We start from the raw sequence: 57671 nt of genomic DNA on the forward strand, positions 1-57671 counted from the left end.
TTGTATAAGAAATCTCTATTAAGTCAGGTTGAACAACAGGTTGATTGTTTTCATTTAAAAAGTATTGGCGAGCTTCTTTTTCTATATCAAGCAATAAAGAGTTATCGCTATTTAAGTAAAAATCTAAATTTAAATAAGAAAAAACATCATTTTCAAAGTCCCAGGTTTCATAGGCATGAGGTAAAGTTACATTAAATTCCCTTAGATAGTCTTGAGATATTATTGATCTATTTTTAACAATATGGTCACTAAGTTGGGGGTCTCCCAAAATGAGGTTGTTTTCAATTTTGATGTCGTCTGTAAATACAATATTCCTAGCTGCATCCATAAACCAGGTCCATTTGCCTCTAGTAATTGAATCTATAGCTTCTTCAGTAAGAACTTTAGGTGATTGAGATTCTTCAAATTGAACCAAGTTTTCCCAAACTTTGTCACTCAAGTTTTGTGTTGAAATACCTTGTGCAAAACATAGGTTGGTAAAAATAATAGCCAATAAATATAAAAAACAAGAATTTTTTTTCATAACAGTAACCCCTAAAAAATACAGTTAGTTAATATAACAGGTATGTTATATAACAAACAATGAGACATTTGGACAGTGAAAAATAACGCGCATTGACAATTTTGACGTTATCAGAGAAAAGATAACCGGGTACCATTATTCTGAATTATTTGTTTAGGTGCCAGGCATATTTTTGTAACATGATGCATTTCAAAAGTACGCCTGGCACCTAAACATGGCATTAAGTTCCGGGGACAGCTACCTTATTTCTCCATCCGCATAATTATAATTCAGTCGACTGTCCCCGGAATTAGTCTCCGGAATTATGACACCTAAACTAAAAATGATATATGTAGGGATCATGACTAATTTAGAATTTTTAAAAAAAAATTATAAAGCTATTCTTTTTGAAAAAACAAATTCTTCGACATTTAATATTGTTATAAATGACTATGAAGTGTTTGATGTTTTTGAAGATTATTTAATTGAGAAGCTAAACATAGAATACTCTCATATGTTTAATTTAGATAAAAGCTATAAATTAGTATATGAAAATTTAGATGTTATAAAGCAGATTGTATTATTAGACTTTTTAAATACAATTTCTGTAAAAGTGGATAAAAAAACACGTACTGATATAGAAAAGCCGTTCTGGCAAACAGTCTACGATTATATTTTTGAAATATTAAATATAAATAAAGATATTTTAGATCAGTCGACGGTTGATGCTGTTAGGCACTATTTAAATCATGATGAGTATGAACTTGCTTTTGAAGGTCTTTTTATTGATATTATTAAATATAAAGTGACACCTATGCTAGATATTGAAAAAGCAAAGAACGTTGCTATTTCATTAAATTTGAATCATGAGTCAGTACTAGATGCAGAATTTTGGAGTAACTTTGAAAGCTACTTTTTGAATTCTGGGGACGTGTATCGAAATAGTAGAAAATAGAAAAGGTATCCAGTTACTTTGTAATTCCGGGGACATGTACCGAAATCTAAATTATCTGGGTTTAAGTAAGGCCTCTTTGTGTGTATGTGCCAGGCAGTAAGCAGCAATCTGAACCTGATATGCACTTGAAAATAAAGCTAGAAGTTCAAGAAAGACTTGATAGTCTTCGTCTTTAAAAAATACCATTTGCCGACGATTTCCCCGGTTGACAAGATGATGAGCAATATTAGGAACAACTACACGAGATAATCTGGCCATTCCTCTTTCAATAGCAATTCCAATACCAGGTTATTTAGATTACGGTATACGTCCCCGGAATTGAAAATTTCCATATAGGTAAATATATTTATATCGAAAATCAAAAGGGCGAATGTATTGATGATATTTTGGTATTTAATGATTGAATTTTTGTTCAAGAAAATGGTTTCTATGGCTTTAATGACTTTAACTATTAGAGTGAAGTGAAAACTCCCCGACGTGTAGTTCACAGCAATGTATAACATTGAAAGTTGCGCCAAAATAAAATGTTTGGAACTTATCAGCACTTAATTGCTTAATCATAAAACACTGTTTTAATGGTTAAAATTCCTATTTTTATATAACCAAAAAAGCACAATACTTTTAAAAGATTTTTATTTGAGAATAAAGATGCGATGTGTTATTAAATAGAAAAATTAGAAAGGGAAAATGATGAAAAACACAATTAAAATATTATTAATCTCATGCACGATATTATTTGGAGCCACCAATTTATATGCCCGTGACTGTTCCAAAGGAGACTATGTAAAGCTAAACAATCTGTGGGTATCATGGCTTTTGAAACAAAATTTAGACACAGAGGATTATCCAGCAGTTTTTGAAGGTGAAAATGGCAATTGTCAATTGTTGTGTGAAGACTATCAATTAGAGAGAAGTAGAAAATATTTAATGGTATACAGCTATATTAATAATTGTAATGGTAAGAGTGGCATACCTGCAGATTATTATTATTGGAAAAAACAAGATTTAGAAGGTTTAGGGGTTGATTTCTATGATCCAACATCTTCATCACTGTTGCCACCAGGGCAAAAAAATCCAGTTTCCGATGACATAATGCGTATAGAATAGGTGAGCTTTTTTTTAATTCTAAGGAGTTAAAAAGGGGCGGTTAGGTCAATCACATTGGCATTGTATCATTAATGATCAGGCGTTAGGCGCATTGTTTTGGTGCAATGCAGTAGATTGTGTGCAGCTTTTGCGAAATGTCTCCGGCAATCTAATTTGTATGCTTTGACTTTATTTCCGTACTTCAGAAAAATTTGAGTTATATGTGTATGCTTCTTAGATTTAAAGCAAAAAGTGAAAAAATGTGGTCAACAAACGGCAAAGCCAGCTCCAAATTTAAGAAAATACATTGCGTCTAGCTAAGGGGAAAATTTACTTGCTTGAGCTGTAAAATAATGCAATACATTTTTAATTGACGTGCTGTGTAAAGTGATGTACCAAAATCTGCCAAGAGTTAGGGGAAAAAAAGCCATGAATAAAAAATATATTTTATCTATTTTATTTTTATTTAATTTATTGAGTATGCCAGCAGTTTTTTCGGGGCCTGCACTCGAATGGGTACAACAGTATGCTTCAACCAGTCCATTTGAATCTATTAGGAAACGGACGTACATCAAAGAATTAAATCAAAATCAGTTGTTTAAATTGCAAAGTAGTTCGCCATCTGTTCAGTATTCAGCTAAACGTTATCAAAGAAATGGCCAAAGTTTTAGCTCAATGAGTGCACAGGATCTAAATCAGTATGTAAAGCGCTACAACCAAGATTCTCAGATTAAAGGTTGGGATAAAACGATTCGGCAAAACATTGAAGCTAGTATTCGGGAATATGAACCTGGACAAGGTGATTTAACAATTATTGTTACAGGAACACTGCACGGGATTGATTTTTATCTCAATCAATTGGTGACCAAAAGTTTGTCTGATTATCATATCGTATACGCCATTGATTATTGGAGTGAGGATAGCTTGCGAATATCCAGGGATTATAAAGAAGTGATAGAAACGGCTGGACCTCAAGAGCTGAACTTTTTTATGGGTGCCAGTCCAATTTTTCGCAGATTCCAGGATCCAAGGATGCGGAGATTTCGTAAACAAGATAGTGATGCACCCTTCGTACAAAACTTGTATGGGATGACGTACTATTATTTGAACCAACACGAGTCGCTGAAAAATCAGCAAAATTTGTACGATCAGCTCTATCCTCAGGAAAGTATCGATCAAATGCCTGATGTGATCATTTATTTAGATTCGCACAACATGCACTTGGCTGGTTTTCATTCAAAGCTCCCCTCGACTCATCAATTGAGTATGGATAATGTAGACCATGTAAGTTTTTTGATTGAAGGCTATGAGGCCAGAAAAGAGTTGTACCAATCTGATTTAGATATTTTGGCCTATTTTAGGGTAAATTCAAGTACACAGGCCGGTTTTTGCAAATATCTGCAAGGGGAATATCCTAATGGCGGGGCGCCCAATTGGGTCAAGAAAATCTGTAAAGATGCTCGAATCATAAAAAGTTTACGTGGAGTGAAAATTTTAGATTGGTGGCGCAAGAACCCAGATTTACCGGTCAATTTTTATGGGTTAGCAACTCCTAAGTTCTCTCTAGAGGACTAGTCTCACTCAAATTGTGAGGGTAAAGGTAAAGTCCTTTTCAAGCTATTATTGCTTATTAAACTATTAACCTTAAGTCATAGGCTGCTTTTGGTAAGCTGCCTTACAATACGTAGCGTTTGGGATAAGTGATTGAAAGCGGAGCTTTGTGATCGTTTTTCCTGAATCAGTAAGGGTGCTTTGAATAACATTTGTTCCCGAACTGCACTGCATTTTCCTCTTTTAAGAGTTCGTTGAAAAGGATTTTTATTTCAGCAATAGTTATTGCCTTGTTTTTTTCTTAGAGTTGACTGAACAACAGTTAAAGTCTAATTGCGTAGAGTATATTTCATAAGCGTTATGAAAGGCTAATGATGAATCGCATCTAAAATATACATCTTGCATGTTAACTATTTCATTTCTTTTATTCTCATTGGCATTTGATCGATTGCGTCAATAAAATACTTGCAGCTTTGAGGTCTAGCAGATTGTTTTTTTACTTCTCCATCCAATCCAATGAGAGAAACCTTAAAAAATTGATTATTATTGTTGGAAGTTTGAGGTTTTAAGAAAATTTTAATTTTTCTTTCAGTGAAAGCATCGTAACAGTTTATAAACAAGTTTTGCTGTTGCTGTGTGTTATCATTCTCAACTATAATAACCCTATGCCGCCAACGATTCTTTTTTAAGTCAAGCACCTTTGTATAGAGTTGAGTGATATTAGAGGCATTAGAAATAAGGGGTATACTGAGAATCGTTAAGAACGAAAAATATATAGAGTTATTTAGACCTAGCAAAAATAATTGAAAGAACTGTTTAAGAAGCATGGCTTCTTATCTTATGAGGTCTGTGATAAAAAAACATGTTGTGCATTTATATTTATACCTTGAGAAGCGCAAGATATTTCTAAATCTAATTGATTCCGGGGACAACAGAATATCCCCGGAATGCCAGAAACCATTTATATTTTTGAATTTTTGAATTGATACATTTGATATGTTTTTTTTCTTACCATGAAAATACTTGCTGCAACAATCGATGCCAAAGCTACTCCTATATATTCACTGAAGTTAAGACTTGATAACAAAGTGCTTAACATGACAATAGTTAATAAAGGAATAATGGGCTTTTTGGGGTCTTTCTTGATGGCTGCGATAGAACATAAAATGTACATGCTGATCGCAGATAAATTAGCAATAATGACCAGTTTACTGAATGTTCCGGTTAATGAAAATACGGTTACAATAAGCAGTAATGTAAAAATAGCAGCATTTGGCGTTTGTGTTTTTGGATTGATGTAGCCTAAAAACTCAGGAAAAATCTTATCTTTACCCATTTTGTATAGGATACGTGGAATTCCCAAGGACATGCTACTTAAATAACCAAACATTGACAGCACCGTTGCCACAAGTAATAAGGTTTTACCTAAAGGTCCCATAATACGTTCTGCAGCAAAAGCTAAAGGAGCATGTTTTAATGCAACAATTTCTGGCCCTAAAATATTTTGCGAAACTATTTGTAAACACATATAAACTAAAAGAATAGCAGTCATACCAATAAATAAACCTTTTTTAAGGGTGTGCTGTGGATTTTTAATCTCTTCACTTGGAGTTAAAGCACTTTCAATTCCCATAAAAGCAAACATAAGTACTAAAGCCGCCCTTATGACTGCTGTCAGTGGTGAAGAAGGCGTTATCGTATTTTCCAAATATACACCTCCTAACTTAGTTAAGCCATAGCCAATAAGGATGAGTAGTGGAAGAAGCTTAAAAAATGTAATTATGGATACTACATTAGCTCCAGTTTTAACGCCTTTGACATTACTCAGACCTAAAATAGTAAATACAGTCACAATGATTAAGGTTTTTGCCCCGATAGAAGCAAAACTAGGAAACAAAACAAATACAGCTTCTACCAAGGCATTGGCTACTGAAGCCATTGCAAAAATACCCAAGAGCAAAAGTAAAAAGCCGGTTATGAATCCAGATAAACCTCCCAACTCTTTTTCGACGTAAGCATACGGCCCCCCTGACTCAGAATTTGAATTACCTACTTTGATAAAAACAATAGTTATAAATACTGTGGTTAAAGCGCAAATGATATAGGCTAAAGGCGCATAGGCTCCTGCAATTTCATAAACTTCACCTGGGAGGCGAAAAATTCCACCCCCCACAGTACAATTAAATACGATAGCCGCCAAACTTATGGGGCCAATAGCTTGTTTAAGTACATTTGATTTTTGATTCATTATCATTCTTTCCTCTTGTGCAAAGTGCACCGGTTGTTTAAGACGTAGTATATAAAAAAAAATTATGGATTTTGGGTAGAACCCAAATTAAGCTATGAATGGCGCTGGGCGCCAATGGAAAGAGTGATGAAAATGAGAAATCATTAAGAACACTCTCTTTCTAAACGCGACTCCGAATTTTTTGTCAACCCTTTTTGTTTTTGCTCCGCTCTCAAAGCTATTTTGAGGAATAAAAATTACTTTTTTTATCTAGCATGGATGCTAAGTACCTACATTTATATATATGAGTTTATTTTCTAAACATGTGGCAAATAACTCAACATCAAGTAGCCGAGGCCCACTATAGCTAATTCTTGCTTTCAATTATAAAAAATATATTGAATAAAAGTTACGGGTAGTGAATCCAAAAAGATGCAATTTTTTGAGCAATATTTAAGCATTTGGGTAGCTCTTTGTATTGTGTGTGTGGCATTATATTAGGAAAAATTTTTGGTGATTCAATATCCTTTCTTGTTGATATGAATATTGCGACAGTAAATATTCCTGTTGCAGGACTCGCTTGGTTTATGATTTTCCCTATGATGGTGCAGATTGATTTTACTTCAATCAAAACTGTAGGTAAAAACCCCAAAGCCTTCTTTCTCACACTAATCGTAAATTGGTTGATAAAACCATTTACCATGGCTTTTTTTGCATGGGTTTTCTTTGATAAACTGTGTTTAGGTGCCAGGTATATTTTTGCAACACGATGCGTTTCAAAAATACGCCTGGCACTCTAACTAGTAGTTCATAATCAAATCAATATTGGATTGCGGTGTACTAATAATCATATGAAAATGATTATTCATGAGTACAAAGCTATGAAGATGAGCCTGATATCGATCAGAAATAGTTTAAAAATTAGGTGCAACAGATGTACCAAACTTGTTGTTGTAGAATAAAAAACCACTCTCTATTGTTCTATCTTGCGTAGATATGGTAAGTAAAGGCACTTGTACGAATAAGCTTTTCCTGGGCATGCTCTAAATAAAGCAATTAACATACCGAAATCTCCCCAAAGTAACCGGATACTTTTTTGCTAAAAAATTTTTACAAATATAAAAGTTGTAGTAGAGTTAATTTGTGTTTTTATACCGCTACGTAATTAAATCACAACGTTTAGGATTTACTCTTGTTGAGATCATGATAGCAGTGGTTATTATTGGTGTATTGGCAGCTGTCACTGTCCCTGCATATCTAGAATATGTACAAAAATCGAGAGCTTCTGAAGGTGCTTTGGCAATTCGTTTTTTTTATGATGCTGAGCATGTTTTTGCCTCAAAAAACCAAATGTTTGTCAATGATTCTACTCATGGTCAGGTGCCATGTAGACCGAGTCCAAGGTTTGTCAGTATTTGTACAAAAAGCTTAGATGGAAGTACAATTAGAGATTACCCCCCTAGCATCAAACGCCCTTTTGTCATATATCATGATAACAATTATTTTACTTACAATCCTTCAACGAGAGTTTGCACGATGGATAACTATTATGGTCATCCAAAATTACTTAATCTTGGGGGAAATGGACCAACGAGATTCAGGGGAACGGAATACTATACAACGTTTCCTACACCTACTTTCTTTTTGGTGCGTGCCCGTCAAGATCAAGCATTGGTTGATGAATACGGGGCATCTTTACCAAATACATTAATGATTACTGCAATTGCTGATTTAGATGGTGATAATGACGATGACGGCGTCTGGTGTGAAGGAGGAGGAGTTGGCTTATCTCCATCAGAATCATATTTTGATATTAAAAATCTGCATATCTATGCACGAGGAATGTATATTGATGTTTTAGGAGAAGTTAAGGGAACTGGAATGATTGTTGTTAATGAAAACGATTAATAATAGATAATAAAAAAACATTGTGAGAAAACTAATTTCATGATACGTTGCGTTATTGTGATTAAGGGGCGAAGTATATCCGGTTTTATTTTATCAATGTGTCTGGTTTTATTTATAAATGCTAACGCACAAGAAAACCAATATAAAATAGGTGTTGTTGGGGACTCTATTAGTGCCGGATTTTTAACTTGGTCTAATAAAAAAGCATTTCCATATGTGTTAAGTGAATTTGCTAAACAAATTAGAAAAGATTTATCTCTTACGGCTATTGATGCATTAGAAGGAAGATCATCCACAGAAGCCTTGATTCTTACTAAAAATATTATTCAGAATAATGATATCAATGTGTTGATACTTGAATTGGGAGGGAATGATTTAATTTATCATCAAACTTTTGATGCAGAAAGCTATAAAAAAAATATAACTTCTGCAATTGATTATGCGCTCAACCAAAATATTAAAGTTGTTTTTACACCTACAACTGTTCCAAATCATTTGATGGAAAGTCAAAGTTGGTTCGGTACAGATAAAGTGTTTAATTTAGAAGAAATTGAACTTTATCAAACTACAAATGAAGCTATCTGCTTAGACTTTGAAGAAAATACTAGTTTTCATTGCTACCCAAATCTATTTTATACGCTAGAAAAAAAACACTTTTTTGATGCTGTTCATCCTACAGCACTTGGGCATCGCATGATTGCGTACGAACTTTTAAAATGCATAAATGGTTTTATTCCGCCAAATAAAGAAGATTTTATCAAAGAGTTGGATATTAGTATGGTTGAGTCGGAGAATACAGCCTCTATAGGTCTTGGCGATTTGACAAACTACTTCATAACAAAAAATAAAATAAACTTATCTAAAGATTTGGAGACCTATCGGTTTGAAGTGTTTGAGAATCAGCAATTATGTACTGTAGGTGAAGAAACATTTTCTTTTCAAATTGATTCTGAATGGGATAACTTGTTTCGTTTTGCAGCTAAAGATGGAGAAGATAAAAATGTTTTTGAATATATTAAAAGAAAAAATAAAAGACGTATAGGTTCACGTAATGCAGTATTTATGAATAAATTTTTAGACGTTGAGAATTATTACCTAGGGAACGTTGAATATAAAGCTGAAAAATTTATTACTTTAGCTCCTCAAATACTCAATTCTGTATGCCATCGTTTATCAAAAATTGATAAGAGAACAAAAATTGACTTATTTGAAATATTTTGGAGCATGTATCAACTTGATAAAGTCGCAACATATTTACTTACGAAAGCTCCAGATATAAAGCAACAGACTCAACTTAAGACAATAAAGCAAGCTGCAATGACAGTAAAAGATCGTTTGGTTGACAGAATCAATATACGTTTTAAAGCATTAAAATTATCTGCTGCAATTACAAAAAAACTGTACGAAAGTCTCAATCCTGAAGTTTTAGAATTTTTATCTGAAAATGGCTTTGCTGTTCCTAATGATTATAAATAAATTTTTCTAAAGAAGTTGATTTTTTTGATAGGAAATTTGTTAGAAGCGAACCGACTTTTAATAAAAAATTGTGGACACTTGATACGTTTAAAGCTCTTGACCTAAGTTTTTGTGTAGGCAGTTAAAGAAATTTTGAAAAAGCTATTTTAGCATTAGTGTGTTTTACGTAGGTGTTGTTTGAATGCCTTTAGTTTTTCTCTGCTTATTTTATCTTCTTCATTAGAACAGCGAAGAGATAGCAGTAAGGATGTTGTAGAGACTGGGTCTGTATCGTTTTCATAAGCCCAGTTATAAAGCATATCAATTTTATCCATTATTGAAGCTTCATTTATAAATAAATTGTTTTGATTTTCAATAAAATTATTCAGTTTATTTAATTGAATTAGGGTTTGTTCTTGATATTTGCGTTTACTTTTTTTATCCAAAATTATAGCTGATCCTGTGATAACAGCTCCCAATGAGTAGCCAATCGTTTTGTCTGTTGAATCTCTTGGAGTGTTATACCCATCTTCAATGCTTGGTATTTTAAAGCTTAAAGCAAAAATAAAAGCCGTAGGTAAAAAGATTGATTTAAAGGTGTGTTTTTCAAAAAAGCTTCTGGATACCTTTTGGATTGCATCTTGACAGGTACTTAAATCATCTAATTGATTAAGCATAAACGTATAGCTAGCAAGACCAGCGTTAATAAATTCGTCTGAATAAGGAGCTTGTTTTAAACTAAGGATATAATTTGTTTCGTTAACTTGAGCATGAACATAAAAAGGTAAAAGCATGTTAAACAAAGTAAAAGCTAAGAGTGTTTTTTTAAGCATTTTGAAAATATAGCTGCAACTTGTCATTAAGGTCAAGAGGAAAATAAAGTCACTAGACACACTAAGAGTTCTAGGGTGATCAACTGAATTGGATTTATGTAAATCAAAAGTCTTGTAGCTATTTCTGGAACCAACAAACTTGAACAAGTGAGCTGCGGTGACATAAAAGCCAATATAAATATATAGATCTATGATTTTTTAGTAGGTATTGGAGCTTTTGATAAACATATAGTATGTCAGGTGATAATAGTTTCATAAAATAATGTCACCAAGGAGTTGCAATGAAAGTTAAAGCCGCCGTAGCCTGGAAGGCAGGAGAACCTCTTAAAATTGAAGAAATTGATTTAGAAATGCCAAAACGGGGTGAAGTTTTGGTTAAAATTACCGCCAGCGGCGTCTGTCATACAGATGCATTTACTTTGTCTGGAGATGACCCTGAAGGCATTTTCCCTTCAATTTTAGGGCATGAAGGTGGCGGTATTGTTGAAGCTGTTGGCGAAGGCGTAACAACACTCAAACCTGGAGATCATGTGATTCCGCTGTACATTCCAGAGTGTAAAACATGTAAGTTTTGTCAATCTGGAAAAACCAACTTATGTCAAAGCGTGAGAGAAACCCAAGGTAAAGGCTTAATGCCGGATGGAACAACCCGTTTTTCAAAAGATGGCCAACCTATTTACCATTATATGGGCGTATCCACTTTTGCAGAAAAAACAGTTGTTCCTGAAATTGCTTTGGCTAAAGTAAACCCTGAGGCCCCTTTAGAAAAAATTTGTCTATTGGGTTGCGGTGTTACCACGGGGATTGGCGCTGTTCTTAATACTGCAAAAGTAGAAGAAGGAGCTACTATCGCTGTCTTTGGTATAGGAGGCATTGGTTTGTCTGTTATTCAAGGGGCCAAAATGGCCAAAGCCAAAAGAATTATTGCTGTAGATATTAATCCAGATAAAAAAAAGATAGCCATGGATATGGGAGCCACTGACTTTGTTAACCCCAAAGAAATTGAACAAAGTATTGTTGAAAAAATTGTGACGATGACTGAGGGAGGTGTGGACTATTCATTTGAATGTGTTGGCAATACAAAGTTAATGAGAGATGCTTTAGAGTGTTGCCATAAAGGTTGGGGACAGTCCATTATTATTGGTGTAGCAGGTGCTGGCCAAGAAATTAGTACCCGACCGTTTCAGTTGGTAACAGGCAGAGTATGGAAAGGCTCAGCGTTTGGAGGTGTCAAAGGACGCAGTGAATTGCCAGGTTTTGTGGAGAAGTATATGTCAGGAGATATTAACTTGGATGATTTGGTCACTTTTGAAATGCCAATAGAAGAGATTAATAAAGCCTTTGAGTATATGCATGACGGTAAAGCCATACGTTCAGTGGTAAAATTTTAAATAGTTAGGAAGCGTAAGGTTATGGATAAAGTTAAATCGCATCGATGTTTTTCTGGGGTTACAGAGTTTTACAAGCATTCATCTGAAATCACGGGTACAGAAATGAATTTTTCTGTGTATCAACCCAGCAATGATATTAAAATAAAAGGAGGGTTAATTTGGTTGTCTGGCTTAACCTGCAATGAAGAAAACTTTATTACCAAAGCCGGAGCGCAAAAGTTTTTAGACGAGCATGGGTTAATCATTATTTGTCCTGATACTTCTCCCAGAGGACTTAATTTAGAGAATGAGCATGAAAGTTATGATTTTGGCTCAGGAGCAGGTTTTTATGTGGATGCAACCATTGATCCATTTAAAACCAATTACAATATGTACTCCTATATCAATGAAGAGTTGTATGCTTTATTTAATGAGCATTTTAAATTAAATGGTAATATTTCTATTTTTGGTCACTCTATGGGTGGGCATGGGGCTTTGACGCTTGGCTTGAAAAATCCAAGTAAGTATAAATCTATTTCTGCTTTTTCTCCGATTGTAAATCCAATGAACTGTGCATGGGGACAAAAAGCATTTAAAGGATATTTAGGAGACGACCGCAAACAATGGGAAGCGTACGATGCTTGTGAGTTGTTAAAATCGGGGAAAAAACATGAACAAAGCATTTTAATTGATCAAGGTACTGCTGATGAATTTTATCCTGAGCAGTTGTTGACTCAAAACTTTGAACAGCTTGCACAAGAATATCAGCAAGGCTTACAAGTCAATTACCGTGAAGGTTTTGATCATTCATATTACTTTATTGCCTCGTTTGTTGAAAACCATATTAAACACCATGCCAAGTATTTAGGATAAAGCAATTACAAAATAGCAATAGCGCGTTACCTATTTGTGTTGAATAGGTTTAACTGTGGATAAAATGAATATTTTCAGATCTGAGTCTGTTATGCATTGGCTGGACTGGATTATTCATAAGATTATTTTGCATAACTAAAGTAAGATTGTTTTTTTTATTTAACATGTTAGTAAAATCTTATGGGACATTTAAGACAGGGTGTATGGAAAAGTGGAGATGTTGTTACCAGCAATGATCAAGGTGAATTTGATAGAGAAAAAACAACGTTTAGAGAGTCCATTTCATTGGATCATCCACAGTTTAAGCCTGAAAAAAACAGATATCACTTGTATGTAAGCTATGCATGCCCTTGGGCACATAGAACGCTAATTGTGAGGGAACTAAAAGGTTTAAATGATATTATAGATGTCAGTGTGGTTCATCCAGACATGCTTGAGCATAGTTGGACATTTGATTCAAGTTTTGAAGGGGCTACAGGCGATCAACTCTACGGATTGAATTATTTGTATCAAATCTATCAAAAATCTGATCCAAACATAAGCTGCAAGGTTACAGTTCCAGTTTTATGGGATAAAAAAACCGAACAAATTGTTAACAATGAATCTTCAGAAATCATGAGGTTATTCAACACTTCATTTGATGATTTTACAGATTCATCCTTAGATCTCTACCCAAAGCACCTTCAAAGTCAGATTGATAGTATCAATGAATGGGTCTATAAAGATATCAACAATGGGGTCTATAAAACAGGCTTTGCACAAAATCAAAAAGCTTATGAAAAATCTTTTAAAGCATTGTTTGCAGCTTTGGATAGAGTAGATACTATTTTGGAAAAAAATGATTATCTTGTGCAAGGCACGCTCACTGAAGCAGATATTAGGCTTTTTACCACGCTAGTACGTTTTGATTCCGTGTATTACGTCCACTTTAAATGCAATGGTCGACGTATAAAAGACTATCCCAATATTTCTAAGTATTTTTTAAAAATGCTTAATACTCCTGAGATATTACGAACAGTTGACCAAGATCATATCAAAAGACACTACTATTTTTCTCATGATTTTATCAACCCCAAACAAATTGTTCCATTGGGGCCATTGGATTTAAATAATAGCTAAAACATTTTGGATGATTGATTCATTGTTGAGTTAGGTTAAAACAATCAGTTGACTTGTAATTATTTTTTTTGGAAGAAAGAAGATTTTTTTATAGCTTCACATTGTGATTTTGATATCTTTTTTTCTTTAGCAGAATGTGAAAGGTAAAGTTTTTTATTTTTTTCAGCTTCCTTAGTGCTATATGTATTGAGCAAAATATGTAAAAGTTCATGTGTTAAGATGCTATGGCTATCACTGTAATATTTTTCTTCAGAACAATCGTATGCGCCTTTGCTTAACCAAATACTGTTACTTAAATTTTTTTCTTCCCCATTTAAGCCAAATCCATCAATAAAGTATGGTGCAAAAGAAACGCCATCATCAAGGCAGCTTAGTTGTAAATCTTGGTTAACAAAATAAACTGGAATGGATTGTGGGTGATGAAGTTCAAGCACCTTAACCAAGTTAAGCATCTTATTGTAATCCCGAGGGGATATTTTTATTTGCTGAGTACTATCTTCATTTTGAATATGAAAAGAATATAGGTTTATTTTGCCAAATTCTATGTCACAAAAATCTATAAACTGTTGCTTGGTTTTATCTATGAGTTCATCTATACTGTTTTCATCCCATCGGCTTTGTTCAAAAAAAATTAAATCTAGGTTAATTGAGCCTCTACCAGAGAATAGAGTCTCTTGGTTGCTAAGTGTAAGACTGCTTCTATTCTGCGCAAATAAACTGAATATATAAAGTGCAGCAAAGATTAAACCCAAATAAAACAATGGTTTAGTGTTTTTGGATGGCATCATACTCATATATTAAGCAATTTTTGTACCAAGGCTTAATAAAAAAATATCCAATTACTTTGTTTGATTTTATCATAAAGTGGTCTTTTTTTTTATAATCACTTAGTCTGTTGCAATGATAATTCCAAAAAAACGACTGTTTTTAGATTATTTGCCAAAAGGGTATTTTTTAGATCTGGATAATCAAGAAGATTTGTTTAGCTATTTAAAAAATAAAGAATGGTTTACTCCTGATGAACAGATTATAAAAGTAAATAAAGCTGGTGAAGGTAATATGAATTTCACCATACGTATTCAGACAACAAAAAAATCATATATTTTAAAACAAGCCCGGCCATGGGTAGAAAAATTTCCTGAAATTGAAGCCCCTATACAAAGAAATTATGTTGAAAAAGCATTTTATGATCAAGTTGCGCAAGATGAGTTTTTAGCAACGCAAATGCCCAAAGTATTGCAAGATGATAAAGAGTCCTGCCTTTTACTTATGGAAGATCTTGGTAAAGGTAAAGACTACTTGGAGCTTTATCAGGGTAAAAAAATCACTGATCAAGAAACAGAGCAGTTATTTCATATTTTAAAACGTTTGCATGCATTAAAAGTTCATGACAGCCAGTCTTTTTTAAATGATAGAATGCGAGAGCTAAACCATGCCCATATGTTTGCTATTCCATTTCAAAATAACAATGGACTTAATCTAGACCAAATAACACCAAGTTTAGAAAATATTAAGGCTGAAATTATAGAAGACCAGAATCTATTAAAAAACATTAATGATTTAGGAGAGCGTTACTTAAACTCTAGTAGCGGCAGTTTACTGCATGGTGATTTTTATCCGGGCAGTTGGCTGCAAACAAGTTCAGGTATAAAAGTACTTGATCCTGAGTTTTGTTTTTTAGGTGAAAAAGAGTTTGATTACGGAATCATGTATGCTCATTTAATAATTGCGAATCAGAACCTAGCTATGTTTGAAACAATAAGTCATGCATTGAATATGTCTTTGCTATCAAGATATGCTGGGGTTGAGATATTAAGACGTTTGCTTGGCTATGCTCAGCTTCCATTAAAAATGGACTTACAAGAAAAAGAAAAGCTTATACAACGTGCCATATTTTTATTAAATTCCTCTAGTACTGAATAAAATCAAGAGAAATCAAATGAAAATTTATCTAGTAGGCATATTTGTGCTTGTTCAATCAGTGTTCGCGCAAAATCAAAAAATCTGGATTGATACAGATGTTGCTATGTATGAGAGTAATTTTTTACAGTACTTTCATGATGTTGATGATATTTTAGCTTTATTGCATATTATTCACATACCAAACATAAAAATTGAAGGTATCAGTACGCTTTATGGTAATGCTGGACATCAGCGAGCATATAAGTCTGCACTTAAAATAGTCAGTGAGCAAAATAAAAAAATACGTATTTACTCTGGAGCAAGGAGACCACGTTATTTTAAGGAGACAGAGGCACAAAGAGCTCTGATAGAAAGTTTAGAGAAAAATGATCATTTAACCATCATTGCATTGGGACCATTGACCAACATAGCCTCTGTTATTTTAAAGCGACCAGATTTGATACCAAAAATTCAGAATCTTATTTTGGTTGGTGGAAGAAGAGTCGAAAAATTCTGGAAGTTCAAAATTGGACCCAAATATATTCCAGATGCAAATATTGCGCATGATCTGTTTTCAAGTGATCTTATACTGAAACTTTTAAAAAGAATAACCATTGTTCCTTTTGAATTGGCCAGACAGATGTTCTTTGATCAGCATGATATGGAGCGTTTAGGAAACATTAATGAAAAGATGCATGAAGTAAAAAAACAAATTAAGCCTTGGTTTCAGTTATGGAAGCTTGTTGGTGAAGAAGGCTTCAATCCCTTTGATTTATTTGCCGTTGGTTATGTTTCACATCCACATTTTTTTAATTGCTTTGGAGTGGGACAGTATCGCTTAAATCAATTGCGGTTAGGTAGAAAAAAGAAGGATATACTGGAAGTAAAAAATTTAGAAAAATCTATGCATGCCCGTATACAATATTGTATAAATATCGATCAAAATTTTAAGTATGCATTTTTTGAAAATTTAGAAAATATGGATGATCAAGAATTAGTTTTAGATGAAAGTTTAGTTAAGTAACTACTCTGGTTTTTTAGAAGAACGGAGCTAAGTCAATTTAAGAACAATTGATAGCCAATTAAAATTAAAAGTGTGCAATTAAGCCTTTTAATTAAGTTGTTTGATTAAAAAACATTATTTTATATTATAGTGTTAGCGTCCACCCGTCAGAGGAATGATTGCTCCAGAAAGGTAACTGGCCTGTTCAGAGCAGAGGTATGATACGACATCAGCAATTTCTTCAGCATGGGCTATTCTTCCAAGAGGAATTTTTTTTGCTAGGTCACTTTTACGCTTATCTCTAGATACATCTGGGTGAGCTTGGGTATAAGATTCTATCGCTTGATCAAGCATGGGCGCATGTGTTGGACCTGGACATATAGCATTGACTCTAACCCCATAAGGGCCAGCATCCAGAGCGGATGTTTTAGCCATGTTGACGACAGCAGCCTTACTCATAGCATAAACGGCACTTTCTGGGGCAGCCTGAAAAACTTGTTCTGAACCACACAATACAATAGACCCATTTTTTTGTTTTTTCATAAGAGGTAAAATAGATTTTAAAATGTAAAAAGCACCTCGTATATTGAGATTTAAAATTTTCTCAAAGCTTTCGTTGGATGTTTCTTCTAAAATACCTGATGTATGTGACCCTGCATTAACAAAAAGAGCATCGATGCTAGAGAATTTTTCTTTGATTTGTAAGGTAGAGGTTTGAATGTCTTCCCACTTGCAAACATTACATTTATACCAGTGTATGTTTTTTGGAAGCGCATCTTTAGGGGGAGCGAGATCTAAATTAACCACATTCCAGTTCTGATTTGCAAAATTTAAACCGGTTGCTAAGCCTATACCTGAAGAAGCGCCGGTAATAACAATGGTTTTTTTTGAGATATGCATAATTTTAACGGTATCTTTTTAAAGTTAAAGGTCAAATTTTAACTTGATCAACAGCGCTAAAAATTAATGAGCTAATACAAATAAATCAAAACTTAAGATGGGCCGTATTTTTTTATATGAAATTTTAATTACTTTATATAAGTTGGTGAATTATGAACCAAAAGGATGCTTTGAAAATTCAGCGTTCATATAAATATTTTTGCATGGACATTACCCAATAAAGCCTAAACAATATTTTAAAGAAATGTATGATTATGTTTCTTCTGATGAAGAAGCGGATCGCTATGGTCAAGGTAAATCAATAAAAGATTTTGAATATGAATTAAAAAATCTCTTTGGTTTTGAAGACTGTGTATTTTTTCAAACTGGAACAATGGCTCAGTTAATTGCTATGCGTATATGGACGGAGCAACAAAAAAAATCAAAGATTGCATTTCATCCTACATGCCATTTAGAATTGCATGAACATTCTGCTTATAAAGTGTTGCATAAGCTAAATGCTGAATTGATTGGTGATCAAAGTCGATTGATCAATATTGAAGATTTAAAAAAATTAAAAGAAACTCCTTCGGTGGTTATTTTTGAGTTGCCTCAACGAGAAATTGGAGGACAGTTACCAATATGGAAAGACTTAAATGAACAGATTACATATTTGCGTTCAAAAAAAATAAAAGTTCACCTTGATGGAGCAAGAATTTGGGAGTGCGCTTCATATTATAAAAAAACGTATCAGGAAATTGCTAGCTTGTTTGATAGTGTTTACATAAGTTTTTATAAAGGTATTGGAGCTATTTCAGGGGCAGCATTGCTTGGGAGCCAATCTTTTATAGATAACGCACGTATTTGGAATAGAAGACATGGTGGAAATTTAATCACGGCCTTTCCAGTTTATTTGTCTGCACGCTACAATTTAAAAAAAAGAATAGCTCGCTTTGAAAAATATTACCAAAAAACAAAAGAAATATGTAAGCTGATATCAACAATGCAAGGTTATTCTATCAATCCGAAAACACCTCAAGTCAATATGTTTCACCTTATGGTTAAGGGTAAGAGTAAAGATTTATCTAAACGAGCATTGGAAGTATCGCAAGAAATGGGTATTTGGGGCTTTTCAAATATAAAGCCTTCAGATCAACCTGAGGTCTCTATGCTTGAATGGTATGTGGGTGAAGCAACATTGGATATCTCATTAGAAAAAATTGAAGAATTTTTGAATAAAATGTTACACAGCAATGATTAAGGTTTGATAAGCGTTTAAGGTGTTAACTTATTGTTTTCTTCAAAGAATTAGAGGATAATCAAATTTAAAGGAGATTAGATATGAACAGTTTATCTTCTATGTTTTGTTACTTTATTTTGGTAGCTCACCTTTTGCTGGGTATATGGGGGCTATTTGGCATTTTTGAATACGTGACAGGTTATGCTTTTATTGGATCTCTTCAAAACCCAAACTTTCCTTCAGGTACTCAATTTATACACTGGGTATTGGCTACGCTTACAAGTCTTTTTTTTCTTTTTGGATATTTTAAGAAATGGAAATACACGCCTGAAGCAATGCTTGTGATGTATGCATGTCTCACTACTTTATGCTTCATTGAAACATTTGATTTTATGACTAAAAACAATCGATATATTTTATATACAATGGAAGTTGTACAATACACAATAATTTTATTTTACTTATTCAAATCAAAAAAAATGAAAAATCAATTCAAAAGAATATAAATAATGATGAGTTTGTGCATACGTAAAGCCTCAAAAAATAAAAGTAAAATTAAAAAAATTGATTTCTTAGATGATTTTTCTCTAGGTTGAATAAAATGAACGAACTTTAGGAATGCTTCTTAACGCTAAAATACCTGAGGCTAGACAATAAAAAATAATAAATAGATAACTTGCATTATAGCTTTGCCAGAGCTTGAAAATTTGGGCAAATAAGGCAGGTCCAATTGAGGTTGAAAATACCATGGCTGAAACAGCCATGCTTTTAAATTTACCCAATTGATTGAGAGGAACCAACTCAGCAACAAAAGCCATTTTTACATTACTGGCATAACCAGCAGAAATACCTAATAATATAAAATACATTGCTATGGACAGTTTGTTGCTGCTCAAAAGAAGGCAGCTAGGGGCAAGCATGAGAGGTAGTAAATGAAAACTATAAATCAGTTTTGCACTATATTTATCAATGAGTAGACCAACCAGAACATTGGCTATAATTTGAAAAAGAGCAAACAGACTAAGACAGCTTGCAAAAAAGCTTAAGCTAACCCCTAATTCTTTGGCAATAAAACTCTGGTGAAACAATAAGGCCGTAATAAACATGGGAACAGCAATATAAGAGGGCAAGATAGCAAATAAAAAAGATTTAGAGATATTTTGATTTGAGCTTGAATACGATGGATTTAGTGGATTTTTTGTTGGTGAAGAGGAGTCAGGTTCAATTTTTCTAAAAACTTGTGCTGATTTGACCAAAGCCCAAGCTGTAGGCAATAAAGCAAACAACAAAAAGCCAGCAGCAGTGAGATAAGCCGTTCTCCAACCCATTTGTTGTGTTAGATATACCATTGTTACTGGAAGCAAGGCTTCTCCAATGGGGTGACCACTCAATACAAATGAGAGTGCTTTGCCACGATTTTTCTGGAAATACCTAGAACTGGCCGTAACCGCCACATGGCTCATGAGTCCTTGCCCTAACATCCGTATCAAAAATAAGCCTAAAATAAATGGAAGATAATGATGACTGAGAGTTAGTATAATAATGCCTAGAACTAAAGCAACAACAACAGCCGTTGCATAATGTAAGAGGTCCCAGTCATCTATATATTTACCTAACTTTGGAAGTAAGATAGCACTGGTTAAAGTTATTAAGCCATAGTAATTTGCAAACGTGCTTGTAGATATCTCAAAGCTTTGGGTAAAAGATGGGATGAAAAGTGAAATAAAAAAGGTTTGTCCAAAACTTGAGCCAAAAGTAAATAATGTGCCAAACATTAAGAAGGGTGCTTGCAATTTGATTTTAGCCCACACAGTTCAGGTTGCCTAACACAGGTTTAATTGAGAATCTATATCTTTTAATATAAGAGGCTAAGAAAACAGCTAATATAAAACAAGAGTTCAAATAACGTTGTTATAACAGTTTATAGCTGCGAGTAGAGCTCAAAAAGTTTTTTATAATACATGGTATGAGGATATCTGTATTCAAGTAGACATAAAATTTGATGAATTTGCTTTCTATATGAATAAATTTTATCGGGTGTTGTGCATACAAGAAAATTTAGAAAAAATTTAAAAATTGTATGAAATTCCTAATTTGAATGGAGTAAAAGATAATACATAGGTTTCGTCTCCAACTCCCAAATCATAGTGTAATGCAAGGTCGTCACTCAGTAATAATAATTTATTATTAGGAGATTTGTTGATGTAATAAGTTAAATACACATCTGAAACTACTTCTGGATCTGAATCGTTGCTGTTATTGATAGCAGGTATAAGGTAAATTATTATAGGGATGTTGAAAAAAAGGCTTGGATGAAGCTGTGAGTGTGTAGTAGTTTCGTAACCGTTATACTGGGCTAAAATAAATCGTTTGTTCGGCTGGACAATATGACTCCTAAGATCAAGACTTTTTTTACCAGGGGTTAATGTATCATTTAGAAAACAACAATAAGCATCATCAAAAATTCCATAGCTATCTCGACATTTATTGTTTACTTCATCCGTCAACAACGGATTATAGGCTACACTAAGATTAGTTTCATTTTTTTTTGTAGCGTATGATTTATTCACAAAACAGAAAAATACAAGCAAATAAAAGCTTAATATAAACTTAGAATTAATATTTTGTATTGGTTGTTTTTGTTTCATTTTAAATACCTATAACAGTCACAAAATCATGAGAATTTATTTAAGAACACTAACTTTGGTTAAAAGTGTTTTATGATGAAGAGTATGTAATAGAGGTTTTAATTTTTAAGCTAACCAAGGTTAGTTTTTATTAGCAATGTATCTGGTAGTCTCCAATTATAAAATAACATAATCAAAAAAAGGAGGTTAGTATGAAAAAAATAATTGCAGTCAGTATAATGATGGCAACATTATTTACATTAAATTTATCATTTGCTGATGATCATAAGAAAAAATCAGATGAAAAATACAATGATAAAGCAATTGATAAATATGTTACGATTTATACATACCAAGCGTTAGCAATGGATGAAGGTTGTTGGGCAACGTTCTATGACAAAAAAAATTTTAAGGGAGCAAATCTTACTTTAGCGGGTAGATATAGTTTAGGTGATATTGACTTTGACTTGAAGCCATACAGCTTTGGAGGATATCCAGATAGTGTAAAAGTAGGAGAAAAAGCAACGCTGCATCTTTATGGTGATGAAAATTATAAAGATCTAGACTATACCTTAAAAGCAAATGCATCAGTAAAAAAACTCAAAATGATACCTGTTTGGGATAAAATTGAGAGTGTGCGTTTGACATGTAATAAATAAAAGTAAAACCTTATAAAAACTAATTAAAAACTAAAACAAAAGGAAAACAATAATGAATAAAGAAATTGTAAAAGGAAATTGGAATCAAGTAAAAGGTAAATTTAAAGAGAAGTGGGGAGAAATATCACATGATGATGTAGATCGTTTGGAAGGTAATTATGATCAAATCATTGGTAAAATTCAACAAGCATATGGTAAAAGCAAAGAAGAAGCTGAGCATGAATTTAACAGTTGGATGAATGAGCATAAAAGTTAAAAATAAGACTTAGATTTTTAATATAACTTATTGGTTCGTACAAGGGTCTCAAACTAAAATTATTGTTTTCAATGGTTTTTAGTTTGAGGCTTTTGACATAACGTAATGTTAATTTTTTAGGCTCTAGACTAGCTTGAAGAGGTTGTTTTAAAAGTTAGATTGCATTAAAAAATATTCAATACTTTGTATCAATAAAATTTAATTGTTCTGCCGAGAACACTCAATAGCATTTCTAATCTCTTTTGGAATGAAACCGCTTGAAGCGGCCTTTGGAATTGGATCGCCAGACAGTTGACGAGTTCTTCTACGCATTGCTAAAGCTTTAAAGTTTCCGGCTTTATGTAACTGCCACACCATCCCTAAATTTTGAGTTACATCGTTTATCTCAGCTATGCTTGCATAAGTTTTTTTCATCCAATACAGTTCGGCCGCAACAAACTCTATTGTCCCCTCAAACTCTGTTAAGGCTTGGGTTATGTTTAATGGGTCAGGGTCACCGTCTGCATTAATATATTTTTGTGCATCATGGAACCAGTTCATTTCTACCATGCGCATGGCCATGTAAATTTTTATTTCAGAAGCACCAATAGAATTAAAAATAGCACCATCAAAAGAGTTTCTTCTTGGAGTCATCATACCGTGAGATTCAAGTTCTTGGTCTTCAATTTTAGCACTTTTATAGTGTTGTATTAAGCTAGCGTAGCCATTTTTATTAAGAGCCATTTTTTTAGCTCTATCAGCCATGACTAACTCTGCGGCATCTTGAAACTCTCCCTGTTTCCATAAGATGCTTGCAATAGCAGTTGGGTTGACCTCATATAAGGTGGCATATTCACAGATTATTTTTTGTCTATCTTCATTGTTAATTAAATTTGACTCTGTCATTTTTTGAAAAGCTCTAAACTCAGACCCGATTAGGCCTCTTTCTTGAGCTAAAATTAAATGCTGTGTAAAACTAAACACTACTGCGAATAAAAAAGTTGTATATTTTTTCAAGTTTTCCCCCTTGAAGCTTCATTATAACACAGTTTGTTACAAAATTACCAGTTGAAATAAGTTGTTTTATGTCAGTGGGTTGAAAGGCCAGTTTAGTTTAAATTCAACCTTTAAAGTAGGTTTTTATTAACAGCCTATTCTAGTTACAGATTCTTTTTTAAACTTCATTTACAGTGAGAGTGAATATTTGACGACTATAGAATGAGTAGTAGGTGGTGTATTTACAAGACTCTTTTTGTATTTTTGCTATAGTCTTTTTATGAGTATAGAAAAACTAAGAGATAAAGTATTAGTTGTGAGTGGTGGTAGTCGTGGCATAGGTAAAGCCATTGCTTTGCGTATGGCAAAAGCAGGCATGCGCGTGGTGATTTTAGGCAAAACAGAAACGCCACATCCTAAAGTGCCTGGAACAATTCATCAGACGGTAGATGAAATTAAAAAAGAAGGTGGCCAAGCCATGGCTATAGCTTGTGATGTCCGTGACATATCACAATTGAAAGCTGTGGTTGACCAAACCATCAAGTCTTATGGTCAATTGGATATGGTGGTGAACAATGCCGGAGCCATTCAATTACAGCCCTTGGATCAGCTTGAAGGTAAACGTATTGATTTAATGACACAAATTAATGCCTATGCTCCCATTCATTTGATAAAACTTGCCTTACCTCATCTCAAGAAAAGTGATCATGCGCATATTATTAACATTTGTCCACCCATAGATTTAGATTTGAAGTGGTTTGCAAAGCATAGTGTTTACACGGTATCTAAATATAGCCAAAGTATGCTAACATTAGGTTTGTCTGAAGAATTTAAAGACAGCACTATTGCTGTTAATGGCTTGTGGCCAAAAACCCTCATTGCTACAGCAGCGGTTCAAAATTTACTGGGTGGCGACAAGATGATTCAACGTAGTAGAAAGCCTGAAATTGTTGCTGATGCAGCACACTGGATTTTAAGTCAAGCGCCAGAAAAATTAACCGGGCATCTGTTTTTGGACGAAGAGGTATTGTCCAAAGCAGGAGTAAGTGACTTAGAGCACTATGCAATTAATTCAGATATGGATTTACAAAATGATTTGTACGTTTCTTGAGCTGTTTTAATTGCCTAGCTTATTTTTTGGCAAACCATCCGCAAATCATCAAGGCCTGAAAAAATTGAATGGTTTCTTTCAAGCCTGCTTGTTGCATTTGTTTTTCTGTTATTGAGGGAGGCAGAACAGTCAAGGCTTCTCTTAGTTGATGAGGTAGGTTTGACAAAGTTTCAGGTGTAGCGCCCATCAGTTTTTGAACTTCTTCCCATTTTTCAAGCATTTGTGGAAACTTGGATGAATCTAGATCAAAACTAATTTCTGTGTGGATTAGGTATCCACCGATGTTTAGGCGTTGAGTCATGTGCTTAAAAAAATCTATACGGTTTTCTTTTTCAACAAAGTGTCCTACAAACAGACTTAAAATTGCATTAAAGTCTTGTTGAGTAGGAACATCATTTATATAACCATGAATAAACTCACACCTGTTGACTAAACCAGCGTTAGCCATCTTTTTTTTACATACATCCAACATTGACTTTGAGGGCTCTAAAGCAACAAAACGCCACTTTGGAAAGATATTGGCAAAATAAAGGATTTCAGACCCCGTTCCAGCACCTACACATAGAACTTTTGAGTCTTCAGGTAATGTCTTTAAGATTAAACGACTTGAAAAATGTAGGGCATCTTTTATTGGACTGAGCTTACGGTTTCGTTCATCGTAAACTTGAGCCATACCTTCATTAAAAAAATCAACAGGTGTCTTGCTCATAAATTGTCCTTTACTGACAAATTGTATTGAATTTATAGCTTATACTACTTTCCATTATTGAAGTAACTTAGATAACACATCATGAATATCTAAGCTTTATCACTACTAAGAAAAATTGTATAAAAACATGATATGTTTTTTTAGATCTTAGAAGATAGAATGTAATGTTTATGGCTATATATTTTTATTAAGGTTAAAGGGATACAGTATGGGAATTGCTACAGACATTATATTTTTAATTGTAACTGCCTTTTTTTTAGGCATTGTTCTTCAACGATTTGGTCAACCTATTATTCTTGGTTATATTGCGGCGGGTATTCTTTTGGGGCCCTATACAGGGGGGCTTACCGTTTCTGATGTGCACGAAATTGAAAAATTGGCAGAAATAGGTGTTGCTCTTTTGCTGTTTGCTTTGGGCCTAGAGTTTTCATTTAAAGATTTAAAACCAGTAAAGTGGGTGGCTTTATTGGGAACCCCTCTGCAAATGATGTTAACCATTGCTTTAGGCTATGGGATTGGCATGTATTTGGGGCTAGACTGGAAAGAATGTGTTTGGCTGGGGGCATTGCTTTCTCTTTCAAGTACCATGGTTGTATTAAAAACTTTAATGAACCAGGGCTGGTTGGGAACACTTTCCAGTAAAGTCATGATTGGTATGCTCATTGTTCAGGACTTGGCCATCATTCCGCTGATGATTATACTGCCTCAGTTAAATAACCCTGAGGGTGGTGTGTCTATTTTAATTCTTGCTTTAGCAAAAGCCCTGGCATTTATTCTGATGATGGTTTTTGTGGGCACACGAGTATTTCCCATGCTCTTATCTTATATTGCTAGACTTGGATCTAAAGAGCTTTTTCTCTTAGCTATAGCAGCACTGGGCTTGGGTGTGGGTTACCTTACCTATCATGTAGGGCTGTCTTTTGCTTTTGGAGCATTTGTGGCAGGTATAGTTTTAAGTGAATCAGACTTTGGTCATCAAGCTTTGAGTGATATTATCCCTTTGCGAGATCTTTTTGGCCTTTTGTTTTTTGCATCTGTTGGAATGTTGCTGGACCCGGTATTTGTTAAAGAGCATGCGGTAGAAATTGTGTCCTTGGTAATTTTGGTAAGTCTGGGAAAAGGGCTGATTTTTGCCTTGATAACCAAGCTGTTTCATTATAAAAATGTTGTTCCCATAGCTGTTGGCGCCGGATTATTTCAAGTGGGTGAGTTTTCTTTTGTACTTGCACAGTTAGGTTTGTCTAGCCAATCTATCTCACAAGACTTGTATGGATTAATTTTAAATACAGCCATTGTGACCATGATTATTACTCCATTTGTTTCAAAACTGGTTCCTAAAGTCTACGCCTTGAAAAAACGTTTCTCAAAACATGAAGAGCTATCTATGTCCAATATCAGCGACAAGGGTTTAGATAAGCATACGGTTATTATTGGTGGCGGAAGAGTTGGGTCTAGTCTTGCTAAAGTTTTTAAGAAAATAGATAAGTCATTTGTTATTATTGAACATGATCATTATCGTTTCTTAGAGTTAAAAACCAAAAAAGTTCCAGTCATTTATGGTGATGCCAGTCATGAAGTTGTTCTAAGGTCAGCAAAAGTAGATCAAGCCTACAGTATGGTCATCACTGTTCCTGACTTAGTGAGCAGTACAAATATTATAAAAAAGTCAAAAGACCTTAATCTAAATTTATCTTTTGTTGCAAGAACGTCTGATGTTAAGGCTTTAACGGTATTCCAAGATTTAGGTGTTCAAAATATTGTATTGCCTGAATATGAAGCAAGTTTTGAAATGTTAAGAGAAGTTTTGTTACTTGATGAAATGCCCGTAGAAGATATTCAAACACATACTGAGAATCTACGTCGTGATCTTTTTTCACCTTACTTTACCAAAGGTGGACATTATGAAACCTTAAGACAGCTTAAAGCTGCTGAACAACAGTTTCCTTTAAAATGGTTTCAAGTTAAGGAAAATAGTCCATTGAAAACGCAAACAATTGCCAGCTCTAAAGCACGTTCAGAAACAGGGGCTTCTATTGTTGGTATCATTCGTGAAAATACAGCTATACCCAATCCAGGAGTTGATGAGAGATTTGAAGCGGGGGATTGGGTTGCCATCATTGGCAATGAAGCGGCTCAAAAAGCTTTTTCAAAGCTAATGGTTTGAACGATATCGATTAAATAACGCAGGCAAAGTTTAACTAGGCCAATGTTGATTTTAGAGTCATCAATTAACATTGTTGATGAATGAACTGTGTCCAAAAAATAAACCCTTTATTCAGCTCAGTGTTGCACTAACTTTAGTCAGATGAATTATAAGTTGGATCAGATAAGTATATTTTAAATTAAATTGTTGTGAACATGAAATAATTTAAAGCAAGGAGCAAAAAATGAAAAAAGTAATGATAGCTTTAATTGCTGGGTTTGTATCATTAACCTATGCAGAAGAACGCTATATGGTAGAAACCAATGATAGAGATGTTCAAGTTGGAGCAGTATTTTTAATGCCATATCAATTAAGTGAACCAGAAGGCTCTACAGCATCTTTGTTTGGTGCTAGAGGTGAAATTTTCCCCGATCCAACATGGAGTGTGGGAGTGGAAGCAATATTTGGTGTTGAAGATAAAGGATTTGATGAAAACCCTCTGTATGTAACGCCTTTATTAAACTTTTATCCCGGAGCCAATAGAGCCATTGAGCCAGTTGTTAACTTTGGATTACCTATTTTGTTGAACACATCCGAAGACAATATTGGTGTTCGTGGTGGTTTAGGTTTAATGACCACTTTGGGTGATACAGGTTTAGGTTTAAAGTACTCTTTTGATGTTAACTATTTCTTTGACCAAGATGTGCTAAGCTTAAACATTGTCAACTTGGCCTTGAACTACTCTTTCTAAAGATAAATGTTTTATAAAAAAAAGTCTCTTTTTTAACTTATTGATTAAGTGAAGTGAAGAGGCTTTTTATTTTTTAATGTCTGAGTTTTATTCAGTCTATTGTATTGTTAAGTAAAACCATTTGCTTGAATAGAATTTAAAGATGTTTTAACTTACATCTTGATATGATGAATAATTAAGGAGTTATCAATGAATATTGCAATTATTGGCGCAAACAGAGGTATTGGTTTAGAGCTGGTTAACCACTACACGCAAGCTGGACATGAAGTTTATGCATTTTGCAGGAATACATCTAAAGCTTTAGAAAAACTTAATCCTAAACAAATTATCACGGACTTTGATGTACAGAAAATAGATGTTGTGAAAAAGTTACAGTCAAATATAAAGGATATTCATTTTGATGATGTGATTCACGTTGCAGGAATACTTAAAAGTGATCAATTTGACTCTCTAGATAAAAATAATTTGCTTGAACAGTTTGAAGTCAATGCTGTAGGGCCAATTTTATCCTTTAAGTTTTTCCTTCCCCATATGGATAAAGGATCGAAATTTTCTATACTGAGTAGCAGAATGGGTTCAATTACAGATAACAGCTCTGGAAATAATTATGGTTATAGAATGTCAAAAGCGGCAGTCAATATGGCAGCAAAAAATTTAAGTATTGATGCAAAAGATAAAGAAATCAGTGTTTTGATTCTTCATCCAGGTTACGTTAAAACCGATATGACGCAACATAATGGTCATATCAGCGCAGCTGAATCTGCACAACAGATAGCCAAACTTATTGAAGACAAAGATTTTACAGATACCGGAACCTTTTGGCACGCTAATGGTGAACCATTGCCCTGGTAGTATTGTAGTGTGTTATTTAATGAATGATTAATGATTCTTTGCTGATATTGTATTGTGTGTTCTTGCTAAAGTACATGTGTTTTAGTTATATTTAGTTGATTTGCTTGCTATGCATTTAGTATGTAGCTCAACCTTTTAAATCACAGTGAATGTTAAACTGCTAAACATCAAACGTATATTGCTTATTAACTTTGCTGTTTCACAATAATTAACTAAGCAACTGTTTAAGCAAAAAAAATCCAAATCTTTGTTATAAAGGCGTGCGAATTTTTTTATATCCTTTAAAAAATGCAGTCTTATTATAACCAGTGTATGATTTAATGCGTTTGATATAAAGTATGCGTGCAAATCTTAAATTAAAGGAAGTGTAATGAAAAAGTTGAGTTTTTTTAAACAGGTAGAACTTAGTTTTGATCGAGCGGCAAAATATACCAGTTTTTCAAAAGATATTTTAGATCAAATTAAAAAGACAAATTCTATCATTCATATTCATTTCCCAATTAAAAAAGATGATGGATCAATTGAGGTTATAGAAGCTTGGCGAGCTCAACACAGCCATCATCGATCACCGTGTAAAGGCGGTATTCGTTTTTCTACTATTGCCAATGAAGATGAAGTAAAAGCTTTGGCTGCCTTGATGACCTATAAATGTGCAATCGTCGACGTTCCTTTTGGGGGAGCCAAAGGAGCTGTCAAAATTGACTCAAGAAATTATTCAGAAGCAGAATTAGAAAGAATTGTAAGGCGCTTGACTTTTGAGTTGTACAATAAAAGATTTATTGGTCCTGGTATTGATGTTCCAGCTCCTGACTATGGCTCAGGAGCTCGTGAAATGGCTTGGATTTCTGATACCTACAAGTCTTTAAGTAATGAGTTGAATGCTATTGCATGTGTTACGGGTAAGCCGGTGACACAGGGAGGTATTAGAGGAAGAGCTGAGGCTACTGGCTTGGGTGTAGCATTTGGATTAAAAGAATTTTGTGAAAACAAAACCATTGCTCAAGCATATGGTGTTGAGCACGGTATTCGAAACAAACGTATTGCTATTCAAGGTCTGGGGAATGTAGGTTATTTCAGTGCTTTGTTTTTAAGTCAATTTGGTGCAAAAATTGTTGCAGTATCTGAATATGAGGGGATGATTAGCAATGAACAAGGTTTAGATATTGAAGCTTTATACAAGTATAGAAAACAAGAGGGTACAATTGAGAAGTTTCCAGGCGGACAATTCACAAAAAATCGTGAGGATGTGTTTTCATATGAGTGCGATATTTTGATTCCCGCAGCTTTAGAAGCACAGATCAATTCTGAGAATTATAATGTGATTAAAGCTAGAGTAATTGCGGAAGCGGCAAATGGTCCAGTGACAGATGAAGCCAGTCAAAAGCTTTTTGAAAAGGGAGTTGTGATTATTCCGGATGTTTACTTGAACGCTGGAGGTGTTACTGTCTCTTATTTTGAGTGGATCAAAAATTTATCACATATTCGTTTGGGAAGAATTGAGCGCCGCTATGATCAAAAGAGCTTTAATAATATGGCTGCTCTGGTATCAGAAATCACGGGCACAACAATTGACTCAGAAAAAATAGATGAGTATGCAAATCATGGAGGTGAAAAAAACCTTGTGGCTTCAGGCTTAGAAGAGACAATGATTAACAGTTTGCATGAGTTGTTTGAGGTTTGTCAATCTAAAGATTTTGCCATCGATTTAAGAACAGCGGCCTTTATCAGTGCAATTAATAAAATTGCAATCAGTTATGAAGAAAACGGAATTTTCCCATAAGCCATGCTGAAAAAAAGTCGGTACCGTATGCTTTGCGATATGTTTATCAAAACACCATCCATAATAGTGTTGAGCGCACTTTTTGCTATCAATTGGGCGTTTGCTGAAGAAAGACAATCCCGGTTTCGAATAGAAACTGAGGTTGCTTCAACCTGGCAAAGCCGAAACGATGTCCAAATTCCTGGTGATACGGGTACTGCCTTTTCTTTGAGTGACTTTGCCTCGGGTCCTTTTTTTGCAAGCCGTGTATACTTTTGGTTTCATTTTAATGATAGACACTCAATACGTGCATTGTATGCACCGCTTAATATTCAGGTTGAGGGCTTGTCTGACAATAATATTGAGTTCAATGATGCTGTTTTTTCTGGTGGCGCCCCGGTGACTGGATCTTATAAGTTTAACTCGTATCGCCTTGCATACCTTTACCACCTAAGATCTGATTCACCTTGGCAGATTGCTATTGGTTTCTCAGCTAAAATAAGAGATGCAAGAATAGCCTTAAGCAATGCAACAACACGCAGTGTATACAGTAATATAGGCTTTGTTCCTCTTTTGTTGGCCAGGCTTGAATACCACTTCAATCAAGACTTGTTCTTGCTACTGGATATTGAAGCATTGGCCGCACCCCAAGGAAGAGCGGAAGATGCTACCTTACAGATACGTTATAGCCCTTTTAAGGGCACCTTTGAAAATACCAATATAGGCTTTGGCTATCGAACAGTTGAAGGTGGTGCAAGCAATGAGAAAGTGAATACCTTTGCTTGGCTTCATTACTTGACATTATCAGTGGCTGTAGATTTTTAATACATGCGCAGTTTTTATCAAAAAGCCGTAAAAAGAAGCTTTTCCATGACATGTAATTTTAAAAGAGGAGATCATGTTTGTGCTAGACTATTTTTTGTTTTTAAGTAGGTTATAGCCCTATTATGTCAAGTCCTCTTTTAAGTGTTCATCAATTAAGCCAGTCTCATGGTGCTAAAAGTCTTTTTAAAAACTTAAGTTTTTCAATTCAGCATCAAGATAGAATTGGATTGTTGGGACCCAATGGTGCAGGGAAAACCACATTATTGAATATTATTGCGGGGCAGTTAAAAGCGGACGCTGGGCAGGTTATTTATACTCAAAATTTAAAATTAGGCTACTTGGAACAATCTCCCAGTTTTCAACATGCAACAATCGAAGAAGAACTTTTAGCGGTTTTAGACGATGCATTTGATAAACGTCAACGATCAATGGCAGAAGAACTCATCTCTCGTTTAGGTTTAGATTCTGATAGGTTTGACAGACATGCAGAAATTAAAACATTATCTGGTGGGCAACAAAAAAGAGTGGCGCTGGCTAGAGCTTTATTGAAACAACCCGATTTATTAATCTTAGATGAACCGACCAACCATCTTGATATAGAAAGTTTATTGTGGCTGGAAGACTACCTTGAACAACAAAAAAACTTAACATTATTATGTGTTAGCCATGACCGGTTGTTTTTACAAAATGTCTGTCACACTATTTTTGATTTAGACCCAAAATACAAAGAGGGTTTGTTAAAAATTGAGGGGTCTTACGATCAGTACTTAAACCACAAAGAAAGCGTTTTAGCAGCGCAGGAGTCTTTTGAAGCAAGTCAAGCCAATATCCTCAGAAGAGAAACAGCTTGGCTGCAACGTGGAGCCAAAGCCAGAACTACCAAAGCCAAGGCACGAATAGATAAAACACAAGCATTAAAAACAGAGGTGGATGCTTTACGTGAACTGAATAAAAAACGTGACCTTAGTATTGAGTTTTCAGTCAATCAAAAGTTACCTAAAAAACTGATTGAAGCTAAAAAAATATCAAAAGCTTATGCGGATAAAATCTTATTTAAAAATTTTGATTTGAGCTTGATGGCCGGTTCAAGGATAGCGCTCTTGGGTAAAAATGGCGTGGGTAAAACAACTTTGATTCGCTGTTTGTTGGGTGAAGAAGCCATTGATACAGGCAGCATTGATAGAGCCGAGAATTTATTTGCCAATTATATTGACCAAACCAGAGCAGGTTTAGACCAGGAAAAAAGCTTGATGGAAAATTTAGACAGTCAAGGCGGCCATGTTTTTGTCAATGGAACGCCTTGGTTTGTTGATGCCTATTTAAATCGATTTAATTTTAAAAAAGAACAGTTCACTATGCCTGTTAAAGCTTTATCTGGAGGAGAAAAAGCACGTTTGATGCTGGCCAAATTAATGCTCAAACCATCACCTGTAATTGTTCTAGATGAGCCTACCAATGATTTGGATATAGAAACCTTGGATGTGTTAAGAGATGCTTTAAAAAGTTATACTGGGGCAGTCATTTTGGTTACGCATGACAGGTTATTCATGGAGCAGGTCTGTGATAGTATCATTGCCTTTACAGATAAAAACGATTTATTGAACGAAGAAGAAGGGCAGTTGATTCGTTTTGAGTCGTATTTGCAATGGCAAGATTGGAAAGAACAGCAAAAAAAACAACATCAAGCCAAGTTAGAACAAGCAAAACAGACCCAAAAAAAGCGTTCCAATAATGTTTTAAAGATGAGCTATAAAGAAAGCTATGAGTTAGAGCATATTGAAGAAAAAATTCTGGAAAAAGAAGCTCAGCTTGAATCAGTGAAAACTGACCTTGCAAGTGACGCAGTGGTCAGTAATCCAGAAAAATTAATAGAACTTTCTAAGCAACAGGAAAGCTTAGAAAGTGAAGTTGAAAGTATGTATCAACGCTGGGCTGAACTGGATGAAAAGCAAAAGCTGTGTTCCAAGTAAACCTTAAAGAAAAAGTATTGGATAAACTTCTCTTGGGCCAGGTGCAATAGATTAGCATCGTTAACAAGTTTCTGCTAGAACAACAAGACTGTATGTATCAACTCAGAGACTATCAGAAACAAGCTGTTGACAGCACCATTGCCTACTTTAAAAAGAAGCGTAATCCGGGTTTAATTGTTTTGCCCACGGGTGCGGGAAAAAGTTTGGTGATTGCCGAGTTGGCCCGTGTTGCCAAAGGCAGGGTTTTGGTCTTGGCGCATGTCAAAGAATTGGTTGAGCAGAATCATGCTAAGTTTGAAAGTTATGGGTTAAAAGCCGGAGTTTATTCTGCCGGTTTAAATAAAAAGCAAAGCGCTGAAAAAGTTATTTTTGGTGGGATACAGTCTGTTGCCAATGCGCCGGACAGTTTTTTTGAGGCTTTTACTTTATTGGTAATTGATGAGTGTCACAGAGTGAATATTGATGCCGACACACAATACGGCAAAGTGATCCAGAAACTTAAAGAAAAAAATAAGGATATATGTGTTTTAGGCTTAACCGCAACGCCGTACAGAACAAACTTGGGTTGGCTTTACAATTATGCGGATACGGGTGAAATTAAAACAACGGAACCAAGGTTTTTTCAGCACTGTATTTTTGAACTGCCATTGCACTACATGATCAAGCATGGCTATTTAACGCCACCGGTAAAGGTTGATATTCCAGTCACCTGCTATGATTTTTCTGAACTGGCTCAACCGGGTAAACTCTATACAACAAAAGAAGTGGATGAATTGCTAAAGCAACAACGAAGCTTAACACCCTTAATCATTAAAAATATCATAGATATTGCTGAAAAGTATGATCGCCAAGGGGTTATGATCTTTAGCAGTACAGTCAAACATGCTCGTGATATTCTTGAGTATTTGCCCAAAGATAATGCGCGTTTGATTATTGGAGAAACCGAAGCTCAAGATCGAGATCAGATCATTGAAGATTTTAAGCAAAAAAAATTTAAATACTTGGTGAACGTATCTGTTTTAACGACAGGCTTTGATGCTCCACACGTTGATGTAATTGCTATTTTAAGACCCACAGAATCAATAAGCTTGTATCAACAAATAATTGGTAGAGGCTTGCGTTTGGATAAACATAAAACAGATTGTTTTGTTTTAGACTATACAGGCATGAGCTATGATATATACAGCCCACAAATCAGTGAAAGAAAAACCACGTCCAACGCTGTTCCTGTCTTGATTGAATGCCCGCAATGTGCATTTGAAAATACTTTTTGGGGTATTGTGGATGATGAAGGCAATGTTGTAGAGCATTATGGAAGAAAGTGCAAAGGGGGTGTGTTTGACGATGAGAGCTATAGCATAAAAGCATGTGGATACAGGTTTAGATTTAAGATCTGTGAAAAATGTGGTGAGCAAAATGATCTAACAGCAAGGGCATGTACACAGTGTCAACATGAGTTGGTCAGTGCCGAAGAAAAACTAAAGCAAGCCAAATTGTCAAAGACAGCCCATGTTTTAATTCCTGATCATGTTGAGTGGCAAAAAAGAAAAGATAAACATGGCAATGATTTTTTACAAATCAAGTACTATGATTTTGATGCCAATGCTTTATCAGAATATTACTATTTAAATAACAGAACCAGTTTGCAAAAATTTCATATTAATTTTTTACGCTCGCATATGAAAAGACCAGAAAAAAAGTTGCATATAAACTCTATTGAGGATGTAATTTCAGCACAAAATCATTTTAGAGTGCCAGCTTTTATCATAGCTCGTAAACAGGATAAGTTTTGGAAAATAACAGAAAAAATCTTTGCTGAAGAAGTAAATCTAAATATAAGGTATTAAAAAACAAAGGAGAAAATTTTATGTCAAACAATACAGCCACGTGTTTATGTCAATCTGTAAAGATGAATGTTGCATCTAATAATAGATCTATAGGAGCATGTCATTGTGGCATGTGTAGAAAAGTTGCTGGTGGTCCCTTATTGGCAGTTGATTGTGGGCAAGATGTTCAAATTTCTGGTCAGGAACATATTGGGGTGTATAGCTCTTCAGACTGGGCAGAAAGGGGGTTTTGTAAGGTTTGTGGCAGTAGCTTGTTTTATCGTTTAAAAGAGGAGCAACAATATTTTATTCCCGCTGGTTTATTTGATGATCAAAACTTTAAACTTGATCATCAAATCTTCATTGATCATAAACCAAGCTACTACGACTTTGCCAATGAAACCCATACCATGACTGAGCAAGAAGTTTTTGAAAAAGCCATGAGTGAAAAAAAGTAATGATATGTTTTATCTTGATACCTATGTAATTCCAGTCAAAAAGAATCGTTTAGATGAATACAAAACAATGTCTAAACTATCTGCACAAGTATGGTTAGATCATGGAGCCTTATTTTATACGGAAGCTTTGGCAGATGATGTGAGTTTGGGAGACCTAACCTCTTATTATAAAAGTGTAGATTTAAAAGATGATGAAGTCTTGGTCACTGGTTTTGCAGTTTATAAAAATAAAGAAGATAGAGATCGAATTAAAAAAGAAGTTATGGATGATGATCGCATGAAAAAAATGGATTTTGATAATGCTCCGTTTGATATGCAACGTATGTATTGGGGAGGGTTTTCCAGTATTACGGCTCTGGGTGGAATTGAACAGCCAAAGTTATAGTAAATGAATATGTTGGCTATTGATAAAGATTTAAATGCTTTAAAAAATAAAAGCTATGCCGAACATGCCCAGAGCTTTTTTAAAACTGGAAAAGGTGAGTATGGCGAAGGAGATTGTTTTTTAGGGATTCGTGTTCCTGTTCTTAGAAAGCTTGCTAAACAATATAAAGATATTGACTTGAGCACTGTTCAAAAACTTTTAGATTCAAAGTGGCATGAAAAAAGACTTCTGGGACTTTTTATTTTGATTCATCAATATAAAGATAATCCTGATCAAGTTTATAAAGTGTACACCAACAATTTTAAAAATATCAATAATTGGGACTTGGTCGATACAACCTGTCATAAAATTATTGGCCCTCATCTTTTTGATAAAGATAGATCTGTTTTATACACCTGGGCCAGGTCAAAAAATTTATGGACCAAGAGAATTAGCATGATGACCACCTACTATTTTATTCAAAGAAATCAGTTTCAAGACACCTTAAAGTTAGCTGAGGTTTTATTGGATGATGAGCATGATTTGATTCATAAAATAGTGGGTTGGATGTTAAGAGAAGTGGGAAAGCGATCCAAAGCAACGGAAGATCAATTTTTAAAAAAACATTATAAAGTCATGCCTAGAACCATGTTACGCTATGCCATTGAAAAATATCCACAAACAGAGAGAAAAAAAATACTCAATTCCTCCTGGTAGACTTTGTTAATCAATAATTCCTGAAGCAGCTTTTTTTAATCTATCCAATATACCTTGCCACTTTGGATCTAAATGCCAAGAAGGTTTTATATGGCAGACAAATGAATGATAATCGTTATCTTGATGCAATAATGTATAGAGAGAGCGTGCAGCTAAGATTGGATCATTTGGAAGTTTTAGTTCCATATAACTGTTGAGCTGTATATGATTTAAAAAATCAGTTATGGTTGATAGATCAAAACTGGACGTTAAAAATAAAGGTTTGCTGGGCATGTAGTGATCTTCCATCATGCCGGGTGCGTTGATGGAGTCATTTGGTTTTTTTTCAATACAGTGGATTCCAATGTTTTCAAAATCTTCTTGATTGAGCATACCAGGTCGTAAAATACCAACCCCTCCTTGAGTTAACTCAACTATGGTTGACTCTATACCTACTGTGCATGAGCCACCATCTAAAATATAAACATCATCTTCTGAAAAAGCTTTTTGTACATGTTCAACTTGGCTTGGGCTGGTTTGTTTAAATTTATTGGCACTGGGAGCAGCCAAAGGAACGCCAAGTGATTCAATAAGGGTCTGCGTTAGGGAATGTTTTGGAAAACGGATGCCAACCGTAGGTAAACCGGCAGTGATAATATCAGATACATGTTCTTTTTTGGGCAGGATCATGGTTAATGGACCCGGCCAAAAGCTGTGCGCTATTTTTTGAGCGGTATCTGACCAGCAAGAGCTTAAGCTTTTGGCCTGTTCAATGCTGGCTACATGAACAATCAGTGGATCAAAGAAAGGGCGTTCTTTGAGGGTAAAAATTTTATGGATCAAGGCTTCATTATCAATTGGGGCAGCCAGGCCGTAAACCGTTTCTGTAGGAATGGCAACCAGCTTTTGTTGTTTGAAGGCTGATAAAGCATTTTTAATGGCATGATCTATACTTGTTTGGGTGGGCAGCACAGCTTTGCCATATCATAAAATAGATCAAACGGGTAAGGCCAATTGATTGAGGCCAGAAAGTTAATTTTTGTGTTTATTTATGATACATGATGCCTATTGTGCTAAGAAGTTTTGTTCCCTTATGTATTGCTTTAAATGTCATTGTCTTTTTACTCTGGCGGACTTTGCCCAGAGAAGTCATGTTTGAACATTTTACCATCAGCTGGCTTGCCTTAAGTCAAAATAGGTTTTGGACCTTGATCACATCAGCCTTTTCTCATATTGAGTTATGGCATCTATTGATTAATATGTTTGTTCTTAATAGTTTTGGCCCTGTGTTAGAAATGATTGTAGGTAAAACATCCTTTTGGCGATTTTATATTTTTGCTGCAGTCATTGGTTCTTTGGCACATGCGGTGGTGAGTAAATTTTTAATGAGCCAAGCAAGCTTACCCGCTGTAGGGGCTTCAGGAGCCATTGCTGGGGTCATTTTATTGTTTGCTTTAAAGTTTCCTAAAGAGAAAATTTTGTTATTTGGTATAGTCCCCGTGCCAGCCTTGATTGGCTCCATGCTTTTTATTGGTATTGATGTTTGGGGTTTAATTGCCCAAACCAAAGGCGGTGGACTGGGGATTGGCCATGGCGCACACTTGGGCGGATCATTGGCCGGGCTACTTTACTACCTAATGTACATCAAATAGTAGGTTAAACCATTTGTTTGCGTTGTTCAATTAAGGTTTCAACGCATTCTGGATTGGCCAAAGTTGAAGTGTCTCCCAAAGTATCAAAATCTTTGTGTGCAATTTTTCTTAAAAGCCTGCGCATCACTTTTCCGCTTCTGGTTTTAGGAAGAGCCTTGCAAATGTGTACGTGCTCAGGTTTTGCAAAGGATCCAATCAAAGTTTTGACTTGATTCTTGATAAGATCAGACCATTGCTCTGCATTATGCTCAGTGGAGGTATGATTTAAAACAACATAGGCATAAATGCTTGTACCTTTGATGTCATGAGGAATGCCAATAACTGCAGACTCGGCAACATCATGGTGTTCAACAATAGCACTTTCTATTTCTGCTGTTCCCAGGCGATGGCCAGAAACGTTGATGACATCATCCATTCTACCTGTGATCCAAAGATAGCCGTCAGCATCTCTTTTTGCGCCATCACCGCTAAAGTAATAGCCCTTGTATTGTGAGAAATACGTTTCATAGAAGCGATCATGGTTTTTGTAAATCGTGCGAGCTTGCCCAGGCCAAGAATCAGCAATGCATAGTGCCCCTTCGCCAGCTCCCTCAATTGTTTGACCATTTTTATCTAAGATTTCTGGCTTGATGCCAAATAAAGGCAGGGTTGCACAGCCGGGTTTGGTGGGGGTGGCTCCAGGAAGCGGTGAAATAAGAATGCCACCGGTTTCGGTTTGCCACCAGGTATCAACAATAGCGCAGCGTTTTTCACCGACTATGTCATAATACCATTTCCAAATTTCTGGATTGATGGGTTCTCCAACACTGCCTAAAATACGTAGGCTTGCCCTGTTATGTTGCGTAACCCATGCATTTCCTTCAGCAGCAATAGCTCTTAGAGCAGTGGGAGCGGTATAGAACAGAGAAACTTTTAACTCTTCAACGATTTGCCAATAGCGGCCAGCATTGGGATAAACCGGTGTTGATTCAAAAATAACCGTTGTTGCTGCATTGGCTAAAGGGCCATAAACAATATAAGAGTGCCCCGTAATCCAGCCGACATCAGCGGCGCAAAAGTAAATATCCTGTTCATGATAGTCAAAGACCCATTTATGGGTGTTTGAAGTATACACCATGTAACCGCCGGTTGTATGTAAAAGCCCTTTAGGTTTACCGGTACTCCCAGATGTGTATAGAATAAATAAAGGGTCTTCACTGTCCATCCACTCTATTGGACAAGCAGTGTTTTGTTTTTGCATCTGCTCAGTTAAGTCAAGGTCTCTACCTTTTTGCATGTTGACCGCTGTTGCTGTGTGTTGGTATACCAACACACTTTGCACAATATCTTGTCCATCTAAGGCTTGGTCAACAATGTCTTTTAGTGGAATTGTGCGGCCACCGCGTAAGCCTTCATTGGCAGTTAATAAAACCTTGCTACCCGAGTCTACGATTCTATCTCTTAATGCCTCACTACTAAAACCAGCAAAAACGACTGAATGAATGGCCCCAAGTCTAGCACAGGCAAGCATGGCATAAATGGTTTGGGGTACCATGGGCATGTAAATGCATACTCGATCACCTTTTTGAACACCTTGAGATTTGAGTACATTGGCCAGTTGACTGACTTTTTCTAAGAGTGTTTGGTAATTGATGTGCTCATACTGACCTGCTTCATCTTTGGCCCAGATCAGGGCAGTTTTTTGCCCTAAGCCAGCTTCAACATGCCTATCAACACAGTTGTAACAGGCATTGAGTTTACCGCCGGTAAACCATTTTATTTTGGCTTCATTGAAATTGATTTTTTTAACCTGTTGATAATCTTTAAACCAGGAAATACTTTGAGCTTGTTCATGCCAAAAGCGTTCTGGATCATTAATGGATTGTTGGTAAAGCTCCTGATACCTGGTCATAGATTCAATATGGGCATTTTTTTGAATGTGATTGGATGGAGAGTATGTTTTTATTGTGCTCATAATAAAGGTATAGCAAATCTTATGAAGATAAAAAAATAATACAGGTCAGTTGTTTATTTTAAAAAGCGATTCACTGTAAGTCATAAAATACTGTACCCAAAAGAATAAAGCCATTAGACTGCTTTATACATGCAAAAAACAGATTATGATTTGGTTGTTGTTGGTGGTGGTATACAAGGGGCTGGTGTTGCAAGAGAAGCCGTGTTGCAGGGCTTAAAGGTTTTATTATGTGAAAAAGAAGACTTCTTACATGCAACCAGCAGTCAAAGCTCCAAACTTATTCATGGCGGATTAAGGTATTTGGAGTCCTTAGAGTTGAGCCTTGTCCATGAAGCGCTGAATGAAAGAAAAATAATCTTGGATAGCGCGCGGCATGCGGTCTATCCGCTAAAGTTTTTTATTCCAGACTATAGTAACAATCAACGGTCGTTTTTTTTGTATCGAGTTGGTCTATGGATGTATAAACTGTTGGCTGGGAAAAAAAATATTGGTTCTTTTGGAGTCGAAAACGGAGAGATTATTCAAAAAAAATATAGCATCTTCAAAGAGGACTTTAAAAAAGCAGCTTACTATTATGATGCCAGAACCGATGACTTTAGGCTGGGTCTAGATTGGTTGCTGGATGCACAAAGTAAAGGGGTGAATTGTAAAAACTATACTGAAGTAAGCCGTATAAAAAAAAATCACAAGGGTTATAGTCTTCAACTGAAATCTATGGGCTTAAGTCATACCGTGACCACAAGAACAGTCGTCAATGCTGCTGGACCATGGGTTAATGTTGTAGATCAAAAAATAGAGCATGCGTCACGCTATAAAGTAAAGTTTGGTAAAGGGGTTCATGTTGTCTTTGAAACAGAACTTTGTTTAAAAGAAGCTTTTTTACTGGAAGTTCCCAATGAAAAAAGGATCTTTTTTATTTTACCATGGAAAAAAAATAGAATTTTAGTAGGCACAACCGATACCGAATACAATCAAAGTCTAGAGCAAATAAAGGCAAATCAGAATGATGTTGAGTATTTAAAGCATGCTTTACAACACTATCTTAAGACCGATTATTTAAGTCAACTAAAGCCAGTTGCCTTAATGGCAGGTGTTAGGCCTTTGGTGATGAAAAGTGCAAAAAGTAGCCAAGAGCTATCCAGGGGCTATAAAATTGAACCTACATTAAAGGGCATGTGGAATATTGTTGGCGGTAAATACACTGTTTTTAGAGAAGTCGCTGAGAAAGTTGTTGATCAAGTTCTGCGCTACTTAAATAAAGAACAGCAATGTGATTCACGCAGGCATCCGCTTTCAAATTCACCTGAGCAGAGCTTAGAACAATTTATTGAAAGCAACAAAGAAGCTATCGTCAAAAAATTAGGCATTCATGCAGCACATGCGCAAAACCTTTTAAAACGTTATGGTAAGCATTGGCAAAAACTACAACCTTATTTTAAAACACAATCTAAAGATGATATTAAGCCTTGGAATAAAAATTTTCCTTACTATCCTCAAGAGCTTGCTTACTCCATTGAGCATGAACATTGTAAAACCCTTGAAGATTACATGATGAGAAGAACCAGTCTATTCTATACGGAATCCAGTGGAGTAGAAATCATTGATGATGTGCTCAGAGTGTTTCAAGAAAAAAAAGTGATTGGTGCTGAATCAGCTGAAAAACAAAAAAACAATTACCTGATGAAAGTCCATGCCATGAAAGAAACTATAAAAAAAGTGTTTTAAATTGAAGTTAAATAAAAGCCTCTAGACGAATTAAGTAAAGCATAGTAGGGGCCTGTTACTGGGTTTTATGGATAGAGTAGATCAACAGTTTAATTATCGATTGAATATTTATGCTTTGGGTGTTGGCGTTGTCTCGGCGTTTGGGGCCATTGCTTTTAGGGCAATGATTGCCTTTGTGCAAAATATTCTATTTAAGCATCAGATTGACTTTACACTCATAGATCACTTAGAGCAAAGCCGAGAAATATGGTTTATTTTGCTGCCGGTATTTGGTTTTATTTTATCCCATACATTGATTGAAAAATTTGCTTCAGAAGCAAGGGGACACGGAGTTCCTGAAGTTATAGAGGCTGTTCAACATAAGTCTGGCGTCATTCGTAAACCTGTGGCTTTAGTGAAAACCTTAGCCTCAAGTTTGACCATTGGTTCTGGTGGTAGTTTGGGAAGAGAAGGACCTATTGTTCAAATTGGTGCAGCGATTGGTTCTTTTTTGGGGCAAAGTTTAGGCCTTAAACAACAAAATTTAAAAATTTTGGTTGCCTGTGGTGCTTCAGCCGGAATTGCAGCGACCTTTAACACACCGATTGCCGGTGTAATTTTTGCTATTGAATTGATTTTATTAGAATGGCGAGCTAAATCATTTATTCCACTGGTGGTATCTACCGTTTTTGCAACCTTAATTTCACGCTATTATTTGGGTAATCAACCTGCATTTCTTGTTCAGACTTTTTCTCTTAAAACCAATACAGAGATTGTTTTCTATTTGTTTCTTGGGATTATCACGGCAGTTGGAGCCTATTGTTTTGTCAATGGAATTGAATGGGTAGAAAGTAAAATTAAACATATACTAAGGAATGCCTGGTTGAGAGCGTTGGTTGGTGGCCTAATGGTGGGAACGATGGCTTATTTTTTTCCACAGCTTTATGGTGGGGGCTATGAAGCCGCCAATGCTATCTTACATCAAGAGCTAGCGGTTTATTTGTTGCTGCCTTTGTGTGTGTTAAAGATTATTTCAGTTGGCTTAACTCTGGGCAGTGGCGGTTCAGGAGGAGTCTTTGCGCCTTCATTGTTTATGGGAGCTTTGATTGGAGGCCTGTATGGTGTTTTTGTGCACGCATTATTTCCTGATATCACCATGCCTTATGGAGCGTATGCTTTGGTTGGGATGGGCAGTTTTTTTGCTGCCGTATCACGGGGAACTTTCTTTTCAATTGTGATTTTGTTTGAGATGACCCGAAACTACTCCATTATTCTTCCAGTTATGTTTGCCTGTGTTGTTGCTGACCAGGTCTCGGTAGTTTTAATTGGTAAGTTTTCGCTGTATGCGAGACATCTACAGCAAAAGAAATTACCGTTTGCTACAGACTTTAGAGTTGACCCTTTTGAAATGACCTCGGTAGACAAAATCATGGTAACGCAAATTGATTGTATCAAGTCTGGAACCTTGGTTATCAATGCTTGGCAAAAGGCAAGGCAAAGTAAGCACAGCGTTTATCCTGTGGTGGGTAAAGATAAGCTGTTATTGGGCGTCATTTCATACTTTGATTTAGAATTGTTGCAGAAAAAACATGGTCAGAAAAAAGTAGATGAGGTTATGAAATTGAAATCATGCATTGCTTTTATTGATGAAACTGCTAGGACTGTAATTGAGAAGTTAGATCAATCAAGAGATCCACGTGTGTTTATTGTAGAGAGAAACAGTCATAGGCTTTTGGGAGTGGTTACGCCGACGGATTTGATCAGATATCACGATGAAGCTTGAGCTTCTTTTATTTCGTGTAGCAAGAATATAAATTAATGTGCTGTCTTTAGTTAGTTTGCAAGTTAAAGTAAAAAGAATATAAAAAATACGGAGTGTAATGAATGAAGTTAAACTATTTATACAAAACCATGATTTTTTTTCAATACATTATAAAACCTATGATTAGCTATAAAACTAAGCGTTATCAAGCTCAATGTGCAGCAAAGTATATAGAGCTGGGGATGCAAGTCCGTAAACTATTTATCTGGACTATGGCGGCTTTTTCGTTGATGATGTTATCTGCAGTGTATTCTATGGTTTATTTTTTGGTTATTTTCCCAAATGAGAGTAATTACGTTGCAAGTCCGCAGTTTTGGTTAGCCTTGCTAAGCATAACAACAATTGTATTGACAGTTTTTACAGTGTGTTCACAATGGTTTTGGATAAAATTACTTAGAATAAATGAAATTTTATCCTATATAGAAATAGATAAAGATCAATAATAAGTTAGAGAGGTAACCATGGCAAAAAATATTTCATCAATTAAAAAAGCGCTTGATTTACTTAAAGAAGCCGCTCAGGAACAAAAAGACGATTTACAAACCCTGTTCTTAAAAGAATATGAAGAATTGGGCGATGTTATTTCTGGGCTAAAGCCAAAACTTGAAGAAACAGCCAAACAAGTCAATCAAAAAACACAGGATTTAGGTAAGGATGTTGTTGAAGCTACTCAGAAAGATCCTGTAAAAGCTCTAGGTATAGCGGCGGGTATTGGCTTTGTGCTTGGCTTAATGGTTAATAAAAAGTAACCAAAGTTACAACAAGTCTTTAGTTTTTTTAGTGCCTTTATTTATAAACATGATATAGATCATGTTTATGGAAAACAGTGCAGCCTATAAAGCATGTCATGCACACAACAAAGTCAGTTGTTTAACCTGCCCATCAAGAATGAATGGTATTTTTTCTGATCTGGCAGAAAAGCACCTTAAACAGCTGGATTTACATAAAAGTAATCATCATTACAAAAAAGGTCAGACCATTTTTTATGAAGAAAGTGACTGTCCAGGAGTTTTTTGTATTGTTTCTGGACAAGTCAAGTTGGTTAAAAATGGTGCTGAAGGAAAAGAAACACTGTATAAAATCATAAGTCCAGGAGAAGCGATAGGAGTCTATGATGTGATTTCAAAGCAAAGTTGCAATGTTACCGCCATAGCCATGCAGGATTCGGAACTTTGTTTGGTGGATAAAAATTTTATAAGCAGTTTAATCCAGCAAAATTCTGACCTTGCCTTAAAAGTTATTCAACAGATGACGCAAGATTTACACGACTTTGAAAACAGACTGAATGATATTCAAAATAAAGATGTACAACAAAGGATAGCCAAACTTTTATTTATTCTCAATTCCACGCACGGTAAAGATACAGAAAATGGTCGTTATTTAGATATTCAGCTCACCCGCTCGGATATGGCAGCTATGGTTTCAACTACACCAGAGTCTGTTATGCGAGCGTTATCTGAATTTAAAACCATGGGTTATGTTAAATTGGTAGCCAAAAAGATTTACATAAAAAAAATTGAAGACATAAGGCAGGTTGCTGAAGTTTAATGGTTGTGTGCCCCTCCATGAGAGTGCATAAAGTTCATCATAAAAATAAACAGTAAAGATACGCCTGCCAAGGCATGGTAAACGTATTGTTGGTTTTTTCTAGATAAAGACTTAAAAAACTTTAAACCCAAAATATTAACGCCAAACAACATAGGCATGGTTCCAATTGCAAAAATGCTTAGGCTTACAAGGGCTGTTTTAATGTTGGGTGTGGTTAGAGCAGCAATATAAGCCGCGTAAAGCATGCCGCAGGGAAAAATACCTGAAAAAAGACCCACACCAACGCTTTTGTGCTTTTTAGGGAATACTTTTATGGCTGAGCTTTGCAACTGGATGAACAGTTTTTTAATAAACAAAGGGGTAGAAAAAAGTTTAAAAAGACTATTGCTTAATATGACAATGATCAGAAAAACAGCACTTATTTTTTTAAGCTGCGGTGTTAAAAAGCTAGCGCCAATAAAGTAAAGTACAGTTCCAATAACAATGTAGGAAATCAAACGCGAAAAATTATACTTTATACTTTCTTTGACTGCAGAGTCATTGTCAGAGATAAAAAGCATGGCTATGGGGCCACACATACCAACGCAATGAAAGCTTGTTAAGAAGCCCAGTACAAAAAAAGAAGAGTAACTGGTTAATTCAGCTGCATGGTGTACACCGTGTTCCATAAAAATGCTTATACGCAAATTTTATGAAAAAAACATGATATTTCTCATGGTTTGTTTTATTGGAATAGGGTTAGAAGACGTTTGGCATGGCACAAGTATTGAAAAAACACAATGAAGCGCTTGAAGTGCAACCTGAACAATGTTTGCATTGTGAATTGCCTATTCCAAGGAGCATACAGTTAAAAAAGAGCCAGGAGTATCGTTTTTGTTGTACAGGTTGTGAGCATGTGTATGGCTTGATTCATGAATTAGGGTTAAAAAACTTTTACCAACTCAAAGATGCGGACTTTAATCCTTTTGTAAAAGATGATTTGCGTAAAAATAATTTAGAAGGTTTTGAAACATTTTACGCAGAACACAAACAGAGACTGATTTTTCATGTAGAAGGTATCCAGTGCTCAGCCTGTGTTTGGTTGATAAAAAAAGTAGCTAAAAAACATGATTTAAAAGTTAATGTTAATACCGTCGCTTCAAGCATTCATATCATTAATCAGACCCCTGATTTTGAAAAAACCAAAGAATTTTTAAAAACCATTCAATCTTTAGGCTATAATGTTTCGTTTGAAGAAAAAGTTACGCATAAAAATAGAGGACTGTTGATTCGTTTAGGTGTTTGTACGCTGCTTGCGATAAACATCATGGGACTGAATTTTGCCATTTATACCGGGCTAAATAAACAAGACGGACTATTGTATGATTTTGTGCAAGCTTTAATTATGGGCTTTGCAACGGTTTCATTTTTTGTTGGAGGGAGTTATTTTTTTAAAAAAACCTTCCGTGCAATAAAAAATAAAATTTTTCATTTTGATATCCCTATTACTTTGGGCATTGTACTTTCCTTTTTTGGCTCTTGGGCAGCATTTTTTTTGGGTTATGCAGAAAAAACATATTTTGATAGCATGAGTGTGTTTATAGCGTTGATGTTATTGGGACGGTTTTTACAAGAGCGTTGGTTAGAGAAAAGTAGAGCAAGTATATTAAATTCAGTTAATTTTAAAGGCTTGAAAGTTTTAAAATTATTATCCGACAAGACTTTAGATAGCATTGACTTTTCTGAGGTTAAAAAAGGAGACAAACTGGTTTTAAGATCAGGGGATATCGTTCCTACAGAAAGTAAAGTCATTGATCCGAATCTTTTAGAGTTTGATTACCAGTGGATTAGTGGTGAAAGTGATGTGATTCATCAATCAAAAGGTGATGTGGTTTGTGCTGGAGCAAGATACATTGGCTTACAGATGATCCATTTAGAAAGTTTGGAAAACTTTGAAAACTCCAGATTAAAAACGTTATCATCTACAGTCAGTCAATCCGAATATGGTGGAGAAATTAGTTCTTTAGATTTTTCCAAGTACTACACTCTTTTTGTTTTGCTATTGCTCACACTATCTTTTAGCTACAATATAATGAATAATGGCTTTGAACAGGCTTTTTTATCTGTTGTAACCATCAGTGTCATCACTTGTCCTTGTGCAATTGGGATAACTTTGCCTATTGTACAGTTTATTTTACAGCAAAAGCTTTTTAGTAAAGGGGTGTACATACAAAATGGTCAAACATTGAGTGCAATCGCAAAAATAACGGCGATCGTATTTGATAAAACCGGGACGCTCACTTTTTTAAATAAAAAAATCAGTAAAAGTCCATCATATCATCAACTAGCCAATGAAGAAAAAACAGTGTTGTTTAGTGCAGTTGCGCAAAGCAAACATCCGTTTAGTCAGCAGATTTTTAATCGTTTGCTAGAAGAGGGATTAACTTTATTGGATCTTGAAGTGACAGAGAAAATTGGTGAAGGGCTATTTTTTACTTTTAAAGGGCAACACTACTATCTAGGAAAAGACAAAACCAGTGATGAACCTTTGGTTGTGTTTATGAAAAATCAAAAAAAGCTTTGTGATTTTAAGTTCAGTGAAGTTTTACTTAAAGATAGTGAAGCTGTCATTAAAGACTTAAAACAAACTAATAAACTGTACCTTCTTAGTGGAGACAAAAAAGCAGCGGTGTTAAAGGTTGCAAAAAAACTTCATATCAATGAAGAAAATGTTCGATATGAATGCTTACCGCAAGAAAAGCTAGACTGGGTAAGAAAAAGGTTAAGTCAGGAAAAAACCTTGTATTTAGGGGATGGTCTCAATGATCTTGAAGCCATGCAAGCGGCATATATTTCTGGCGCAAGTTTGTCACAAAGCTTGGTGGCTGCAAGCAGTGCAAGTTTCAGCTTTAAACCTTTTTCATTATTGTGGCTAAAAGATTTTTTTGAATGTGGAAAAGTATGGAAAAAATTGGTTTATTTTAATTATAGTTTAGCTTTGGTGTATAACGTGTTGGTGGCAGGGTTAGCTACAGTAGGATGGATAGGACCTTTAGAGGCGGCAATCATCATGCCCGCTTTTTCAATTGCAGTCTTGGTGATTTCATCCAAACAAATTAAAAAAACCTGATACAAATCATCTTTTTATTATGAATATATTGATATTACTCATCGCAATTGGCATAGCAATCATCTTACTGGCAGGATACTTTTTTGTATTCACTGTCAAAAATGCAGAGTACGAGCATATGGATGATTCAGTGTGGTTACCATTTGATGATGAAGAAAGTGAGATAGAGCGTGAACAGTAAAGAGATTCATTTTGATGATTCGATTGTAAGACAGTTTTCTTGGGCGACCATGATTTGGGGTGCTGTAGGGATGTTGGTTGGAGTGATTGTGGCTTTGCAAATCGCTTTTTGGCAAACCAATTTTGGACCGTATCTTAGCTTTGGTCGATTAAGACCTTTGCATACCAATGCTGTGATTTTTGCTTTTGTAGGTAATATGATGTTTGCTGGGATTTATTATTCAACGCAACGGCTGTTAAAAACACGGATGGCCAGTGATCTGTTGAGTAAGTTGCATTTTTGGGGTTGGCAACTGATCATTGTTTTAGCGGCAATAACTTTGCCCTTGGGCTTGAGCCAATCTAAAGAATATGCTGAATTAGAGTGGCCTATTGATATTTTGGTGGTGATTGTTTGGGTTATTTTTGCCATTAACTTTTTTTGGACCTTGGCCAAGCGTAGAGAAAAGCATATTTATGTGGCAATCTGGTTCTATATTGCATCTATCGTAACTGTAGCTATTTTGTATTTGGTTAACAATATGAGTTTGCCGGTTTCATTGACCAAGTCATACTCTGTTTTTTCAGGTGTACAGGATGCTTTGGTTCAGTGGTGGTATGGACACAATGCCGTAGCGTTTTTCTTGACCACACCTATTTTGGGTATCATGTACTATTTTGTTCCAAAGTCTGTTGAGCGTCCTGTGTACTCGTATCGCTTATCCATTGTTCACTTTTGGGCCTTGGTTTTTATGTATATTTGGGCAGGACCGCATCACCTTTTATATTCAGCACTTCCTAGTTGGGCACAAAGTCTGGGTGTGATTTTTAGTGTGATGTTATGGGCACCCAGTTGGGGCGGAATGATCAACGGTTTATTAACCTTGCGCGGGGCATGGGATAAACTCAGAACAGATCCAGTGGTCAAATTCTTTGCAGCAGCCATTACTTTTTATGGAATGGCAACCTTTGAAGGCCCCATGCTATCTATTAAATCATTCAATGGATTGGTTCACAGTACAGATTGGATTATTGGTCATGTGCATGGCGGCGCTTTGGGTTGGAATGGTTTTATGGCTGCAGGAATGTTGTATTGGTTAATCCCGCGTTTGTATGGCACCAAGCTTTGGTCAAAATCCTGGGCTAACTTTCATTTCTGGATTGGCTTATTTGGTATTCTACTTTATGTAGCTGCAATGTGGGCCAGTGGCTTAACACAAGGTTTGATGTGGCGTGCACTTAATGCTGAAGGCACGTTATTGTACCCTAACTTTCTTGAGGCTATTACCAAAAGTCACTTGATGTACATGATGCGTTTGATCGGTGGTACTTTGTATTTGGTCACCTTTATCATGATGATCATTAACTTGTTTAAGACAGCCAGACAAGGGCAAGCCACTGACTATAAAATTCAAGTTGTTGAAGAAGAAAAAGCTGAAGAAGATTTGTCTTGGAAAAAAATAGTATTCAGTCCAATTTCTATGGTGGTCATTTTGGGCTTGGTGTTGATGTTTGGGTTGCTAACCAAAAGCTTATTACATTATTTTGTATGGATAGGTCTGGCGATTATTTTTACCGTGGCAGCCATCTTTACCTTTCTCAGTGCAAGAAAAGAGAAAGTCAGTTGGCATAGAGCCTTAGAGGGAAAAGCCTTACTGTTTACGGTTTTTACCTTGATTGCGGTTTTAATTGGTGGCATGGCACAAATCATTCCTGCCGTTATGGTTGATAAGGCCGTACCCATGAAACATAAAGCATCTGTATATAAACCCTTGGAATTGGTTGGGAGAGATATTTATATACGAGAAGGCTGTAATAACTGTCACACGCAAATGGTGCGTAGCTTACTGTCTGAAAGTATGCGTTACGGTCATAAGTCTGAAGCTTGGGAGTTTGCCAATGACTTTCCTCATCTTTGGGGATCAAAGAGAACAGGTCCAGACTTGGCAAGGGTTGGAAAAAAATATCCAAACTTGTGGCATTATAAGCATATGATTAACCCAAGATCTACTTCACCAGGCTCTAATATGCCCAGCTACGAGTTTCTTGAGCACTCTAAAGCAGATTATAGCAGCCTTACATATAAGATGCGTGCCTTAAAAAAACTTGGCGTTGATTACAGTCAAGACATGATCAATAATGCTGAACAGCTAGCGGCTGAACAAGCACAGTCTATTGTAGATGACCTTCTTGCACAAGATGAGGTTGATACATCTGCCGATAGTGAGCTTGTGGCATTGATTGCATACTTACAAAAACTGGGTGTCGATCGCAAAAACATAAAGGAGTAATAAGGCATGTTAAAAGAAATATTAACAGAAAATGCTTGGTTGAACTTAGCACTTGTTGCGCAGCTGTTCACTGGAGCTGTTTTTTTGGGTGTTTTAGCCTATGTTTTTAGTAAAAAAAATAAAGAGAAATTGACCAATGAGTCAACCGTCCTTTTTTATGAGGAGTTAAAACAATGAGTGATGAACAAGATAAAAAGATAGAAGGTCACAGTTATGATGGGATTGAAGAGTATGACAACAATCTCCCCAACTGGTGGTTGGTAACATTTTATTTAACAATTATTTTTTCTTTTGTTTATTGGACAAAGTACTATGTGTTTACTGATAAAGACCCTCAAGAAATTGAGTACTCACAAGCTTTAGAAAAACACGAGCAAAAATTGGCAAGTCTTCAAAAAGATGTCAGTGATGAAGATATTATTGCTATGGCAAATGACGCAGCAGTTATCGCTCGTGCAAAAGAAGCTTATGTAACCAACTGTCAAGTTTGTCATGGTGCAAATGGAGAGGGAGGCATTGGCCCCAACTTAACGGATGCAGCTTGGATTCATGGCTATGAGCCCAGTAAAATTATTCATACCATTAACCAAGGTGTTCTTGAAAAAGGGATGACCGCATGGAAAGGTGTTTTATCAGAAAGTACCATTCATGAACTTGCTGCTTATGTTATCAGTTTAGAGGGAAGTAATCCTGATAATGCTAAAGAACCGCAAGGGGACATTATAAAAGGCTAGTGCCACAGAATAAATAACTTAAAATGTTCAAACATTAAGGTAAGGTGCGGGATGCAATCGCCAGAATATACACATAAATCATCTATTCAAAAAGATGGGAGTAGACCTAAAATAAGGTTGGCGGATGTTAAAGGTTTTTTTACCCGATTTAAAAATAAAACCTTTACACTTATCATTATTATTTTTTTTGTTATTCCATTGCTTAAGTTTGGTGGAGAACGCTTCTTGCTTTTGCAAGTTGATCAACGGGTTTTCAATATTGCAGGCTTTGTTTTTAATGCCCAAGACGTATATCTGATCTTTTTTATTGTTACCGGTTTAGCCTTTTCTTTGTTTTTTATTACGGCTCTGTTTGGACGTGTCTGGTGTGGATACCTATGTCCACAAACCGTTATTTTAGAAGGCGTTTATAGAAAAATTGAGCGTTGGATAGAAGGTCCAAAAAACCAGCAACTTATTTTGGAAAAGTCAGCTTGGAATAAAGAAAAAATAATGAAGAAGGGGCTCAAATACTTTTTGTATGCTTTGGTTTCTTTGTTATTTGCTTTTGGTTTTATTTCTTACTTTGTTCCGCACAGTTATTATATAGATCTATGGCAGCATGGGCCCTCAACCCATCCAAATGTGTTTTTGTGGGGATTAATTTTAAGCTTCATTTTTTATGGTAACTTTGCTTGGTTCAGAGAGCAGCTTTGCTTAATCATTTGTCCTTATGGTCGATTACAGTCAGCGCTCACCGATGATGATACGTTTGTAATTGGTTACGATGAAAAAAGAGGAGAACCTAGAGGAAAGCTAAAAGATGAAAATAGAGGCGCCTGCATAGACTGTGGTCGATGTGTTGTTGTTTGCCCTACCGGAATAGATATACGTCAAGGTATGCAAATGGAGTGCATAGGCTGTGCAAATTGTATTGATGCTTGTGATGAAATCATGGAAAAAACCAATCAACCCAAAGGGCTTATTCGTTACGATTCCTACAATGGTTTTAATGGTGAAAAAACAAAGCTACTGCGACCAAGAATCTACGTTTATATGGTCCTTTTACTTATTGGTTTTTTAGTGTTTTCTGTTTTTTTAAGAAATCGGCAAAATTTTGAGGCCAATTTATTAAGGTTGAGTGATAGACCATACATACTCGAAGCCGGTCAAATTAGAAATGCTTTTGAAATTCACATAATTAATAAATCTGCACAAGAACAACGTTACACTATTGATGTTGAGTCAGAGCAAAAACAACTTGAAAGTATCATGCCTTTTAAATCAATTGTCCTAAAAAAGAATGAAGATAAGCGTATACCTCTGTTTTTGGTTTTAAATAAAGATATGTACAAGAAAGAGTTTGAAGTGAATGTTAAAATACATGTTGACGAGAATGAAAAAAAAGTTCCCATAAAGTTTTTAGGGCCTAATACCTTAAAATAAGCGCATGCTATGCTATAGAATAGACAAAAAAAACCATGATATATCTCATTGAATAACTTTATTTTTTTGTTATGCTTTCTTCAAAAGTCAAAAGGAGGCTGTATGAATTTTAAAAATATTTTACTTCCCATAGAGTTTAACGATACATCTAAACTTTTTTTAAAAGAGCTGCTCCATACCCATGAGTTTACTGAATCCAACTTTTATTTACTCAATGTGGTGGATATCTCTGATACCTATTTGTATTCTGGTAGACACCTGGGGATCCCTGCCAATCTATCTGATGAAATAGCTGAAGCGGCCAAACAAGATATGGAAGTGATAAAAAAAGAGTTTTTTTACGAAAAAGGAAACAGCAAGATATCCACGCATGTTCGCAAAGGTTTAAGTATTTCTGAAGAGATCGTGGATTTTGTAAAAAATAACGATATCGATCTTGTGATCATGCCTTCGCATGCAAGAAAAGGTTTGCAGCGAATGTTTTTAGGCAGTGTCACAGAACAAGTATTACGTGATTGTCCATGTCCGGTCTTAACGGTCAGAAACAGAGACGTTTAAGGCTTATAAATAAAATTGAAGTGATTGATACTGTGTGATGGCAGGGGAGATGGATTATATTTATGTCCAAGCATAGTTAAAACTAATGCTAACCCTGTCTTTTTTATTGTGAGACGCCGGTACTTCATGTCCAAGCCAACTCTCAAACAAGATAAGATCACCTGCTTTTGGGCTTATTGAGATGTGATTTAAATCTTTGTTAGGACAGGTATTCTTTTTTGGTGGGCAGGCCATCATTCTTGATAAACGTGGATCTTCAAACTTGATGGCCGCTGAGTTTTTTGGAGTTTGAACATAATAGGTTCCACTGATTAATGACAAGGGATGTATATGCTGGCTGTGGGTGACAGCTGCAGGCATAATATTGATCCAACAGTCCGTCATTCCCAGTTGTTTTATTGAGATATCGTAATGCAGTTTTTTTAAGTATTTTTGCACATGCGGTCTGATTGCGCTTTCTAAGTCATGAAAGGTAGAAGAAAACTGGTGCAGGTTATCCATGCTAGAATAAGAGGTGTAGCCCCCTATATAAGCATTTTTTGACCACTCTTGCCCTTCTATATCGTAATCTTTAACCTGATAACATTCTTTCAGCAGAGTTTTATTGAATGCAGTTGCCCCTTTATCTTGTAAGGCAGCTTGATAAACATAGCTTGGAAAAAATGTGTGTATGGCCATAGCTCAAAATCTTTCTATGTACCCAAAGGTAGCCGGTACCTTTGGGTACTTGTAAATTGTTTAGCCTAAGAAGGGGTAACGGTAATTGCTTGGTGCAGTAAAACTTTCTTTAATGGTTCTGGGTGATAACCATCGGTATAAGTTTAAAATGGAACCGGCTTTATCATTGGTTCCTGAGCCTCTTGCTCCACCAAAAGGTTGTTGTCCAACCACTGCGCCAGTAGGCTTATCATTGATGTAGAAGTTACCCGCAGCATACTTAAGGGCTTTGCTGCTTTTTTCTATAATATGTCTATCTTTGGCAAAAATACTTCCAGTTAAGGCATAAGGAGAGGTTTGATCTACAAGCTGTAGTGTTTGATCATAGTCAGCATCTTTATACACATAGATGGTTAATACAGGACCAAAAATTTCCTCTTCCATGCTTAAAAAATGTGGGTCGTTGGCAACAACAACCGTGGGTTGAATAAAGTAACCTTCTTCTTTACTGTATTCACCACCTGCAATAATTTGCGCGTCATTAGATTTTTTAATGGTGTCAATATAGCCAGCAATTTTATCAAACGCTTTTTCATCTATAACTGCATTGACAAAATTAGAAAAATCCTCAGGTGATCCCATTTTCATGGAAGCAACATCAGCTTGTAAATTTTCTTTAACGGTAGGCCACATGGATTCAGGTATATAGGCTCGTGATGCCGCCGAGCACTTTTGACCTTGAAATTCAAAAGCACCTCTTGATAAAGCCGTAACGACTTGTTCCGGGTTGGCACTGGGATGAACCATGACAAAATCTTTTCCGCCGGTTTCACCTACAATTCTTGGATAACTTTTGTAGTTTTGAATGTTATTACCAATGGTTTTCCATAAATTTTGGAAGACTTCAGTACTGCCAGTAAAATGAAGACCAGCAAAATCAGCATGATTAAAAATAACCTCACCGGCATCTTTACCGCTAACAAAGATTAAATTAATAACCCCTTTGGGTAAGCCAGCTTCTTCAAAAATTTTCATGGTTAAGGCAGCTGAATAGATTTGGCTTTCTGCTGGTTTCCAAACCACAGTATTGCCTAACATAGCCGGACAGCTGGGTAAGTTACCTGCAATGGCTGTAAAGTTAAAAGGTGTAAGAGCAAAAACAAAGCCTTCTAAGGGTCTGTATTCCATTTGATTCCATACGGTGTCACTGCTTTGTGGTTGATCTTGATATATTTGCGTCATGTAATGCACATTAAAACGTAAAAAATCAGCAAGTTCTGCAACAGCATCAATTTCTGCTTGATAAATATTTTTTGATTGGCAAAGCATGGTTGCTGCATTCATTTGATGTCTATAAGGGCCACTGATAAGATCAGCTGCCTTTAAAAAAATGGCTGCTCTGTCTTGCCAAGGCATATTTTCCCAAGAGTTTTTTGCAGCTAATGCAGCGGAAACTGCTTGTTCTACATGTTCTTGATTACCTTTGCAGTACTGTCCAATTGTTTGTTTTAGATTGTAAGGAGAGACCATGTCAATGGTGTTAGATGTGGAAACTTTTTCCCCATTGATGGTCATGCAAATTTTATCTTGCTGTGACTTCATTTTGGTCAAGGTTGCTAAAAAGTCTTCTTTTTCTTTAGACCCAGGAGCATAATCAAGAACGGGTTCGTTGATAGGGTAAGGGCTTTGATAAAATGCATTAGACATAGGTTTTTCCTCTCTTTTTAGTTTATAGTGCTATGGTTTTATTGACATGCTGATGATTTTGACACTGTAGTCTTTATCTACACATGGCTTATCTTTACTGGGTATGCATTTGAGCATTTGATTTTTATTTGTAAGCTTTTTATTCAACCTGTAATTTTTTTTAACAAGCTTCTTATCTTTGGTAAGGTGGCCAGTAACAGGAAGACCTAAAGTGTCTTTTGGTGCATAATTTTTGTACCGCACAGTGTTTGCATTGAGTTCTTCTAAATTCCCTTCGACACCAATAAAAAACTCACTCAATGAAGCGCTACTGTCTTGAAAAGATCGTCCTAATGCAAATGCTCCAGACTCAACCAGTTTGATGAATGCTTCAGATGTTTGCTTTGGTTTTTGACTAAGACTCACTTCTATGTCACCTAGTGTGTTTTTAATCAGTAAAGTTTTAAGATGGTCTGTTTTAGATTTAGCCATGACAGTGTTTGTAAGGAAAAACACAAAAAAGCCAATAAATAAAAATCGTATACCGATATGCATGCTAGCAATATCTAACAATAGATGACTTGCTTGTAAAGATGCTTTTGCGAAAAATAATATGATTTTAAAATGAATTGAGGGAGTTTTTATTTGAAAATTGATATGTCTTAAGCATGGATCCAATTTCTCAGGGTGTTTTTGGGGCAAGTTTTAGCCAGAGCACTGTAAAACAAAAAGTTAATTTTAAAACAGCGACAATTCTAGGGTTTTTATCTGCAATGGCCCCTGACTTAGATGTTTTAATAAGGTCGGCTGAAGATCCACTTTTGGGCTTGGAGTATCACCGCCAATTTACCCATTCCTTGCTTTTTATTCCTCTGGGCGGGTTACTTTGTGCCTTGATAGCAAGTGTTTTTTTAAAAAAGAAATTAAGTTTTTGGCAGATCTATCTTTTTTGTACAGTTGGTTGGGCAACGCATGGTCTTCTTGATGCCTGTACAACTTATGGCACCTTATTGTTTTGGCCATTTTCATACCAGCGAATAGCATGGAATAATGTTTCTATTATTGACCCTTTATTTACCTTACCCTTGTTGTTCTTAATGGCGATGACACTGATAAAAAAGAAAAAAGTCTATGCGCAGTGGGCGTGTCTTTATAGCCTGGCTTATCTTGGTTTTGGTTTAGTTCAGGGGCAAAGAGTCAAGGGCTATGTGCAAAGTAAGATAATAGAACGGCAACATAGCGCTGAGAAAATTATGGTTAGTCCTTCTTTTGCCAATTTATTATTATGGAGAACAGTATATGAGCATAACGGCCATTACTATGTTGATGCAGTTAGAGCGGGTTTTACACAACACATGTTTTCAGGTGAAAAAATTAAGAAGCTTCAAAAGTATGAAGATTTGCCATGGCTTGAGCGGGGTAGTACACAAGACCAAGATATAGAGCGCTTTCGATGGTTCACCAATGATTACTTAGCTTGGACAGATA

55 protein-coding genes and 1 pseudogene (1 of these 56 running past the window's edge) are annotated in these 57671 nt (G+C 35.6%); 39 read left to right on the forward strand and 17 right to left on the reverse strand.

All coding sequences use genetic code 11. The features are described 5' to 3' along the window. Nucleotides 1-523: hypothetical protein (locus MRY82_05090; GenBank protein ID MCI5072300.1), on the reverse strand; the 523-nt coding region annotated here is incomplete at its 3' end. Nucleotides 524-863: 340 nt separating this feature from the next. Here MRY82_05090 and MRY82_05095 point away from each other — a divergent pair. Beyond that, nucleotides 864-1457 carry a hypothetical protein gene (locus MRY82_05095; protein ID MCI5072301.1) on the forward strand — a complete coding sequence of 198 codons (594 nt, stop codon included), beginning with the start codon at nucleotides 864-866 and terminating at the stop codon, nucleotides 1455-1457. A gap of 51 nt (nucleotides 1458-1508) precedes the next feature. Here MRY82_05095 and MRY82_05100 read toward each other — a convergent pair whose 3' ends face one another. After that, nucleotides 1509-1715, reverse strand: coding sequence for a hypothetical protein (locus MRY82_05100; GenBank protein MCI5072302.1), 207 nt, complete (start codon nucleotides 1713-1715; stop codon nucleotides 1509-1511). A 429-nt stretch (nucleotides 1716-2144) separates the two neighbouring features. Between MRY82_05100 and MRY82_05105 the strand changes: the two genes are divergently transcribed. Both MRY82_05105 and MRY82_05110 read left to right on the forward strand, forming a co-directional pair. Continuing rightward, the gene (locus tag MRY82_05105) at nucleotides 2145-2564 is read left to right on the forward strand and encodes a hypothetical protein (protein MCI5072303.1); all 420 of its coding nucleotides are present in this window, start codon (nucleotides 2145-2147) and stop codon (nucleotides 2562-2564) included. Nucleotides 2565-2972: 408 nt separating this feature from the next. After that, nucleotides 2973-4118, forward strand: a complete 1146-nt coding sequence (locus MRY82_05110; GenBank protein MCI5072304.1) for a hypothetical protein — start codon at nucleotides 2973-2975, stop codon at nucleotides 4116-4118. 386 nt (nucleotides 4119-4504) lie between these two features. On the opposite strand, the gene MRY82_05115 is transcribed toward MRY82_05110, so the two are convergent. Next, nucleotides 4505-4921: a DUF4174 domain-containing protein gene (locus MRY82_05115; GenBank protein ID MCI5072305.1), complete on the reverse strand. Its 417-nt coding sequence runs from the start codon at nucleotides 4919-4921 to the stop codon at nucleotides 4505-4507. Between the two features lie 134 nt (nucleotides 4922-5055). Next, on the reverse strand, nucleotides 5056-6342 hold the full coding sequence (locus tag MRY82_05120; GenBank protein ID MCI5072306.1) for an APC family permease: 1287 nt from the start codon (nucleotides 6340-6342) through the stop codon (nucleotides 5056-5058). A gap of 411 nt (nucleotides 6343-6753) precedes the next feature. Here MRY82_05120 and MRY82_05125 point away from each other — a divergent pair. The 3 genes and pseudogenes from MRY82_05125 to MRY82_05135 all read left to right on the forward strand — a co-directional run bounded on the left by MRY82_05125 (nucleotide 6754) and on the right by MRY82_05135 (nucleotide 9705). Further along, a pseudogene (locus tag MRY82_05125) lies at nucleotides 6754-7058 on the forward strand (arsenical-resistance protein). A 466-nt stretch (nucleotides 7059-7524) separates the two neighbouring features. Further along, nucleotides 7525-8229, forward strand: a complete 705-nt coding sequence (locus tag MRY82_05130) for a hypothetical protein (GenBank protein MCI5072307.1) — start codon at nucleotides 7525-7527, stop codon at nucleotides 8227-8229. Between the two features lie 39 nt (nucleotides 8230-8268). Further along, complete coding sequence (locus tag MRY82_05135; protein ID MCI5072308.1) at nucleotides 8269-9705, forward strand: SGNH/GDSL hydrolase family protein; 1437 nt, start codon at nucleotides 8269-8271, stop codon at nucleotides 9703-9705. A gap of 152 nt (nucleotides 9706-9857) precedes the next feature. On the opposite strand, the gene MRY82_05140 is transcribed toward MRY82_05135, so the two are convergent. Continuing rightward, nucleotides 9858-10517 carry a hypothetical protein gene (locus MRY82_05140; GenBank protein ID MCI5072309.1) on the reverse strand — a complete coding sequence of 220 codons (660 nt, stop codon included), beginning with the start codon at nucleotides 10515-10517 and terminating at the stop codon, nucleotides 9858-9860. Nucleotides 10518-10798: 281 nt separating this feature from the next. On the opposite strand from MRY82_05140, the gene MRY82_05145 reads away from it, so the two are divergent. The 3 genes from MRY82_05145 to MRY82_05155 all read left to right on the forward strand — a co-directional run bounded on the left by MRY82_05145 (nucleotide 10799) and on the right by MRY82_05155 (nucleotide 13879). Beyond that, nucleotides 10799-11908 (forward strand): S-(hydroxymethyl)glutathione dehydrogenase/class III alcohol dehydrogenase, encoded by a 1110-nt coding sequence (locus tag MRY82_05145; protein MCI5072310.1) that lies wholly within the window; start codon nucleotides 10799-10801, stop codon nucleotides 11906-11908. 21 nt (nucleotides 11909-11929) lie between these two features. Continuing rightward, a complete protein-coding gene (gene fghA, locus MRY82_05150) occupies nucleotides 11930-12760 on the forward strand; it encodes an S-formylglutathione hydrolase (GenBank protein ID MCI5072311.1) in 831 nt (276 codons plus the stop codon). A gap of 180 nt (nucleotides 12761-12940) precedes the next feature. Then, a complete protein-coding gene (locus MRY82_05155) occupies nucleotides 12941-13879 on the forward strand; it encodes a glutathione S-transferase family protein (protein MCI5072312.1) in 939 nt (312 codons plus the stop codon). Between the two features lie 59 nt (nucleotides 13880-13938). On the opposite strand, the gene MRY82_05160 is transcribed toward MRY82_05155, so the two are convergent. Continuing rightward, nucleotides 13939-14667 carry a hypothetical protein gene (locus MRY82_05160; GenBank protein MCI5072313.1) on the reverse strand — a complete coding sequence of 243 codons (729 nt, stop codon included), beginning with the start codon at nucleotides 14665-14667 and terminating at the stop codon, nucleotides 13939-13941. Nucleotides 14668-14779: 112 nt separating this feature from the next. On the opposite strand from MRY82_05160, the gene MRY82_05165 reads away from it, so the two are divergent. Then, nucleotides 14780-15802 carry a phosphotransferase gene (locus MRY82_05165; protein ID MCI5072314.1) on the forward strand — a complete coding sequence of 341 codons (1023 nt, stop codon included), beginning with the start codon at nucleotides 14780-14782 and terminating at the stop codon, nucleotides 15800-15802. Nucleotides 15803-15818: 16 nt separating this feature from the next. After that, nucleotides 15819-16805: a nucleoside hydrolase gene (locus tag MRY82_05170; protein ID MCI5072315.1), complete on the forward strand. Its 987-nt coding sequence runs from the start codon at nucleotides 15819-15821 to the stop codon at nucleotides 16803-16805. Between the two features lie 132 nt (nucleotides 16806-16937). Here MRY82_05170 and MRY82_05175 read toward each other — a convergent pair whose 3' ends face one another. Next, entirely contained in the window at nucleotides 16938-17684 is a 747-nt protein-coding gene (locus tag MRY82_05175) for an SDR family oxidoreductase (GenBank protein MCI5072316.1), read from the reverse strand. Between the two features lie 244 nt (nucleotides 17685-17928). Here MRY82_05175 and MRY82_05180 point away from each other — a divergent pair, with 244 nt between their 5' ends. After that, nucleotides 17929-18924 carry a beta-eliminating lyase-related protein gene (locus MRY82_05180; GenBank protein MCI5072317.1) on the forward strand — a complete coding sequence of 332 codons (996 nt, stop codon included), beginning with the start codon at nucleotides 17929-17931 and terminating at the stop codon, nucleotides 18922-18924. 566 nt (nucleotides 18925-19490) lie between these two features. Here MRY82_05180 and MRY82_05185 read toward each other — a convergent pair. Further along, complete coding sequence (locus MRY82_05185; GenBank protein MCI5072318.1) at nucleotides 19491-20678, reverse strand: MFS transporter; 1188 nt, start codon at nucleotides 20676-20678, stop codon at nucleotides 19491-19493. A 294-nt stretch (nucleotides 20679-20972) separates the two neighbouring features. After that, nucleotides 20973-21551 (reverse strand): hypothetical protein, encoded by a 579-nt coding sequence (locus MRY82_05190; protein MCI5072319.1) that lies wholly within the window; start codon nucleotides 21549-21551, stop codon nucleotides 20973-20975. Between the two features lie 191 nt (nucleotides 21552-21742). Here MRY82_05190 and MRY82_05195 point away from each other — a divergent pair, with 191 nt between their 5' ends. Beyond that, complete coding sequence (locus MRY82_05195; protein ID MCI5072320.1) at nucleotides 21743-22189, forward strand: hypothetical protein; 447 nt, start codon at nucleotides 21743-21745, stop codon at nucleotides 22187-22189. Nucleotides 22190-22241: 52 nt separating this feature from the next. Beyond that, nucleotides 22242-22445: a CsbD family protein gene (locus MRY82_05200; protein MCI5072321.1), complete on the forward strand. Its 204-nt coding sequence runs from the start codon at nucleotides 22242-22244 to the stop codon at nucleotides 22443-22445. 198 nt (nucleotides 22446-22643) lie between these two features. Here the strand turns inward: MRY82_05200 and MRY82_05205 are convergent, their stop codons facing one another. Continuing rightward, the gene (locus tag MRY82_05205; GenBank protein MCI5072322.1) at nucleotides 22644-23441 is read right to left on the reverse strand and encodes a hypothetical protein; all 798 of its coding nucleotides are present in this window, start codon (nucleotides 23439-23441) and stop codon (nucleotides 22644-22646) included. A gap of 259 nt (nucleotides 23442-23700) precedes the next feature. Here MRY82_05205 and MRY82_05210 point away from each other — a divergent pair, with 259 nt between their 5' ends. Then, entirely contained in the window at nucleotides 23701-24531 is an 831-nt protein-coding gene (locus MRY82_05210) for an SDR family oxidoreductase (protein MCI5072323.1), read from the forward strand. Nucleotides 24532-24550: 19 nt separating this feature from the next. Here the strand turns inward: MRY82_05210 and MRY82_05215 are convergent, their stop codons facing one another. Continuing rightward, complete coding sequence (locus tag MRY82_05215; GenBank protein ID MCI5072324.1) at nucleotides 24551-25240, reverse strand: class I SAM-dependent methyltransferase; 690 nt, start codon at nucleotides 25238-25240, stop codon at nucleotides 24551-24553. 208 nt (nucleotides 25241-25448) lie between these two features. Between MRY82_05215 and MRY82_05220 the strand changes: the two genes are divergently transcribed. From MRY82_05220 to MRY82_05265, 10 genes are all read left to right on the forward strand, one after another. Further along, complete coding sequence (locus tag MRY82_05220; GenBank protein MCI5072325.1) at nucleotides 25449-27404, forward strand: cation:proton antiporter; 1956 nt, start codon at nucleotides 25449-25451, stop codon at nucleotides 27402-27404. Between the two features lie 223 nt (nucleotides 27405-27627). Further along, on the forward strand, nucleotides 27628-28134 hold the full coding sequence (locus MRY82_05225; GenBank protein ID MCI5072326.1) for a hypothetical protein: 507 nt from the start codon (nucleotides 27628-27630) through the stop codon (nucleotides 28132-28134). Nucleotides 28135-28323: 189 nt separating this feature from the next. After that, nucleotides 28324-28986 (forward strand): SDR family oxidoreductase, encoded by a 663-nt coding sequence (locus MRY82_05230; GenBank protein ID MCI5072327.1) that lies wholly within the window; start codon nucleotides 28324-28326, stop codon nucleotides 28984-28986. A 370-nt stretch (nucleotides 28987-29356) separates the two neighbouring features. Continuing rightward, the gene (locus MRY82_05235) at nucleotides 29357-30766 is read left to right on the forward strand and encodes a Glu/Leu/Phe/Val dehydrogenase (protein MCI5072328.1); all 1410 of its coding nucleotides are present in this window, start codon (nucleotides 29357-29359) and stop codon (nucleotides 30764-30766) included. 3 nt (nucleotides 30767-30769) lie between these two features. After that, nucleotides 30770-31570, forward strand: coding sequence for a hypothetical protein (locus tag MRY82_05240; GenBank protein ID MCI5072329.1), 801 nt, complete (start codon nucleotides 30770-30772; stop codon nucleotides 31568-31570). A 122-nt stretch (nucleotides 31571-31692) separates the two neighbouring features. After that, a complete protein-coding gene (locus MRY82_05245; GenBank protein ID MCI5072330.1) occupies nucleotides 31693-33540 on the forward strand; it encodes an ABC-F family ATP-binding cassette domain-containing protein in 1848 nt (615 codons plus the stop codon). A gap of 92 nt (nucleotides 33541-33632) precedes the next feature. After that, a complete protein-coding gene (locus MRY82_05250; protein MCI5072331.1) occupies nucleotides 33633-35387 on the forward strand; it encodes a DEAD/DEAH box helicase in 1755 nt (584 codons plus the stop codon). Between the two features lie 20 nt (nucleotides 35388-35407). Further along, on the forward strand, nucleotides 35408-35824 hold the full coding sequence (locus MRY82_05255; protein ID MCI5072332.1) for a GFA family protein: 417 nt from the start codon (nucleotides 35408-35410) through the stop codon (nucleotides 35822-35824). Further along, nucleotides 35811-36209 carry a DUF1428 domain-containing protein gene (locus tag MRY82_05260; protein ID MCI5072333.1) on the forward strand — a complete coding sequence of 133 codons (399 nt, stop codon included), beginning with the start codon at nucleotides 35811-35813 and terminating at the stop codon, nucleotides 36207-36209. The genes MRY82_05255 and MRY82_05260 overlap by 14 nt, the downstream gene beginning before the upstream one ends. Nucleotides 36210-36212: 3 nt before the next feature. Next, nucleotides 36213-36905 (forward strand): DNA alkylation repair protein, encoded by a 693-nt coding sequence (locus MRY82_05265; protein ID MCI5072334.1) that lies wholly within the window; start codon nucleotides 36213-36215, stop codon nucleotides 36903-36905. Between the two features lie 6 nt (nucleotides 36906-36911). On the opposite strand, the gene MRY82_05270 is transcribed toward MRY82_05265, so the two are convergent. Beyond that, nucleotides 36912-37856: a threonylcarbamoyl-AMP synthase gene (locus MRY82_05270; protein ID MCI5072335.1), complete on the reverse strand. Its 945-nt coding sequence runs from the start codon at nucleotides 37854-37856 to the stop codon at nucleotides 36912-36914. An 86-nt stretch (nucleotides 37857-37942) separates the two neighbouring features. Between MRY82_05270 and MRY82_05275 the strand changes: the two genes are divergently transcribed. Then, nucleotides 37943-38536, forward strand: a complete 594-nt coding sequence (locus MRY82_05275) for a rhomboid family intramembrane serine protease (GenBank protein ID MCI5072336.1) — start codon at nucleotides 37943-37945, stop codon at nucleotides 38534-38536. 4 nt (nucleotides 38537-38540) lie between these two features. On the opposite strand, the gene acs is transcribed toward MRY82_05275, so the two are convergent. Beyond that, nucleotides 38541-40490 carry an acetate--CoA ligase gene (gene acs, locus MRY82_05280; protein MCI5072337.1) on the reverse strand — a complete coding sequence of 650 codons (1950 nt, stop codon included), beginning with the start codon at nucleotides 40488-40490 and terminating at the stop codon, nucleotides 38541-38543. 129 nt (nucleotides 40491-40619) lie between these two features. On the opposite strand from acs, the gene MRY82_05285 reads away from it, so the two are divergent. The 5 genes from MRY82_05285 to MRY82_05305 all read left to right on the forward strand — a co-directional run bounded on the left by MRY82_05285 (nucleotide 40620) and on the right by MRY82_05305 (nucleotide 45564). Further along, nucleotides 40620-42215, forward strand: a complete 1596-nt coding sequence (locus MRY82_05285) for a glycerol-3-phosphate dehydrogenase/oxidase (protein ID MCI5072338.1) — start codon at nucleotides 40620-40622, stop codon at nucleotides 42213-42215. Nucleotides 42216-42282: 67 nt separating this feature from the next. Continuing rightward, nucleotides 42283-43977 (forward strand): chloride channel protein, encoded by a 1695-nt coding sequence (locus MRY82_05290; protein ID MCI5072339.1) that lies wholly within the window; start codon nucleotides 42283-42285, stop codon nucleotides 43975-43977. A 101-nt stretch (nucleotides 43978-44078) separates the two neighbouring features. After that, a complete protein-coding gene (locus tag MRY82_05295; protein MCI5072340.1) occupies nucleotides 44079-44459 on the forward strand; it encodes a hypothetical protein in 381 nt (126 codons plus the stop codon). A gap of 18 nt (nucleotides 44460-44477) precedes the next feature. Further along, on the forward strand, nucleotides 44478-44765 hold the full coding sequence (locus MRY82_05300) for a hypothetical protein (protein MCI5072341.1): 288 nt from the start codon (nucleotides 44478-44480) through the stop codon (nucleotides 44763-44765). A 61-nt stretch (nucleotides 44766-44826) separates the two neighbouring features. Continuing rightward, the gene (locus MRY82_05305) at nucleotides 44827-45564 is read left to right on the forward strand and encodes a Crp/Fnr family transcriptional regulator (GenBank protein ID MCI5072342.1); all 738 of its coding nucleotides are present in this window, start codon (nucleotides 44827-44829) and stop codon (nucleotides 45562-45564) included. Here MRY82_05305 and MRY82_05310 read toward each other — a convergent pair. After that, on the reverse strand, nucleotides 45561-46232 hold the full coding sequence (locus MRY82_05310; protein MCI5072343.1) for a sulfite exporter TauE/SafE family protein: 672 nt from the start codon (nucleotides 46230-46232) through the stop codon (nucleotides 45561-45563). The two genes, MRY82_05305 and MRY82_05310, sit on opposite strands and share 4 nt — an antisense overlap. Nucleotides 46233-46318: 86 nt before the next feature. Between MRY82_05310 and MRY82_05315 the strand changes: the two genes are divergently transcribed. From MRY82_05315 to MRY82_05345, 7 genes are all read left to right on the forward strand, one after another. Continuing rightward, nucleotides 46319-48673 carry a heavy metal translocating P-type ATPase metal-binding domain-containing protein gene (locus tag MRY82_05315; GenBank protein MCI5072344.1) on the forward strand — a complete coding sequence of 785 codons (2355 nt, stop codon included), beginning with the start codon at nucleotides 46319-46321 and terminating at the stop codon, nucleotides 48671-48673. 28 nt (nucleotides 48674-48701) lie between these two features. After that, nucleotides 48702-48854, forward strand: a complete 153-nt coding sequence (locus tag MRY82_05320; protein ID MCI5072345.1) for a hypothetical protein — start codon at nucleotides 48702-48704, stop codon at nucleotides 48852-48854. Next, a complete protein-coding gene (ccoN, locus tag MRY82_05325; GenBank protein MCI5072346.1) occupies nucleotides 48844-51123 on the forward strand; it encodes a cytochrome-c oxidase, cbb3-type subunit I in 2280 nt (759 codons plus the stop codon). The genes MRY82_05320 and ccoN overlap by 11 nt, the downstream gene beginning before the upstream one ends. 6 nt (nucleotides 51124-51129) lie before the next feature. Continuing rightward, on the forward strand, nucleotides 51130-51300 hold the full coding sequence (locus MRY82_05330; protein MCI5072347.1) for a hypothetical protein: 171 nt from the start codon (nucleotides 51130-51132) through the stop codon (nucleotides 51298-51300). After that, the gene (locus tag MRY82_05335) at nucleotides 51297-51857 is read left to right on the forward strand and encodes a c-type cytochrome (protein MCI5072348.1); all 561 of its coding nucleotides are present in this window, start codon (nucleotides 51297-51299) and stop codon (nucleotides 51855-51857) included. The genes MRY82_05330 and MRY82_05335 overlap by 4 nt, the downstream gene beginning before the upstream one ends. A gap of 51 nt (nucleotides 51858-51908) precedes the next feature. Beyond that, the gene (ccoG, locus tag MRY82_05340; GenBank protein ID MCI5072349.1) at nucleotides 51909-53282 is read left to right on the forward strand and encodes a cytochrome c oxidase accessory protein CcoG; all 1374 of its coding nucleotides are present in this window, start codon (nucleotides 51909-51911) and stop codon (nucleotides 53280-53282) included. Nucleotides 53283-53384: 102 nt separating this feature from the next. Then, a complete protein-coding gene (locus MRY82_05345; GenBank protein MCI5072350.1) occupies nucleotides 53385-53840 on the forward strand; it encodes a universal stress protein in 456 nt (151 codons plus the stop codon). Between the two features lie 60 nt (nucleotides 53841-53900). On the opposite strand, the gene MRY82_05350 is transcribed toward MRY82_05345, so the two are convergent. From MRY82_05350 to MRY82_05360, 3 genes are read right to left on the reverse strand one after another with little or no spacing between them, the layout of a single operon-like run. After that, nucleotides 53901-54518, reverse strand: coding sequence for a TIGR02466 family protein (locus MRY82_05350; GenBank protein ID MCI5072351.1), 618 nt, complete (start codon nucleotides 54516-54518; stop codon nucleotides 53901-53903). A gap of 60 nt (nucleotides 54519-54578) precedes the next feature. Continuing rightward, the gene (gene pruA, locus MRY82_05355; protein MCI5072352.1) at nucleotides 54579-56204 is read right to left on the reverse strand and encodes an L-glutamate gamma-semialdehyde dehydrogenase; all 1626 of its coding nucleotides are present in this window, start codon (nucleotides 56202-56204) and stop codon (nucleotides 54579-54581) included. A 30-nt stretch (nucleotides 56205-56234) separates the two neighbouring features. Continuing rightward, nucleotides 56235-56675 carry a hypothetical protein gene (locus MRY82_05360; GenBank protein ID MCI5072353.1) on the reverse strand — a complete coding sequence of 147 codons (441 nt, stop codon included), beginning with the start codon at nucleotides 56673-56675 and terminating at the stop codon, nucleotides 56235-56237. Nucleotides 56676-56851: 176 nt separating this feature from the next. On the opposite strand from MRY82_05360, the gene MRY82_05365 reads away from it, so the two are divergent. Then, nucleotides 56852-57671: the 5' portion of a metal-dependent hydrolase gene (locus MRY82_05365; protein ID MCI5072354.1), read on the forward strand. The gene runs 188 nt beyond the window's last position; the window shows 820 of its 1008 coding nt (coding positions 1-820); the start codon lies at nucleotides 56852-56854; its stop codon lies off the right edge, out of view.

This window comes from bacterium, assembly GCA_022763185.1.
Lineage (GTDB): Bacteria > Bdellovibrionota_G > JALEGL01 > JALEGL01 > JALEGL01 > JALEGL01.

Coding starts and splice junctions, on each gene's coding strand:
- MRY82_05095 (MCI5072301.1), top strand. CDS start 864: ATGACTAATTTAGAATTTTTAAAAAAAAATTATAAAGCTATTCTTTTT.
- MRY82_05100 (MCI5072302.1), bottom strand. CDS start 1,715: ATGGCCAGATTATCTCGTGTAGTTGTTCCTAATATTGCTCATCATCTT.
- MRY82_05105 (MCI5072303.1), top strand. CDS start 2,145: ATGATGAAAAACACAATTAAAATATTATTAATCTCATGCACGATATTA.
- MRY82_05110 (MCI5072304.1), top strand. CDS start 2,973: ATGAATAAAAAATATATTTTATCTATTTTATTTTTATTTAATTTATTG.
- MRY82_05115 (MCI5072305.1), bottom strand. CDS start 4,921: ATGCTTCTTAAACAGTTCTTTCAATTATTTTTGCTAGGTCTAAATAAC.
- MRY82_05120 (MCI5072306.1), bottom strand. CDS start 6,342: ATGAATCAAAAATCAAATGTACTTAAACAAGCTATTGGCCCCATAAGT.
- MRY82_05130 (MCI5072307.1), top strand. CDS start 7,525: ATGATAGCAGTGGTTATTATTGGTGTATTGGCAGCTGTCACTGTCCCT.
- MRY82_05135 (MCI5072308.1), top strand. CDS start 8,269: ATGATACGTTGCGTTATTGTGATTAAGGGGCGAAGTATATCCGGTTTT.
- MRY82_05140 (MCI5072309.1), bottom strand. CDS start 10,517: ATGCTTAAAAAAACACTCTTAGCTTTTACTTTGTTTAACATGCTTTTA.
- MRY82_05145 (MCI5072310.1), top strand. CDS start 10,799: ATGAAAGTTAAAGCCGCCGTAGCCTGGAAGGCAGGAGAACCTCTTAAA.
- fghA (MCI5072311.1), top strand. CDS start 11,930: ATGGATAAAGTTAAATCGCATCGATGTTTTTCTGGGGTTACAGAGTTT.
- MRY82_05155 (MCI5072312.1), top strand. CDS start 12,941: ATGGGACATTTAAGACAGGGTGTATGGAAAAGTGGAGATGTTGTTACC.
- MRY82_05160 (MCI5072313.1), bottom strand. CDS start 14,667: ATGATGCCATCCAAAAACACTAAACCATTGTTTTATTTGGGTTTAATC.
- MRY82_05165 (MCI5072314.1), top strand. CDS start 14,780: ATGATAATTCCAAAAAAACGACTGTTTTTAGATTATTTGCCAAAAGGG.
- MRY82_05170 (MCI5072315.1), top strand. CDS start 15,819: ATGAAAATTTATCTAGTAGGCATATTTGTGCTTGTTCAATCAGTGTTC.
- MRY82_05175 (MCI5072316.1), bottom strand. CDS start 17,684: ATGCATATCTCAAAAAAAACCATTGTTATTACCGGCGCTTCTTCAGGT.
- MRY82_05180 (MCI5072317.1), top strand. CDS start 17,929: ATGTATGATTATGTTTCTTCTGATGAAGAAGCGGATCGCTATGGTCAA.
- MRY82_05185 (MCI5072318.1), bottom strand. CDS start 20,678: ATGTTTGGCACATTATTTACTTTTGGCTCAAGTTTTGGACAAACCTTT.
- MRY82_05190 (MCI5072319.1), bottom strand. CDS start 21,551: ATGAAACAAAAACAACCAATACAAAATATTAATTCTAAGTTTATATTA.
- MRY82_05195 (MCI5072320.1), top strand. CDS start 21,743: ATGAAAAAAATAATTGCAGTCAGTATAATGATGGCAACATTATTTACA.
- MRY82_05200 (MCI5072321.1), top strand. CDS start 22,242: ATGAATAAAGAAATTGTAAAAGGAAATTGGAATCAAGTAAAAGGTAAA.
- MRY82_05210 (MCI5072323.1), top strand. CDS start 23,701: ATGAGTATAGAAAAACTAAGAGATAAAGTATTAGTTGTGAGTGGTGGT.
- MRY82_05215 (MCI5072324.1), bottom strand. CDS start 25,240: ATGAGCAAGACACCTGTTGATTTTTTTAATGAAGGTATGGCTCAAGTT.
- MRY82_05220 (MCI5072325.1), top strand. CDS start 25,449: ATGGGAATTGCTACAGACATTATATTTTTAATTGTAACTGCCTTTTTT.
- MRY82_05225 (MCI5072326.1), top strand. CDS start 27,628: ATGAAAAAAGTAATGATAGCTTTAATTGCTGGGTTTGTATCATTAACC.
- MRY82_05230 (MCI5072327.1), top strand. CDS start 28,324: ATGAATATTGCAATTATTGGCGCAAACAGAGGTATTGGTTTAGAGCTG.
- MRY82_05235 (MCI5072328.1), top strand. CDS start 29,357: ATGAAAAAGTTGAGTTTTTTTAAACAGGTAGAACTTAGTTTTGATCGA.
- MRY82_05240 (MCI5072329.1), top strand. CDS start 30,770: ATGCTGAAAAAAAGTCGGTACCGTATGCTTTGCGATATGTTTATCAAA.
- MRY82_05245 (MCI5072330.1), top strand. CDS start 31,693: ATGTCAAGTCCTCTTTTAAGTGTTCATCAATTAAGCCAGTCTCATGGT.
- MRY82_05250 (MCI5072331.1), top strand. CDS start 33,633: ATGTATCAACTCAGAGACTATCAGAAACAAGCTGTTGACAGCACCATT.
- MRY82_05255 (MCI5072332.1), top strand. CDS start 35,408: ATGTCAAACAATACAGCCACGTGTTTATGTCAATCTGTAAAGATGAAT.
- MRY82_05265 (MCI5072334.1), top strand. CDS start 36,213: ATGAATATGTTGGCTATTGATAAAGATTTAAATGCTTTAAAAAATAAA.
- MRY82_05275 (MCI5072336.1), top strand. CDS start 37,943: ATGATGCCTATTGTGCTAAGAAGTTTTGTTCCCTTATGTATTGCTTTA.
- acs (MCI5072337.1), bottom strand. CDS start 40,490: ATGAGCACAATAAAAACATACTCTCCATCCAATCACATTCAAAAAAAT.
- MRY82_05285 (MCI5072338.1), top strand. CDS start 40,620: ATGCAAAAAACAGATTATGATTTGGTTGTTGTTGGTGGTGGTATACAA.
- MRY82_05290 (MCI5072339.1), top strand. CDS start 42,283: ATGGATAGAGTAGATCAACAGTTTAATTATCGATTGAATATTTATGCT.
- MRY82_05295 (MCI5072340.1), top strand. CDS start 44,079: ATGAAGTTAAACTATTTATACAAAACCATGATTTTTTTTCAATACATT.
- MRY82_05300 (MCI5072341.1), top strand. CDS start 44,478: ATGGCAAAAAATATTTCATCAATTAAAAAAGCGCTTGATTTACTTAAA.
- MRY82_05305 (MCI5072342.1), top strand. CDS start 44,827: ATGTTTATGGAAAACAGTGCAGCCTATAAAGCATGTCATGCACACAAC.
- MRY82_05310 (MCI5072343.1), bottom strand. CDS start 46,232: ATGGAACACGGTGTACACCATGCAGCTGAATTAACCAGTTACTCTTCT.
- MRY82_05315 (MCI5072344.1), top strand. CDS start 46,319: ATGGCACAAGTATTGAAAAAACACAATGAAGCGCTTGAAGTGCAACCT.
- MRY82_05330 (MCI5072347.1), top strand. CDS start 51,130: ATGTTAAAAGAAATATTAACAGAAAATGCTTGGTTGAACTTAGCACTT.
- MRY82_05335 (MCI5072348.1), top strand. CDS start 51,297: ATGAGTGATGAACAAGATAAAAAGATAGAAGGTCACAGTTATGATGGG.
- ccoG (MCI5072349.1), top strand. CDS start 51,909: ATGCAATCGCCAGAATATACACATAAATCATCTATTCAAAAAGATGGG.
- MRY82_05345 (MCI5072350.1), top strand. CDS start 53,385: ATGAATTTTAAAAATATTTTACTTCCCATAGAGTTTAACGATACATCT.
- MRY82_05350 (MCI5072351.1), bottom strand. CDS start 54,518: ATGGCCATACACACATTTTTTCCAAGCTATGTTTATCAAGCTGCCTTA.
- pruA (MCI5072352.1), bottom strand. CDS start 56,204: ATGTCTAATGCATTTTATCAAAGCCCTTACCCTATCAACGAACCCGTT.
- MRY82_05360 (MCI5072353.1), bottom strand. CDS start 56,675: ATGGCTAAATCTAAAACAGACCATCTTAAAACTTTACTGATTAAAAAC.